Source organism: Acidovorax sp. 35-64-16 (genome assembly GCF_002281195.1).
GTDB classification, from domain to species: Bacteria; Pseudomonadota; Gammaproteobacteria; order Burkholderiales; family Burkholderiaceae_C; genus Acidovorax; species Acidovorax defluvii.
The window spans coordinates 1-54,880 of the sequence record NZ_NCFM01000008.1; the positions used below are offsets into that span (position 1 = coordinate 1).

A 54,880-nucleotide genomic window follows, 5' to 3' on the forward strand; every position below is an offset into this window, starting at 1 on the left:
CATGGATGGCTCGTCTGTCTGGTCGGTAGGGGTGCCTTGATTGTCGTGGCAAGGCGTCAACCGAGGAGTGAAGGTGGAGGGTATTTCAGCAGCCTGCTAGTGGGGCTTTCAAATCCACCTTTCCTTGATCCACACCTGCAGTGTTGGATCAGAAATTTGTACTGTTTGAGAGGCTGGCCTGTAGGGCTCCATTTGTGCTTCTGCCTATCTGGATTCTTGGCAGGAAGCTGGCCCACTCGCTCTCCCTCCGAGGGCTGGCTGATTCCCAATGCCCCTTGCAGGCAGGCGGGCAACGCTTTTCAAGATTGTGAGAATTCTTAAAGATTCATATACTTTACTTCTTTAAAAGAGGGTTCAGTTTGAGCGAGCCGAAGCTTCTTCAGCAGCGCATCGAATCTGCACCCTATCCCCGCAGGAGCCCCGCCATGACCACCGTTGAACAAGCACCGCCGCTGACCCAGGCGTTGCAGCAGTCCTACCGGCACGGGTTCGTCACCGACGTGGAGAGCGACTCGCTGCCACCGGGGCTGGACGCCGACACCGTGCGCGCCATCTCGCGCCGCAAGCGCGAGCCTGATTTCCTGTTGCAGTGGCGCTTGGCCGCCTTTGAGCGCTGGCAGTCCATGGCGCATCCGCACTGGGGCCAACTTCGCATCGAGCCGGTGGACTTCCAGGCCCTGAGCTACTACTCGGCACCCAGGTCGCAGAAAGACGGACCCAAGAGCCTGGCTGAGGTGGACCCCAAGTTGCTGGAGACTTACGAGAAGCTTGGCGTGCCGCTGCACGAGCGGGCGCGCCTGGCCGGGGTGGCAGTCGATGCTGTATTCGATTCGGTATCCGTCGGCACTACCTTCCGTGAGCAGCTGGCCGAAGTCGGCGTAATCTTCTGCTCGTTCTCGCATGCCGTGCAGCACCACCCGGCCCTGATCGAGCGTTACCTCGGCACGGTGGTGACGCCGGGCGACAACTTCTACGCGGCGTTGAATTCGGCGGTGTTCTCCGACGGCTCCTTTGTCTACATCCCAAAAGGTGTTCGTTGTCCGATGGAGCTATCGTCCTACTTCCGCATCAACGCAGCCAACACCGGCCAGTTCGAGCGCACGCTGATCATTGCCGAGGAAGGCAGCCACGTGAGCTACCTAGAAGGCTGCACGGCGCCGCAGCGCGACGAACACCAGTTGCACGCGGCGGTGGTCGAGCTGATCGCCCACGACGACGCCCACATCAAGTACTCGACGGTGCAGAACTGGTACCCCGGCGACGAACGAGGCCGGGGTGGCATCTACAACTTCGTCACCAAGCGAGGCCTGTGTGCGGGCCAGCGCTCGCACATCGCCTGGACGCAAATTGAGACCGGATCGGCCATCACCTGGAAGTACCCGAGCGTAGTTTTGCGCGGCGACGATTCGCGCGGCGAGTTCCATTCAATCGCGGTCAGCAACCACTTCCAGCAGGCCGACACCGGCACCAAGATGATCCATCTGGGCCGCAACACCAAGAGCCGCATCGTTTCCAAAGGCATCAGCGCCGGACACGCCCAGAACAGCTACCGCGGCCTGGTGCGCGTGGCCCCGACCGCGGCCGGTGCCCACAATCACACGCAGTGCGACTCGCTGCTCATCGGCCCCGACTGCGGTGCCCACACCTTCCCGTACATCGATGCCGCGCGCGACGACGCCCTGGTGGAACACGAAGCCACCACCACCCGTATTTCCGAAGAACGCCTGTTCTATTGCCAGCAGCGCGGCATCCACCCGCAGGACGCCACCGCCCTCATCGTTGGCGGTTTTTGCCAGTCGGTGCTCGACGAGCTGCCGATGGAGTTCGCGCTCGAAGCGAAGGCGCTGCTAGCTGTCTCGCTCGAAGGCGCTGTCGGCTGAGCTCACCCACCCGATTCCACAGAAAAGAGCCTCCATGACCCATGCCGAACCCCTGTTGCAGGTGCGCGATCTGCGCGTTGACGTTGGCGGTCGCCACGTGTTGAAGTCAATCTCGCTTGATGTCCCGGCCGGTGCGCTGGTGGTGCTCATGGGCGCCAACGGCAGCGGCAAGAGCACCCTGGGCCTGACGCTCGCCGGCCATCCGCGCTACAGCGTTGTCAGTGGCCAGGTCCGCTTTGGCGGGCAGGACCTGCTGGCCATGAGCCCTGAGGCGCGCGCGCGCGCCGGGCTGTTTGTCTCGTTCCAGGCGCCGCCCGAGATCCCCGGTGTGAAGAACAACCTGTTCATCCGGACGGCCCTCAACGCCGTGCGCGAAGCGCGCGGCGAAGCACCGCTCGATGCCTTTGATTTCCTCGGCGACGCGCGGGCCGCAGCCACCCGGCTTGGGCTGCCCGAGGCGATGCTGGCGCGTCCCGTCAACGACGGTTTTTCTGGCGGGGAGCGCAAGCGCAACGAGCTGTTGCAGCTGGCCCTGCTGCGACCACGCCTGGCCATGCTCGATGAAATCGATTCGGGCATGGACGTGGACGGAACCCGCGCGGTGGTAGATCTGGTGCAATCGCTGCGCGCCCAGGGCACCGCTTTTGTGGTGGTCTCGCACTACCTGCAGCTGATCGAGTCGCTGGAGCCCGACGCGGTGATGCGGCTCGACCAGGGCTGCATCGCCGAGACCGGTGACCTGGCGCTCGCCCGGCAGATTTCGCGGACCGGCTTTGTGCGCGCGGCCGACGCGCTGGAGGCCTGAGCATGGACCACGCACGCGCCGACATCCTGGCCGCCCGCCACCGGCTGCAAGATGCGGGCTGGATCCCGCGAGACGCCGAGGCGTTTCGCCATCTGCCGCCACCGCCGGCCGCTGTCTGGCTGGGCGAAGCGCCCGAAGCCGCGTCGACCGGCTGTGACGACCACCCGCTGAGCGGCGCAGGCTGGACGCTGCACCCCCTCGGTCAGACGCCGCAAGGCCGTGTGGACGCCCGCTGGTTCGATGCCACCGACCCGGCGCAGCGCAAGGAGCTGTTCGCCGGCCTGCCGTTGCCCTTTCATGCCGAAGGTGTGGCCGAAACTGGTGATACCACCCAGCAAGATGCCGCGCCGTTTGCCTGGGTGCACCACGCGCTGTGCCGTCACGGCCTGCGGCTGCGCGTTGGCGGTGAACACGACAGCGGTCAGAGGGTCGCAGAGACGGTGTGGATACAGCTGCGGCACCAGCCGCGCAGCGCGGTCGAAGCACCGACGCTGGTGATCGATGTGCAGGACGGCGTGCACTGCGTGCTGGTGGAAACCCACCACCGCCATCACCGTGAAGGGGTGGCCTGTGAGCAGCCGGTGGTGCAGAACTTGCACACCCACATCCGGCTCGGCGCGAGCGCCACCCTGCAGCACCTGCGCAGCGTACAGCCCGGCGCGGCCGACCGGGTCGCCCACCACCTGCACCTGCAGCTCGGGCCGGACGCGCGCTACGAACAAGGCCTGATCGCCACCGGCAGCCGTTACCACCTGCAACGCCAGGTAGTCGAGTTGGCGGGTGTCCGCGCAGAGGCCCGCAGCGTGGGCTTGCTGCTGGCGGCCGGTGCCGACCTTGAACAACAGGTGCGTATGCTGCACACCGGCGAGCGCACCCGCAGCCACGTCGAGGCGCTGGCGCTGGCCAGCGGCAAGGCGCGTGCGGTGGTCAACGCCTACACCCGCATCGCACCGGGCGCGGCCGACGCGGAGGTGCGGCAGCGGCTCACGGGCGTTCCCACCGGCGGCCAGCCCCGGCTGGTGTTGCGGCCGCACCTGGAGATCCACCACGACCAGGTGCAGGCGGCCCACGGCGCCACCTGGGGCGCCTTGCCCGAAGACGCGCTGTTCTACGCCCGCCAGCGCGGCCTGGACGAACGCAGCGCGCGCGGCCTGATCATCGAAGGCATGGCCAGCGCCTTGCTCGCGCGGGCCTTTGGTAATCCCCAGTTCATCGAGTCGCTCGACCTCGCGGGCCTGCTGCACCAAGCGGTGGCCCAACACCTGAGCGATGACCCCACCGCCCCTACCACTCAGCAGGAGGCTGCCCATGGGTGACGCCCTTTGGACCGACCGCCTGGCGCTCGATACCGTGCGCTCGCAGTTTCCGATGCTCGCGCAGCGCATCCACGGTGCCGAGCTGGCTTACCTCGACAACGCGGCCACCACCCAGATGGCCCTGGCGGTGCAGGAGGCGATGCACGCCTTCGAGCAGCACGACCGGGCCAACATCCATCGCGGTGTGCACACGCTGAGCCAGCGCGCCACCGACGCCTTCGAGCGCGCCCGCAGCGATCTCAAGCGCTTTGTCGGCGCCGGACCCGATCACGAGCTGGTGTTCACCTCGGGCACCACCGACGCGCTGAACATGGTGGCCCATGGCCTCTCCACCGCCGGCCATCGGTCCGCCTGGCTGCAGGCCGGCGACGAGATCGTGGTCAGCGGCCTGGAACACCACGCCAACCTCGTGCCCTGGCAACAGGCGGCGCGGCGCACCGGTGCGGTGTTGCGCGTGTTGTTGCCCGATGCCCAGGGGCGGCTGCATGCGGCTGACCTGCGCCGCCTGCTCACCCCCCGCACCCGCGTGCTGGCGCTCACCGCCTGCGCCAACGCCACCGGCGAGCGCCCGCCCTACGAGGCCCTGTTCCAGCTCGCCGCCGACGCGGGCGCGCTGACCGTGCTCGACGCAGCCCAGGCCGTGGCCCACGGGGTGCCCGACCTGTCGGCGCTGGCCTGCGATTTCATGGCCTTTTCGGGCCACAAGATGTACGGGCCCATGGGCAGCGGCGTGCTGGTGGGCCGGCGTGCCGCGCTGGAACGGCTGGAGCCCTTGCGCTACGGCGGCGATATGGTGGCCTGGGTGAGCTCCACCGAGGCCAGCTTTGCCGAACTGCCGGCGCGGCTGGAAGGCGGTACGCCCAACGTCGCGGGTGCGATCGGCATGGCGGCTGCGGCGGGCTTCATCGAACAGATCGGGCGCGATCGCATCGACGTCCACCTGAGCGCGCTGCGCGAACACGCTGCTGCGGGGCTGGCCGCGCTGCCCGGCATCACGGTGCTGTCGGCCCACAGCCGCGCATCGGCCATCGTCTCGTTTGTCGCCGATGGCGTGCACCCGCACGACATCGGCACCGTGCTGGACCAACTCGGCATCGCGGTGCGCACCGGTCACCACTGTGCCCAGCCGCTACTCGAACACCTGGGCCTGGGGCCTACCACGCGCGCTTCGTTTGCGCTCTACAACACGCACGCCGAGGTGGAGCGCCTGCTCGCCGGCGTTGCGCATGCCATAAAGGTGCTGCAATGATTACAGAAACAGCCGCCGAAATCGACCTCTACCAAGACGTGGTGATGGATCACAAGCGCGCGCCGCGCCACTTCGGAACGCTGGCCGCACCAACACATCAAGCGCGCGGCCAGAACCCGCAATGTGGTGACGACCTGCGGGTGGCCCTGGTGGTCGACGATGGGCGGGTGAGCGACATCCGCTTTCACGGCCAGGGCTGCGCGATCTGCATCGCGTCCGCGTCCATGATGAGCGAAGCGGTGCTCGGGCAAGAGGTGGCGCTGGCGCAGGCGCTGCAGGGCCGGTTCCGCGCCGTGCTCACTGGCCAGATGGAGGCCGAAGAAGCGCACCTGGGCAAGCTGATCAGCCTGGCCGGTGTGAGCCGTTACCCAGGCCGCATCAAGTGCGCGCTGCTGGGCTGGCACGCGCTGATGCACGCCTTGGCCGCTGAGGCCGAGAGCGCCAGCAACGCGTCGGAGGCGACGCCATGAGTGCACGACGCGAACGGGTGATCGTCAGGCGCAATGTCGAGGTAGCCTGCGTGCCCGATGGAACTCCAGCCGAACTGCCGGCAGGCACGCTGGTGCAGATCACCCAGGCGCTCGGCGCGTCGTTCACCTTGCTGGTCGATGGCCAGCTGATGCGCCTGGCCGGTGCGGATGCCGACGCCATCGGCAAGCCGGTGCCGGTGGCTCCGGTGGTGGTGCAAGCGGAGGGGCCCGAAGGTGTGCGGGCGCAGGTCTGGCAGACGCTCAAGACCTGCTACGACCCGGAGATTCCGGTGGACATCGTTGAGCTCGGCCTGATCTATGCCTGTGACGTGCTGCCGATGGACGACAGCGACGATTTCAGGGTGTCGATCGAGATGACCCTGACGGCGCCCGGCTGCGGCATGGGGGACCTGCTGGTGGAAGAGATCCACGAGAAACTGCTGGCCTTGCCCCGTGTGGCGCAGGTGGATCTGGATTTCGTGTTCGATCCTCCCTGGGACCGCTCTAGGATGTCCGAGGCCGCGATGCTGTCGCTGGGCCTGTGAGACGGTGAAGCGGTGAGGAACGCTCGCGGCATCGCTATTTCCGTCCGTTCCTCATTTTTCGCCTTTACCCATGGCACCGGCCGCATGGGCCGCGTGCGCCGGGGTGAAGGTTTCTAGCGCTACCGTTTGAGCTCTCCGAGCTTGTCATGAACCTTGCTCCACGCGTCGGCATCTGGCAGCGCGGGCTTGGTCCGGGTGATCGGCTTCCACTGCCGGGCCAGTTCGGCGTTGAGCAGCGTGAAGTCGCGCTGGTCGCTGGGCACGTCTTCTTCGGCGTAGATCGCCGCGACCGGACATTCCGGGACACAGACCGCGCAGTCGATGCATTCGTTGGGGTCAATCACCAGAAAGTTCGGTCCTTCGCGAAACGCGTCGACCGGGCAGACGTCGACGCAGTCCGTGTATTTGCAGCTGATGCAGGCTTCAGTGACCACGAAGGTCATGGCAATGGCTCCCGGTCAGCCGCCGCAGGATCCGCAGCAGGAGTCCACTCCGTGCACGGGCTTGCTGCTGGCGGGTTTGGTGATCTCGACACGCCATTGCTCGGGGCCGTTTTCCAGCGCGGCCCAGTTGAACGCGCCATAGAGGCCGCTGTCGAACTGCCCGCGCAGCGGCAGCGGGTTGTGGTCGTTGATGAGTTCCATGGCCGCGCCGGGCGGTAGCGCCATGAAGGTGGTGAACACCAGCGAGTGACGTTCATGCGGAGCGATGGTGCGCAGGTCCACGGTGGGGGCGGGATTGGTAGTGGTGTTCATGAACGTGTCCTGAGTTGGGAGAAGAGGAATGGGTTGAAAAATCGGAACGGGAGGAAAGAAAGGATTCAGACGTCCTTGCCAATGAAAAGCGGCTTGTGCAACCGGGGGGTGTAGATAATGAGGTCGATCGCAAACGCGACCGACCCAACCGTTGCCGCCGCCCAAAAGGGAGTCGCGAGCAGGGCAAACATCACAGCCACCAGGTCAAAGGGCCTGAATGCCAAACTCAGCAGCGACCTGCCCAGAGGCTGCGCCGCTGTGGTGCGTTCAGGTGGCGAGACGTGCAAGGACAGGACGGACATGGTGTGGTGGGCGATGCAGGACTAATAGGTCACCGCAAAGTGCTTATAAGAAGTACTTGACATGAATCTTATATCCAAACCATCTTTTAAAGAAATATACTGATTACCTCTTTAGGGGTATCCATGCGACTTGCCGAGTACACCGACTACACCCTGCGCGTGCTGATGTATTGCGCTGCCCGCCCGCATCAGCTGGTGACAATCAGCGAGCTGGCCGAACACCATGGGGTATCCAGGAACCACCTGATGAAGATCGTCACAGACCTGGGCCGCCAGGGTGTGCTGGAAACCATCCGTGGCCGCGGCGGCGGACTGCGCCTGCAGAAGGACCCGAGCCAACTGCGCATCGGCGACGTGGTGCGTGCCTCGGAGACCGATTTCCGCCTGGTCGAATGCTTCGACCCCGTTTCCAACCAGTGCACGCTGTCTCCGACCTGCCGTTTAAAGGGCTTGTTCAACGCCGCCTTAGGCTCCTACTTCAGGGAACTCGACGGGATGACTCTGGCCGACATCGTAGGGCCCGTGTTGGTGCCGACAACGGGGCGTGCCACGTCGCCCGGGGTTTCTCTGGTGACGGCGCCCAAAAGCCTTCGAAAACCCACGACCAAGGTCACGCCCAGCGCGTGAGCGCATTGCAAACACGACCTGCCGCGCCAGCGGACCACCAATTCCCCACAACCTGACGCCTTGCGTTGGGCCCCTTCAACTTTGATCCAAGGAACCGTCATGTCACAACCTCACGCACACCTGTCACCCGACGCTATCTACCCGTTCGACGCCCGCGGCGTGGCTAAACGATTCCGGCACGCCGCCATATTCGGCGCCCTGGACAGCCTCCAGCCGGGCGAGACCATGCGATTTGTCAACGACCACGACCCCTTACCGCTGTTGTCGCAGCTTGCGCAGCGCTACGGCGACCGTGTCGGCGTGGAATACCGACAGCGCGAACCAGGCGTGATCGTGATCGACTTCAGCGTGCATTGACCAGCCCTAACGATGTGGCGCTTCATGGGGCGTGCGGCACCGTGTAGAGCCATCGCGAGCTCGGGCTGGTGGTTTGTGAGCGCGCAACCGACACTTGATAGCCACTCGGTTGGACGCCATTATTGCCACGCGCTGAGGCGCATTCAGCCTGTCCCAACGACAGACCTTGTTGGGTCGGCAGTGCCTATTGGACACGTCATTCTGCGGCCCCTCGGCCGGCGCTTGGCCGCAGGCACCGTCACCACTGCTTCTATGAATGGGCACTGGACCGGCGCCATTGCAGCTGGCTGGATGACAGCTCTGAGAACTTGACCATGACCAGCGGGCGCGACCAGCAGCGACCGAGATCGACCCTGAGGAGTCCTCGGCCTCGTACAAAAGCAGTCTTTGGGACAGGGTCGAGCCACGGACCCGAGCCCTCCCATCCTCAGTTCACGCCGTCGGCCCTGGAGTGCGGGCCACATTCATCAGCCAGCACACAAACAACGCCCCAGGCGCGCGCCGGTCATTCGACCGTGACGCTCTTGGCCAGGTTGCGCGGCTTGTCCACATCGGTGCCACGAGCGCAGGCTGTGTGATAAGCCAGCAGCTGCAGCGGCACCACGTGCAGCAGTGGGCTGAGCTGACCATAGTTTTCAGGCATGCGGATGACGTGAATGCCTTCGCTGCTTTCGATGCGGGTGTCGGCGTCGGCCAGCACATACAGCACGCCGCCGCGCGCGCGCACTTCCTGCATGTTGCTCTTGAGTTTTTCAAGCAAGGCGTCGTTGGGCGCTACGGTCACCACGGGCATGCTGCTGGTCACCAGGGCCAGGGGGCCGTGTTTGAGTTCACCAGCCGGGTAGGCTTCCGCGTGGATGTAGCTGATTTCCTTGAGCTTGAGCGCGCCTTCGAGCGCAATGGGGTAGTGCAAGCCCCGGCCCAGAAACAGTGCGTTTTCCATGCGGGCAAAGTCTTGTGCCCAGCTGATGACCTGCGGCTCCAGCGCCAGCACGGCTTGCAGCGCCACAGGCAGGTGGCGCATGGCTTTGATGTGAGCGGCTTCCTGCTCTGCCGTGAGACGCCCCCGCGACTGTGCCAGCGCCAGCGTCAGCAAAAACAGGCCGGCGAGCTGGGTGGTGAAGGCCTTGGTGCTGGCCACGCCGATCTCGACGCCCGCGCGCGTGACATAGGCCAGCTTGCATTCGCGCACCATGGCACTGGTGGCCACATTGCAGATGGTCAAGGTGTGCTGCATGCCCAAAGACTGGGCATGGCGCAACGCAGCCAGGGTGTCGGCGGTCTCGCCCGATTGGCTGATGGTGACCACCAAGCTGCGCGGGTTGGGCACGCTGGTGCGGTAGCGGTATTCACTGGCCACTTCCACCTGGGTGGGGATGCCGGCGATTTCCTCGAGCCAGTATTTGGCCGCGCAGCCGCTGTAGTAACTGGTGCCGCAGGCCAGGATGAGCACGCTGTCGATCTCTTTGAAAACGCGCCATGCCGCTGCGCCGGGCTCGCCGTGCAGGCCGGCACCGTCAAACAGTTCGGGCACGATGCCTTCGACGCCTGCGAGCGTGTCGGCAATGGCGCGTGGCTGCTCGAAGATTTCTTTTTGCATGTAGTGGCGATAGGGGCCCAGCTCTGCCGCACCGCTGTGGGCCTGCACGGTGCGCACGGGACGTTGCGCAGGGGTGAGGCTTTCGCGCCCCTTGCCAACAATCCAGTAACGGCCTCTTTGCAGGTCTACCAGGTCGCCTTCTTCGAGGTAAACAACCTGGTCAGTGACGCCCGCCAAGGCCATGGCGTCGCTGGCCAGAAAGTGCTCGGAGCCATCCTTTCCCACGCCCAGTATCAGTGGCGAACCCGCCCGCGCACCCACCACGCGTTGGGGTTCGTCCTTGTGCATCACGGCGATGGCGTAGGCGCCACGCAGTTCGGCCACAGTGGCACGCACCGCGTCGAAAAGATCGCCGTTGTAGTGACTGTCCACCAGGTGCGCAATGACTTCGGTGTCGGTCTGGCTGGCAAACACATAGCCGCGCGCCTGCAGCGCGGCGCGCAGCTCTTCGTGGTTTTCGATGATGCCGTTGTGCACCACCGCCACGCGCCCGGGCGTGCTGGCAGATGCATCTGCGCCGGTGCCATGGCTGAAATGGGGGTGCGCGTTGGACACGGTCGGCGCGCCGTGCGTGGCCCAGCGGGTGTGCGCGATGCCGGTGGCGCCTTCAAGGTGGTCGGTCTGCACTTGCTCCAGCAGCTCGGCCACGCGGGCCGTGCTGCGCGCGCGCCGCAGCCCCGCAGACGACGATGCATTCAGGCTGGCCGCATGCACCGCCACGCCGCAAGAGTCGTAGCCTCGGTACTCCAGCCGCTGCAGGCCTTGAACAAGAATGGGAACGATGTTGCGCGATGAAACTGCGCCGACGATGCCGCACATAGGAAAGCTCCTGAAAATGTGCTGCGATGGTAGGGCTTGTAAGATTTAATTTTCAATCAAATAAAAACACTATTTGATCGAAAATTTCACCACATCATAAATACAACTGAAAATTTCATAAACTCTCAATTTATGGAATTATCAACACTCGATGCCATCGACCTGCAGCTGCTCGACCTGCTGCAGCGCGATGCCGCGCAAAGCAACCAGGCGCTGGCGCAACAGGTGCATGTGTCTGCGCCCACCTGCCTGCGGCGCATCAAGCGCCTGCACACCGAAGGCCTGATCGAGCGCCAGGTGGCCCTGCTGCAGCCCGACCGGCTGGCCGCGCTGCAAGGCCACGGGCTGTCGGCCATTGTGGAAGTGACGCTGGACCGCCAGGGCACCGAATGGCTGGACGGCTTTGAGGCCCGTGCCGTGGCCGAAGACTGCGTGCAGCAGTGCTGGCGCGTGTCGCCGGGGCCGGATTTCATGCTGGTGGTGCACACCCGCGACATGCCAGGCTATCTGGCACTGTCGCAGCGCCTGTTTACCGACGACGCCAATGTGCGCAACGTGAAAGCCTTTTTTGCCACCCGTCGGGCAAAATTTGAAACAAAAATGCCACTAGCCCTTGCGTAGCAAGCTGCAATAGCTATGTTTTTCATAGCGTTTTAATCCATCCATCCGCGCTCCGTACGGGCCGGGTTGCCGTGGCGGCAGGCTGCGGCATACAGTCAGCCCCAACAGCTGCCCCGCGCTGCCCCACCGCGAAGGAAACGCCACATGGAATTCAAGGACTACTACCAGGTGCTGGGTGTCAGCAAAACGGCCACCGCCGATGACATCAAGAAGGCCTACCGCAAGCTGGCGCGCAAATACCACCCCGACGTGAGCAAGGAAGCCGATGCCATGGCGCGCATGGCCGAGATCAACGAGGCCAACGCCGTGCTCTCCGACCCCGAAAAGCGCGAGGCTTACGACGCCCTGGGCCGCCAGGCACCACACCGCCCGGGGCAGGACTTTCGCCCCCCGCCCAACTGGGACGCGGGCTTCGAGTTCTCCGACGGGGCCGGCGCAGCCGGTGGAACCGACGGCGAATTCAGCGACTTTTTTGAGCAACTGTTTGGCCGCCAGGCGCGCGCGCAGCGCGCGCACCGCGCTACGGGCCAGCACCGCCAGGCGCCACCGGATGCCGAGTGGGGTGGCACACCGCCGCCCACGCGCGGCATCGACCACCACGCCAAGATAGAGCTTGATCTGCTGGACGCCTACCAGGGCGCCGAGCGCACCCTGGCACTGCGCGGTGCCCGGCTGGACGATGCGGGGCATATGGTGCACGAACAACGCAGCCTGCAGGTCAAGATCCCCAAGGGCGTGCGCGAAGGCCAGCTCATCCGCCTGTCGGGCCAGGGCAGCCCGGGCACGGGCGGCGCCCCTGCGGGCGACTTGTTTCTGGAGGTGCAATTCAAGCCCGACGCCCGCTGGCGCGCCATCGACCGCGATGTGTACCAACCCGTGGCCGTGGCCCCGTGGGAGGCCGAACTGGGCGCCGTCGTCGAGGTGCAGACCCCGGCAGGCGCCTTGGAGGTGACCGTGCCTGCGCACTGGAAAACCGCACGCAAGCTGCGCCTGAAGGGCCGGGGCATTCCGGCCGCCACGCCCGGGGATCTGTATCTGGAACTGACGGTTGCCCTGCCCCCGGCCCACACCGATGCCGAACGCGCTGCCTACACCGCGCTGGCCCATGCCTTCCCCCGCTTCAACCCCCGCGCCACCCCGGGAGCCTGACCATGACATCTGCCCACAACACCCCCACCGTGCAGCCGGGCGAGCTGCTGGACGACTCGGCCCTGCTCTCCCTGGAAGACCTGGCCCGCACCTGCCACATGGCGCCGGACTGGGTGAGCGAACGGCTGGAGGCCGGCCTGCTGCAGGCCGACAGCCCAGACGGCCACTGGCGCTTTGTCAGCGCCACTGTGGTGCGCGCACGCCGGCTGGCCCAGCTGGAAACCACCTTCGACGCCGATCCCCATCTTGCAGCCCTCACGGCCGACCTGATGGAGGAAGTGGCACATCTGCGCCAACGCCTGCAGCACCTGGAGGCCGCCACGGGCCCTGGACCACAACCCAGGTGACCTGCGTGGTGACCCGTGTCGTGACATCACCGTGCCATTTTTCGCTGGCGCTGGCGGGAGGCAACCTGTAGGATTTCGTAACAACTCCCTGTCTGCCGGGCTCCCGGCACACCATGCCCCAGTGGCGCCCGACTCACCCATTGACGATGCCCAATCCCAAGCGCCAACTCCCCCGCCGCGTCTATCCCTTGCGCGCGCTGGGCATGGGGCTTGCGGGCCTGGTGGTGGGCGTGGTGCTGTGGGAGCGCAATGCTGGCCTGGCGGCATGGCTGTGCATGGCTGCGATCTCTTTCGTGTGGCCCCATGTGGCCCACCTGCTGAGCCGCCGCAGCGCTGACCCCTACCGCGCCGAAATACGCAACCTGCTGGTGGATTCGGCGCTGGCAGTGGTCCTGGTGACCCTGATGCACTTCAACTTGCTGCCCAGCGTATTGCTGGTCACTCTGACCATGGTGGACAAGATCACCACCGGCATCCGGGGCCTGTGGGCCCGCTCGCTGCCGGGCATGGCGGGGGCTGCAGTGGCCGGTGCGGCGTTCAACGGCTTTCAGTGGGCGCCAGAAACATCCATGCCGGTGATTCTGGCGTGCCTGCCCGTGATGGTGCTGCACACCCTGTCGGTCAGCTTGGTGAGCTACCGCCTGATCCGCAGGGTGTCACGCCAAAACCAGCTGCTCGACGAATTGCGGCGCATCGACGCCCTCACGGGCCTGTATGACCGCGGCCACTGGCAAGAGCAGGCCGAAGCCACGCTGCGCCGCCACCACGCCACCGATGAACCGGCCTGCCTGGTGATGCTGGACATCGACCATTTCAAGCAGATCAACGACCAGCATGGCCACACCGTGGGCGACGAGGTGCTGCGCGCGCTGGCGCGCATCGTGCTCAGCAATGTGCGCGCCACCGACTGCGCGGGCCGCTACGGCGGCGATGAGTTCGCCATCGTGCTGCGCGGCATGCACCTGGACGGCGCCACGGCGGTGGCCCATCGCATCCGCGAACAGGTGCAAGCCCTGCAGTTGCACGACATGCCCGGCCTGCAGTTCACCACCAGCATGGGCGTGGCAACGGCCGACCACCGCCACAGCAGCCTGCGCGCATGGACCAACGCCGCCGATGCCGAGCTTTACCAGGCCAAGGCTGCGGGGCGCAACCGTGTATCGGCCAGTTCCATGCCAGACATGGCGCCGGTGGTGTAGCCGCTTCGTCTTGCTGATTCGGCGCCAGCGCCCGGCGCAGGGTGGGGCCGCCAATGCGGGTCAATGCCCACCAGGTGCCTGCCTGCGCAGGGCGGCGGGCAAAAGCGGCGAAAAAGCTGCAGCCATCAGGCGGCGTCGCTTGGCCACTCCACCCGCACCGTGCAGCCAGCGCCCGGCACGGCGGTGGCAGTGATGGCGCCGCCATGGCGTTGCGCAATGGCGCGGCACAGCGCCAGCCCTGTGCCCACGCCTTCAAACTCGCTTTCGCGGTGCAGGCGCTGGAACACACCAAACAATGTGCCGGCGCGTGCGGGGTCAAACCCCACGCCGTTGTCCTGCACGGTAAAGGCCACATGGCCAGCCGGTGCGACAACAGCCTGCACGGCAATGCAGGGCTGCGCTGCCTGGCGCGTGAACTTGAGGGCGTTGCCCAACAGCTGCACCAGCAGCTCCTGCAGCAAGGCCGGGTCGGCCTGCAGCGTGGGCAGATCCAACGCAATGCGCCACTCCACCGCCCGCCCGGCCTCGACAGCGGCAAGTGAGGCACGCGCCTGAACGATGGCATCTGCCAGCAAGACGGGCTGCAAGCGCAGCGGCGCCCGGCCCGCGCGCACCAGAGCCAGCAGGCCGTCGATCATGAGGCCCATGCGTTTGGCGGACTGGTCCATGGTGGCCAGAAAACCCAGCGCCTCCTGCACCTCGGGACCCTGCGCCACCTCGGGCGGCAAGTCGCCCAGCACCTCGCGCACCAGCGTGCCGTACGAGGTGACATGCCGCAGCGGCGCGCGCAGGTCGTGCGAAACCGCGCGCAAGAACTCTTCTTGCGCAGCGGCCATGTCGGCCACCTGCTGCTGGCTGCGGGCCAGCTCGGCGCGCAGCTCCTGCAGCTGGTGTTCGACGATGGCGTCGGGTTGCGTCATGGCTTGGGCATCTTGGCGGGGCGCTGCCAGTTTTCTTTGGTGATCTGCTTTCCCCGCGCCACGCCCAGCGCACCCGCAGGCACATCCTTGGTGATGGTGGAGCCGCCGCCCACGGTGGCCCCCGCGCCAATGGTCACAGGCGCCACCAGCACGCAGTTGCTGCCGATGTGCACGTCGGCCTCGATCATGGTGCGGTGCTTGTTGGCGCCGTCGTAGTTGGCAGTGATGCTGCCAGCACCGTAATTCACGCGCTCGCCCACGGTGGCGTCACCCAGGTAGGCGAGGTGGTTGGCCTTGGCGCCGTCGGCCAGGGTGCTGTTCTTCACTTCCACAAAGTTGCCGATGTGCACCTCGCGGCCCAGTTGCGCGCCGGGGCGCAGGCGGGCAAAGGGGCCAATCAATGCGCCCTCGCCCACCGTGGCACCGAGCTTCTCGCCGTCGATGTGGGTGTAGGGGTGGATGACGGCGCCCGCAGCGATGCGCGCGTTGGCAATGCAGCAGTTCGCGCCGATGCTCACGCCCTCGCCCAGCTCCACACGGCCGGTAAAGACGCAGTTCACATCCAGCTCCACGTCCTGCCCGCAGACCAATGCGCCGCGCACCCCGGTGCGGGCATCGTCGCGCAGGTCAAACCGTGCGGGGTCGGCCAGGCGCACGCCTTGCTCCATCAAGGCCCGCGCGGTGCGCAGCTGGTGCGCGCGTTCCAGTTCGGCCAGTTGCAGCGGGCTGTTCACGCCCGCCACCTGCAGCGCATCGGTGATGCGGTGGGCCGCCACGGGCACGCCGTCGGCGACGGCCATGGCGACAATGTCGGTAAGGTAGTACTCGCCCTGGGCGTTGTGGTTGGTCAGCCGTGCCAGCCAGCCACGCAGCAGGCGCGCGGGCACGGCCATGATGCCGCTGTAGACCTCGGTGATGGCACGCTGGGCGTCGGTGGCGTCTTTGTGCTCCACGATACCTTGCACCGCGCCTTCGGCATTGCGCACGATGCGGCCATAGCCCGTGGGGTCGGGCAGGGTCACTGTGAGCAGCGCCAGCTGCCCGCCTGCGCTGGCAGCCACCAGCGCGCGCAGCGTATCGGCCTGGGTCAGCGGCACATCGCCCGACAGCACCACCACTGTGCCGTCATCGCGCAGGTGGGGCACGGCCTGCTGCACGGCGTGGCCGGTGCCCAGCTGGGGCTCCTGGCGCACGAACTTCAAGTCAAATGTGCCTGTAGCGCTTGCTGCACCTACGGTAGCCGCTTCTACTTCTGTAGCGCCGTGGCCGGTGATGACGATGGCGCTGCGCGCCTGCAGGTGCGCGGCCTGGTCCAGCACATGGTGCAGCAGCGGGCGCCCGGCCAGGCGCTGCAGCACTTTGGGGATGCGGCTTTTCATGCGCGTGCCCTTGCCGGCCGCCATGATGAGAATGTCGAGTGAGGTCATGAAAAAGAAGTGTTGTGTGCACAGCAGGCACCCGCCGCGCGGGCATGGCACGAATTATCGTGCGGCACACTACAATGCACCAAACGCTATAAATACAATAGCTACTAGCGCTTATCCATTAAGCGCTAGAGGCCATTTTGACCATATTCTTAGCAACGCAGGCGGTGCCTACAGCAACGGCATCAGCCGCGGCGGGGTGTCGTAATACTCAGCGATGCGCGCCAGGGCCCGCGTGTTCAGCAGGCGCAGCCGCCCGTTCTTGATCTCGTGCAGGCCCAGCCTCGACAAGCCGCGCAGCGTGCGGTTGGTGTGCACCAGCGACAACCCCAGTGCATCGGCGATGTGCTGCTGGTTGAGCGGAAACGCCACCGTGCCGTCCTCGACCAGCCCGATGCGGTCGAGCCGCCGGTACAGGTGCATGATCAGCATCGCCACGCGCTCGGTGGCGTTGCGGCGGCCGGCGGTCAGCAGGTTGTCGTCCACATGGCCTTCTTCGTGCGCCGACAGCCAGGTGATGTCGTAACCCAGGCGCGGATGTTCGCGAAACAGTGCCCACAGGCTGTCGTTCTGGAACACGCACAAAGAGCAATCGGTGAGTGCCTCGATGCCATGTGCGGACACATCGCCAAACTCTTGCTGCAGACCCACCAGGTCGCCGGGCAGCAAGAAATTGAGGATCTGGCGGCGCCCGTCGCTCATGGTCTTGTAGCGAAATGCCCAGCCCGAATACAGCGTGAACAGCTTGGCGTTGGTCTGGTTCTCACGCACCAGCGCGCCGCCCGCGGCCACCGCCAGGCTGTCGGTACGAAAGCCCTCAATGAAATTAAGCACCTCGGGCTTCACCGCCGTAAATGCGCCGGTCTTGCGCAAGCGGCATTCGCGGCATGTGGGGGGGCACGCGTGGGGCGGCAAGGTGGCAATCATGGTGCGGCGATTCTAGGTGGGGGAAGGCAACCCACCCGAGACTACGCGCCCCGCAGCGCAGCGGGCACGCAACGCCCGCCCCGACTGTGTCTTTTGACATTGCGCGGCTATCGCCCCCCTCCTACATTCAGTCGCACTTATGACCCATTGCGCCGCCCTCTACGAAGTGCTCTACGTGAGCACCCTCGCCCCCCTTCACCCCCCGAGAGTGGTGGCCGAGATTGCCGCAAGGGCGCGCCATGTCAACGCCGAACTCGATGTCACGGGTCTGCTGATATTTGACGGCCAGCGCTTTTGCCAACAGCTCGAAGGCCCGCAAAAGTCCGTGCTCAAACTCATCGAGCGCATCCGCAACGACCCGCGCCACATCAACGTGGAGGTGCTGCACCATGGCCCGCTGGCGGGGCGGCGGTTTCAGCAGTTCACCCTGGCGTTCAGCACCGTGGAGGACGTGGACGCCCTGGCCCGCATGGAGCAACTGGACGGAGAAGCCGCACTGGCCGCGTTTGAGGCCGTGCGCGGAGATGCCCTGCGCTAAGGCAATGCGGATTCAGACCGTGCGGAACAACTAACCCGCTGGCGCCGGGGCATTGCCCGGTAAAGCGCAAACCGGGCCAGGCCCGCGGCACACCGCCCACCAGCGTGCACGACCTCTGCAACGGCCGTGCCCAGGGCCCGCCCAAGCTGTCCCAAGGCTTGCCCCAGGTCGCGCAGCGGTTGCACCACGCCATGCTCCCAGTCACGGGCGTCGACGCTGGCGGCACGCAGTGTAGCGGGGGCGGTCACGCCCTCCCAACGCACTTCCACCGCTTCGGCACAGCCGGGCGGGCTCCAGGCTTCCATCACGACATGCTGGCCGGCAGCGACGGCCAGGCAGTCGCCCGCCTGCAGCACATGATCAGCCCCGGCCCCCGGCAGGTCGCCCCAACACCCACGCAGGGTGAGCCAGGCGCGCCCCCGGGCCACCCGCAGTGCACCGGGGGTTTGCAGGCGCAGCGACAGCGCACGGCCTGGGGCCAGTTGCCAGCAACCGGCCGTGCTGCGGCCCACCCTGTTGGTCCGAGCGGATTGTTGCAATTCCAGACATGAAAGGGATGACATGGCGGCCTCCTTGGCACGAAAAATAGGCTTTAAAGACAACGCATGGTGCGCCGACCACTGCCCACAGTCCAATGAAACCGCGGTACGCTATTCATTCCACCAACGCATGAATCATCGTTCCCATGGCCACTGCCGAATACGCCCCCGCCGTGCTGCGCACCCGCCCCGTGGCCACCGGCCACTGGCGCGCCTTTCTGGCCGTGGCACGGCACCTGAACTTCCGCGCCGCAGCCGATGAGCTGGCGCTCACGCAGTCGGCCGTGAGCCGCCAGATCCAGGCGCTGGAAGAAGAAGTGGGTGTGGCACTGTTCCTGCGCCATACGCGGGCCGTGGAGCTGACCAGCGCCGGTGCGCAGCTGCAGCGGGCCGTGGCACCGGCACTTGAGCGCATGGACGCCGCCGTGCGCCAGGTGCGCCAGACGGCGGGGCGCCGCAGCGTGGCCATCACCACCTGGGCCAGCTTTGCATCCATGTGGCTGATTCCGCGCATGGAAGAGTTCCAGCGCGACAACCCGGGCATCGACATCCGCATTGATGCCAGCGACGTGCCGGTGGACCTGGAAACCTCGGATGTGGACCTGGCCCTGCGCTACACCCTGCCAGGCCCGGGCATCCAGGGCGGGCTGCGCCTGTTTGGCGAGCAACTGGCGGTGGTGGCGAGCCCCTGGCTGCTCAAAAGTGGCAAGCCCCTGCGCACCCCGGCCGATGTAGCCCAGTTCACCCTGATCGAGGCGGGCGACGCGCACCGCAGCCAGCACCTGGAGTGGCTCAGCTGGCGCCGCTGGTTTGAAGCGTGCCACCTGACCCGGCTGCAGCCCGAGCGCTGGCTGTATTTCAACTACGCCCACCAGATCGTGCAGGCCGCCCTGGCCGGCCAAGGCCTGGCGCTGGCACGCATGCCGCTGATTGCCGACGCACTGGCCGCTGGAGACCTTGTGGAGGTGCTGCCCGGCCACCGCATCGACTCCCCGCTGGCCTATTGGCTGATGGTGGGGCCGCGCAGCGCACAACGGCCGGAAATCAAGGCGTTCTGTGCCTGGCTGCAGGTACAGGCCGAGGCCACCCGCCAGGCCATTGGCGATGTGCCCGATCCGGATCTGAATGACAACCTGGATTGAGCAGGAGCCGGCGCGTCCGACTCACCTCGATTGCTTTTATTTTGATAGCTACCAGCGCCTTTTCCATAAGCGCTAGCAGCCAATGTAATCAAAAAATCAGGCCAGGTTCACGCGTGCAAACTTGCGCTTGCCCACCTGCACCACATAAGTGCCCGCGTCGAGTTTGAGACCCCTGTCGCTGACCACGCCACCATCCACACGCACGCCGCCGCCGTCGATCAGGCGGTTGGCCTCGCTGGTAGACGGCGCCAGGTTGGCCTGCTTGAGCAAGGCACCAATGCCCAGCGGCGCACCCGTCAGGGCCACCTCGGGAATCTCGTCGGGCACGCCGCCCTTGCTGCGGTTGATGAAATCCTGCTCGGCCGCCTCGGCCGCAGCCGCGCTGTGAAAACGCGCGGTGATTTCCTTGGCCAGCGCCACCTTGGCATCCTTGGGGTTGCGGCCACCCGCGATCTCGGCCCTGAGCGCGGCGATCTCGGCCAGGCTCTTGAACGACAGCAGCGTGTACCAGTCCCACATCAGCGTGTCACTGATGGAGAGCACCTTGGCAAACATGGTGTTGGCGTCTTCGGTGATGCCGATGTAGTTGTTCTTGGACTTGGACATCTTGTCGATGCCGTCCAGGCCGACCAGCAGCGGCATGGTGAGCACGCACTGCGGCTCCTGGCCATATTCCTGCTGCAAATGGCGGCCCATGAGCAAATTGAACTTCTGGTCGGTGCCACCGAGTTCCAGATCGCTTTTCAGGGCCACCGAGTCGTACCCCTGCATCAGCGGGTAGAGAAACTCGTGCACCGCAATCGGATTGCCCGCCTTGAAACGGTCGTGAAAATCGTTGCGCTCCATCATGCGCGCCACCGTGAACCTGGCGGCCAGCTGGATCATGCCCGTGGCGCCCAGCGGCTCGCTCCACTCGCTGTTGTAACGAATCTCGGTGCGCGCCGGGTCCAGCACCATGCTGGCCTGGCGGTAGTAGGTCTCGGCGTTGAACTTTATCTGCTCAGGCGTGAGCGGCGGGCGCGTGCTGTTACGCCCCGACGGGTCGCCGATCAGGCTGGTGAAGTCACCAATCAGGAAAATCACCTGGTGGCCCAGATCTTGCAATTGGCGCATCTTGTTCAGCACCACCGTGTGGCCGATGTGAATGTCTGGAGCCGTGGGGTCCAGCCCCAGCTTGATGCGCAGGGGTTGGCCGGTGGCTTCGGAGCGTGCCAGTTTCTTGATCCACTCGTCCTGCGGCAGCAACTCTTCCACGCCGCGCAACGAGATTTCGAGGGCCCGGCCTACACCATCGGATACCGGGTTTTTTGTAACAGAAGATTGATTCATAAGGGTTTTATGGGATGTCCAGACAGCATGCGCCGCTATACTTCAGCCCACACTTGCAGAGGCGGATTCTAGTGGTCTCGCCGTTTCGACACCTTGGTAACCCTGTCGAATGCCTGCAGCCTGACAGCTTGTACCCCCGGTTTTACCCCGCGTTGCAGCGGGTCACATCACCGGGCGTACCTTCACCCTTGGGGACAGACCTTTGATCAACGGCTTCACCACCGCCAGCCTGGCTTTGCTAGACCAGCTGACTCACAGTGTCCAGAAACACCCCAAACGTATCACTGCCGCCGTGGCGGCCCTGCTGCTGACTGGCGGCGGCGGCGCCTTTGCCGTGGCATCGTTGGCACCCGATGCTTCGGACCTGCCGGTACGCCAGATCAGCTACGCCGTGGAATCACTGGCGGAAAGCCCGGCGCTGGCCGCCCTGGAAGCGCCCGGTTTCTCGCTGTACCGCTCCGAGCAGACCCGCAGCAGCGACACCGCGGAATCGTTGCTGCAGCGCATGGGCGTGGCCGACCCTGCCGCCGCTGCCTTTCTGCGCAGCGATGCATCGGTTCGCCAGAACCTGCTGGGCCGTGCGGGCCGCTCGGTCTCGGCCGAAACCACTGACGACCACCGTCTGCTGCGCCTGACGGCCCGCTGGGCCCCGGACGACAACGGCACTTTCCGCCGCCTGGTGGTGGAGCGCACTGGCGAAAAGTTTTCCTCGCGCATCGAAACCGCCCCCCTCACCACCGGCAGCCGCTTGGCGGGCGGGGTGATCCGCAGCTCGCTGTTTGCCGCCACCGAAGCGTCCAGCATTCCCGATTCCGTGGCCGTGCAGATTGCAGAGCTGTTCTCGGGCAGCATCGACTTCCACCGCTCCCTGCGCAAGTCCGACCGTTTTTCGGTGGTCTATGAAACCCTGGAAGCCGACGGCGAACCCCTGCGCAGCGGCCGCGTGCTGAGCGCAGAATTCCACAACAACGGCAAGACCCATCAGGCAATGTGGTTCCAGGACCCCGGCACCAGCAAGGGAACCTACTACACCCTCGACGGCGAAAGCATGCGCCGCGCCTACCTCACATCGCCGGTGGAGTTCTCGCGCGTGAGCAGCAGCTTCAAGATGCGCTTTCACCCCATCCTGCAAAAATGGCGCGCCCATCTGGGCACCGACTATGCCGCCCCCACCGGAACCACCGTGCGCACGGTGGGTGACGGCGTCGTCGAATTTGCCGGGGTGCAGAACGGCTTTGGCAATGTGATCTTCGTGAAGCACCGCAACCAGCACCAGACCGTGTACGCACACCTGAGCCGCATGGATGTGAAAAAAGGCCAAACCGTCGAGCAGGGCCAGACCATCGGTGCCGTGGGCGCCACGGGCTGGGCCACGGGCCCACACCTGCATTTCGAGTTCCGCGTGAACGGGGAGCACCAGGACCCCCAGACCATCGCCCAGCAAAGCGAAGCCGCCGCCCCGGTGTCGGCTGCCGCACGGCCCGCCTTCGATCGCCTGGCCGCCAACATGCGCGTGCAACTGTCGGCTGCCGCGCTGGTGCTGCAGGCCAGCGCAGAATAAGCCGCTGCCGCACCTGGCACGCAGCGCTGGTGCGATAGGCCATCGGACATGCGCGGCTTGTACATTGGCCTCATGTCGGGCACATCGCTCGACGGGGTGGATGGTGTTCTGGCCGATTTTTCACACGAAAAAATGGCCATCATTGGCCATGCATCAGCGCCTTTAGCTCCTGATTTACGAGCAGAAATGCTCGCACTCAACACCCCCGGACCCAATGAACTGCACCGCGCAGCCCTCGCGGGCAACGCGCTGGCCCGGTCTTATGCCGAAGTCGTGCGTACCTTGCTCCAATGCAGCGGTGTTTCTGCCAGCGCCGTGCAGGCCATTGGCGCCCATGGTCAAACCGTGCGCCATCGGCCCCAGGAGTTCGACGGCACGGGTTACACCCTGCAACTGAACAACCCGTCCTTGCTGGCCGAGCACACCGCCATTGCCGTGGTGGCCGACTTTCGCAGCCGCGATGTGGCCGCCGGCGGTCAGGGCGCACCGCTGGTGCCCGCTTTCCACCAAGGGGTGTTTGGCCGTGCGGGTGAGACGGTGCTGGTACTCAATATTGGCGGCATCTCCAACCTCAGCGTGCTGGGAGCTGACGGCAGCGTGCAGGGCTTTGACTGTGGCCCCGGCAATGCGCTCATGGACCACTGGTGCCAGTTGCATACCGGCCAGGCGTATGACTGCGGCGGTGCCTGGGCCGCCCAGGGCCAGGTCCTTCCCAACCTGCTTGCCACACTGATGCAAGAGCCTTTTTTGCACCAGCCGCCACCCAAAAGCACCGGACGCGACCTTTTCAACCCGGCGTGGCTGGCAGCGGCGCTGGCCGGGTTTCCCATGGCACGGCCCGTTGACGTGCAGGCAACATTAACCGAATTGACCGCTAGCGCTTGTGCAGAAAGCGCTAGCAGCTATGGAAATAATAGCAAAATACTGGCGGTGTGCGGTGGTGGCGCCTTGAACACGCACCTGATGCAGCGCCTGCAGGCGCTGTTGCCAGGTGTCTCGGTGGTGCCGACCGATGACCTGGGCCTGCCGGCAATGCAAGTGGAGGCTGCTGCCTTTGCCTGGTTGGCTCGCCAGACGCTGCTGGGCCAAACCGGCAACCTCCAAAGCGTCACGGGCGCAAAAGGCGCCCGTGTTCTAGGGGCCGTCTACCCGGCCTGAGGTATCTGCCCTCCCGAGTGGTCAGGCCGAGAAGCTGGAACCGCAGCCGCAAGTGCTGGCAGCGTTGGGGTTCTTGATCACAAATTGGGCGCCCTGCAGGTCTTCCTTGTAGTCAATTTCGGCGCCCAGCAGGTACTGGTAGCTCATGGCGTCGATCAACAGGGAGACACCGTTCTTGGTCATGGTGGTGTCGTCTTCGTTCGTGATTTCGTCGAAGGTGAAGCCATACTGGAAACCCGAGCATCCGCCACCCTGGACAAACACGCGCAGCTTCAGATCGGGGTTGCCTTCTTCGGCGATCAGGTCTGCCACCTTGGCCGCAGCACTGTCGGTGAACAGAATGGGGGTGGGCATTTCGGTCTGGATGTTTTCTGCAACTGCACTCATGGGGTACTCCAATTCAGGATTTCCCGTGAATGCTACTGCAATCCAGTCGGGAATTCAGGCGACCGGCTTTTGACGCCAGTTTCAGTGGGGGCATTGCACCCAACAGCTCGCTGTGCGGCTTGCACACGCACACGCGCCAGCCGGGCGCACCAACAAAAAACCGCCCGTAGGCGGTTGTTTTGGCTGCCCACCACCGCAAGGATGATGGGCATGAAGCGCGGCCAAAGACAGCGCTTGCGCAGTGGCGAAACTTAACGCTTCGAGAACTGCTTGGCGCGGCGTGCAGAGTGCAGACCGACCTTTTTACGTTCCACTTCACGAGCGTCACGCGTCACGAAGCCGGCTTGGCTCAGGACGGACTTGAGCGTCGCGTCGTAGTCGATCAGGGCGCGGGTGATGCCGTGGCGGGCTGCACCTGCCTGGCCGGATTCACCACCACCGTGCACGTTGATCATCACGTCGAAGGTTTCGGCGTGGTTGGTCAGCATGAGCGGTTGCTTGGCAATCATGATCGAGGTTTCGCGGCCGAAGTAGGACTGGATGTCCTTGCCGTTCACCGTGATCTTGCCGGAGCCTTTTTTCAGAAACACGCGGGCGACGCTGGACTTGCGACGGCCGGTGCCATTGTTCCATTCACCAATCATCTCAAGGCTCCTTAGATTTCCAGCACTTTGGGCTGCTGGGCGGTGTGGGGATGCTCAGCACCACCGTACACCTTGAGTTTCTTGATCATCGCGTAGCCAAGGGGGCCCTTGGGCAGCATGCCCTTGACGGCCTTTTCCAGCGCGCGGCCGGGGTGCTTGGCTTGCATGTCGCGGAAGTTGGTGGCCGTGATACCGCCGGGATAACCCGAGTGGCGGTAATACACCTTGTCCAAGGACTTGGTGCCGGTGACCTTGATCTGGGCGGCGTTAATGATGACGATGAAGTCACCGGTATCGACGTGAGGCGTGTAAATGGCCTTGTGTTTGCCGCGCAAACGGAGAGCAACTTCGCTGGCTACTCGTCCGAGGACCTTGTCGGTCGCGTCAATCACAAACCACTCGTGCACGACCTCAGCGGGCTTGGCGCTGAAAGTAGTAGTCATGAGTTTCTCTTATGAAGAGGGTTTGGCGGGTCCTTTTCCACGGTCGGTGCTTCTCTTTCGGAAGCCTCTTAGGTGGGATTGAGTCTTCGCCGCGGGACCACATAAGCGCTGCGAAGTCTGCCATTATACGAAGCTGCGCGCTTTTTAGGCAAGGGCGGCCACCAGGACGCTGCGCGGCGTCAGTTTTGCATCTGGCGGCGTTGCTCGTCAGCCTCTTGCCGCCGACGGACGTCTACGCACACGGGGTGCCCGGTGAGGCCCGGCTTCTTGCATTCATTGAAGATGCACAGCGGGCGTGCCAGAAAGCTGGCGTCAGCGCACGCCTCTTGCGGCCCCACGCGCACGGCGGCCACCACGGGCTTGGGCGGCGCTGCTGCCGGCTGGGGCGGGGGCACGGGCACATCCTGCACCACCACCGGCACGGGGGCCGGTGGCTCGGGCACATTGCGGCGCTGGGCCGGTGCGCGCGCGGTGGGCCGAACCACAGGCACATCGGCAGTGGGCGCTCCGCTCAAGGCCCCAACCCCTGCAACCGTATCCTTTTCGGTGCTGCCCGCCACGAAAGCATCACCCGAGGAATTGCCCGGCACCACCTGCTCCGACGCGGCGGGCCCGGCTGCGGCAGCGACCGGTTCTGGTACCTTGAGCTCTGTGATGATGTCATCGGCAGGCCGTGGGGCGGACCGGCCCTGCGCCCACCACAGGGCCCCTGCCCCCACGATCAGGGCAAATACAACACCCCCCAGCCACACCGGCGATGGCAACCCCCTTGCCTTGGTGCCTGCGGCAACGCGTTCCGACCCATGTGCAACACCATGCCCCGATGCAGTTCGCGTGCGCTTGGGCCCAGATCGCCCCGCGCGCTCAGGCTGCGGTGCAGGGGCATGTTCCGCTGCACGGGAATCCTCGAAAACCGAGTCGCCAACATCGATGAACACCGTGTCGGCCATGTCAGCCGCCACCGTGTCCGGCCCCTCGGCAGCACCGTTGTGCTGCGTATCCGGCGCGATCGCGCCAGTCGCAGGCAGTTCGGGCCTGGCAGAGCGGTAGGTCAGGTCCTCCAGATCAGCCTTCTGCCTGGTAGCGGACTTCACGTCCACCGTAGGGGCAGGCACGCCGAGGCCCGGATGGTCCGCAGGCTCAACCCAGATATCTCCCAGATCAGCCCGAAAGTCAAAATGCCCCACCCCATCGGGTGGCGAAGTCATTTCCATGGTCTGCAGGAACGCATCAATGCTCTGGGGGCGGTCTTCAGGGCGCAGGGCCAAGGCCTGGGCGATGGCGGCCACAAACGGCGCCGAATACTCCACCCCGAACTGGCGCTTGACCGTCTTGGCCACGCGCGAAAACGACACCATGCGGTCCCGGATGGAGCGCAAGGTGGCAGGCAGCGGCGTGTCGTTGCACAGACAGCCGTGCACCACGGCGGCCAGCGAATACAGATCACTCCAGGGCCCCTGGCGCAATTCATCGTCGCTGTCAGCATATTGCTCGATGGGGGCGTAGTTCACCTTGAGCACGGCCGTGTGCTTGTGCCCCTGGTCGTTGATGGCATGGCGCGCGGCACCCAGGTCCAGCAGCACCGGTGGCCCGTTGTCCTGCAGGAAGATGTTGTCCGGAGAGATGTCGCGGTGCAGCGTGTTGCCATCGTGCAGCACGCGCAGCGCACCCAGCACCGACCACAGCATCTTGCGCAGCCATGCCTCGGGCGGGGGCGTGCGCATCTGCGCGCGCGCCTGCTTGAACGTCATGCCGGTGTACAGCGGCATCACCATGTAAGCGGTGTTGTTGGCCTCCCAGAAGCGGAACACCTTCACCAGGGACGGGTGGTCAAACTGCGCCAGCAGGCGCGCCTCGCCCATGAACGACGTCAACCCGGCCTGGAACGTCTGCTGGTCGGACGACGACCGCACCCACAGCGATTGCCCCTGCGCGCGGCCTGCAAGCGCCGAGGGCATGTATTCCTTGATGGCCACGGCACGGTGCAGCGAGTGGTCGAATGCCTTGTAGACCATGCCAAAACCACCCACGCCCAGCAGTTGCAGGATTTCAAACTCGGCCAGGCGGGTGCCCGGTGGCAGCGCGTCCACATGGTTGACGCGGCTGGCAGAAGTTTGACTGGGGCTTTCGATCATCATGGGCAGGGTAAAGAGCAGGCTCGCGTCCGGGGCAGCAACGGGATGGGGGGGGAGACTGCACCTGTGCCGTCACGGCTGCCATCATGAAGCATGCACCAGCGCGACCTGAAACAAAAGGCATCCTGTCTGCGAAAAACATCACCCGCAGCCCGAACAGCGGCCCATTGTGCCGCGACTCAGCCGCGGCGCCCCCGCCCCGCTGGCTACGTCAACCGCTGCGCCATCCATGATAATCTACATAAAAACAGGCTTTAGCCCTTTACAGCAAAGCGCCAACAGCTATGTTTTATATAGCATTGCAACCAAGCATCGCTGGCCCGCGCTGCCTGGCCACCTTGCGCCACGCCGCAGCGCACTACGGCAACCAGGGGCCGAGTCGTTACCATTGCGCCATGTTCAGTTATCGCCACGCCTTCCATGCGGGCAACCACGCCGATGTGCTCAAGCACACGGTGCTGATTGCCACTTTGCAACACCTCACCGACAAAGACGCGGCCCTCACGGTGCTCGACACCCATGCGGGCGCGGGCCTGTACCGGCTCGATGGCGACTATGCCAGCACCAGCGGTGAGGCGGGTGGCGGCATCTTGCGCCTCACTGCAGCGGGCGTTGCAGCCCTCACGCCTGCGCTGCAGGCCTATGTGGACATGGTGAAAGCCTTCAACCAGGGTGCCACCACCAAGGTGTACCCCGGCTCGCCCTTCATCATCCAGCGGCTGCTGCGCGACCACGACAAGCTCAAGCTGTTTGAACTGCACCCGACCGATCTGCGCGCGCTGGCCGGCAACGTGGCGCAGCTGGAGGCCGGCCGGCAAGTGGCCGTGCTGCACGAAGACGGATTTGAAGGCATCAAGAAATTTTTGCCCCCACCGGCCCGCCGCGCTTTGGTGCTGTGCGATCCCAGCTATGAAATGAAGAGCGACTATGCCAAGGTACTGGACATGGCGGCCGACTCGCTCAAGCGCTTTGCCACCGGCACCTATGCCGTCTGGTACCCGATCATTCCGCGCCCGGAAGCACACGACCTGCCGCGCCGCCTGAAAACCATGGCCACCAAGGCAGGCAAAAGCTGGCTGCACGCCACGCTCACGGTCAAATCCAGCAAACTCACCGAGAACGCCGAGGGTGAAGTCAAGCGCCCAGGCCTGCCTGCCAGCGGCATGTTTTTGATCAATCCGCCCTTCACCCTGAAGGCCGCCTTGAAGACCGCCCTGCCCCAGATGGTGGAATTGCTGGCGCAAGACAAGCACGCGACCCACACGCTCGAATCGGGCGGCTAAGCGCCACGACCGCCGCTGCCCGCGGTGCGACGGGGCGGCGAACCGACAGGGCCTGAAAGCGGCTCCTGCCAGGTCAGCGCCCTACGGCGCCGACACCGACAGCGACCGCGGGCAATCGCCCTCGCCTTCCTCCAGCAGCCACAGTTCCACGGGCTTGATACCCAGCCCCTGCATGCCCAGTTCCTGGGCCGCGGCCTGGCTCAAATCAATCACGCGGTTCCCGGTAAACGGGCCACGGTCATTGATGCGCACCACCACAGCGCGGCCTGTAAGTTGGCTGCGCACACACACCCGGGTGCCAAACGGCAGCGTGCGGTGTGCAGCCGTGAGGGCCCGGCGGTTGAAGATTTCGCCACTGGCCGTGCGTCGGCCATGAAAGCGCGGGCCATACCAAGAGGCCAGGCCCTGCTGGTCGCTCTCGGGCACGGGCTCGGCCAGGGACTCTGGCAACTCTGCGCTGTCGGCCCCGCGCCCGCCTGCACTGTTGCGAACCGGTTCAGGCGGCTGTCTGGCCGTGGACGGTGGCTCGAGTGGCTGGCCAGCCGACGGCGCGCAAAACCGGGAGCTTGGCACACCACGCTGTTGCGCCAGCTCGCAGGCGTTGCGGGGCTCGATGGGCATCGCGGCAGCCGCTTCAGGCGCCGCCGTTTCCGCCACCGGCATGGGTGCGCAGGCCACCAGAGCGCAGGCAAGCGCCCCCAAACCCGTCAGGGTGCGCCAGCGCCGCATCCGGTCAGACATCTGCATCGATCACCTCTTTGCGAAAAAACGAACGTACCCACCGGGAGGTGACAGTTCCATCCACCTTCTCCAGCGACAATGCAAACCGGCCCCGGCCCAAGCCCCAAGACGCGCCGGGCCCCGCGCCCCATTACAAACCGAGGCGCCGGCAGATTTCCAGTGTGGTTGCACTTTGATTCATGGTGTAGAAGTGCAGGCTGGGCACACCGCGCTGGCGCAGTTGCTCGCACAGCGAGGTCACCACATCCAGCCCGAAAGCCCGGATCGACGCTGTATCGTCGCCAAACCCCTGCAGGCGCAGCCGGATCCAGCGCGGAATTTCGGCACCGCAGGCGTCGGAAAACCGCATCAGCTGCGATGACCCCATGATGGGCATGATGCCGGGCACCACGGGTACATCCAGCCCCATGCGGCGCACGTCGTCTACAAAGCGCTCGTACGCGTCCGCATTGAAAAAATACTGCGTGATGGCCGAATCAGCCCCCGCGCGCACCTTGGCGGCAAAGGCCTGCAGGTCGGCGTCGGCCGACTTGGCCTGGGGATGCACCTCGGGGTAGGCAGCCACCTCGATGTGGAAATCGCGCCCGGTCTCGGCCCGGATGAAGGCGACCAGGTCGCTGGCATGGTGGAACTCGCCCCCAATGCCATAGCCGCTGGGCAGATCACCGCGCAGCGCCACGAGGCGGCGCACGCCCATGGCCTTGAGCGTGGCGAGCTCCTCGCGCACCGATTGCCGTGTGGCACCGATGCACGAGAAGTGCGACGCCGCACTGACGCCCTCGGCCAGAATTTCACGCACCGTGCCGAAGGTGCCCTCCTGCGTCGAGCCCCCCGCGCCATAGGTGACCGAGCAGAACTCGGGCCGCTGCGCATACAGCTGCTGGCGCACGGCGCGCAGCTTCTCGGCGCCCTCGGGCGTCTTGGGCGGAAAAAATTCAAAACTGACCGGCAAACCGGTGGATGGTGCGTTGGCTGCAGTCATGCGCCCCTCCTTGCAAAAACAAAAAACTCGCGGTTGCCGTCGCCGCCACTGATGGGGCTGTCGAGCCAGGCCTGCACCTCCAGGCCCAGCTCCGCGCAGCAGTCGCGGATGCGTTGCTCTACCACCGCGTACAACGACTCATCGCGCACGATGCCGCCCTTGCCCACCTGGCCGGGCTGCAGCTCAAACTGCGGCTTGACCAGCATGAGCATGCTGCCACCCGGTGCCAGGAGTGGCACCAGCGCGGGCAACACCAGCGTGAGCGAGATGAACGACAGGTCGCCCGTCACCACATCAAACACCGGCGCAATGTCCACATCGGCGCAATCGGCGCGGCGGCGGCGCTCAACCGGCAGCGTGCCCTGCTCGCGGGCCTTGGCACGGGCCGCACGCTCGGACTTGAAAGTCTCGATGTCCTTGTCCTTGGCATCGTTGCTGTCGTCGTATTCCTCGTCCACCTGCCCGCCATTGCGCATCCAGCTGTAGGGCGCCTCGGGCTGGGTCTCGTTGTCCTCTTCAGCCTCTATGACCTCGGACAGGGCCAGTTCACAGGCATCCTGCAAGGCCTGCGCCGTCAGCGAGCGCGCATTCACGCCCTCCACGCAGACCACGCGCAGATCACTGCGCAGCCGGTCGTGCAGCTGGCCGTGACCCACATCCACGCCGATCACCTGCGCCGCGCCGTGCTGCAGCAGGCAGTCGGTGAACCCGCCCGTGCTCTGCCCCACATCAAGGCAGCGCAGCCCCGTCACCGCCAGGCCGGTGGCCCGCAGCGCCCCTTCGAGCTTGAGCCCCCCGCGCGAGATGTATTTGGCCTCGGCATCGTCGAGCAGCCGCACCTCGGCCACGGACGGTATGTCGTCACCATTCTTGGCAACCTTCTGCCACGGGGCCAGCGGCGACAGGCGCCACTCCACGCCCGCAGCAATCAGCCGCTGCGCCTGCGAGCGCGTGGTCGCATGGCCAAAATCCACCAGAAAAACATCTGCACGCATGCGCCCATCCTTTTTGAATCAAAAGAGCCTCTAGCGCCCGTATATAAAGCGCAGTTAGCTATTATTTCAGGAGCAAATCAACCGCTCCTGCATTGCGCATGAAACGGCCATGCCCCAAAAGCCAGCGCCACCGCGAAGCCGGTTTTGCCGGGCAGCTGGTGGCGCCGCCCCCGGGGCTGAGGCCCGAGGCTCCAGGCCTGCCTGCGCAGGTCTGGACAAAACCGAAGAGGCCGCGCCCGTGGCGCGTGCCACCGAGGCGCGCAGCACCTCAGGGAGAATCAATACCGGTAGGTATCGGGCTTGTAAGGGCCTTGCTTGGGCACGCCAATGTAGGCCGCCTGCTCGTCGCTCAGCTCGGTCAGCATGGCGCCCACCTTCTTCAGGTGCAGGCGCGCCACCTTCTCGTCCAGGTGCTTGGGCAGCACATAGACCTTGCCGTTTTCGTAGTAGTCGCTGTGGGTGAACAGCTCGATCTGGGCAATGGTCTGGTTGGCGAAGCTCGACGACATCACAAAGCTCGGGTGGCCCGTGCCGCAGCCCAGGTTCACCAGGCGGCCCTTGGCCAGCAGAATGATGCGCTTGCCATCGGCAAAGATCACATGGTCCACCTGGGGCTTGATCTCTTCCCACTGGCAGTGCGCTTCGAGCTTGGCGACCTGAATTTCGTTGTCGAAGTGACCAATGTTGCAGACGATGGCCTGGTCCTTCATGGCCTGCATGTGCTCGAACGTGATCACGTCGCGGTTACCGGTGGTGGTCACAAAGATGTCGGCCTTGTCAGCGGCGTATTCCATGGTCACAACCTTGTAGCCCTCCATCGCTGCCTGCAGGGCGTTGATGGGGTCGATCTCGGTCACCCACACCTGGGCGCTCAGGGCGCGCAGGGCCTGGGCACTGCCCTTGCCCACGTCACCATAGCCCGCCACCACGGCCACCTTGCCGGCGATCATCACATCGGTGGCGCGCTTGATGCCGTCCACCAGCGATTCGCGGCAGCCGTACAGGTTGTCGAACTTGCTCTTGGTCACCGAGTCGTTCACGTTGATGGCACGGAACATCAGGCTGCCCTTGGCCGACATTTCCTTGAGGCGGTGCACGCCGGTGGTGGTTTCTTCGGTCACACCGATGATCTGGGCGCTCTTGCGGCTGTACCAGGTGGGGTCCACGGCCAACTTGGCCGTGATGGAGGCGAACAGGCAGGTTTCTTCTTCGCTGGTGGGGTTGGCGATGAGCGAGGCGTCCTTTTCGGCGCGCTTGCCCAGGTGCATCAGCAGCGTGGCATCGCCGCCGTCGTCCAGGATCAGGTTGGGGCCTTCGCCTTCGCTGCCGGCGGGGCCAAAGTCGAAAATGCGGTGCGTGTAGTCCCAGTATTCGGCCAAGGTTTCGCCCTTGATCGCGAACACGGGCGTGCCCGCGGCGGCAATGGCGGCGGCGGCGTGGTCCTGCGTGGAGAAGATGTTGCACGATGCCCAGCGCACTTCGGCTCCCAGGGCCTGCAGCGTCTCGATCAGCACGGCCGTCTGGATGGTCATGTGCAGCGAGCCGGTAATGCGGGCGCCTTTCAGCGCCTGTTTGGCAGCGAACTCCTCGCGGATGGCCATCAGGCCGGGCATTTCGGTTTCGGCGATGCGAATTTCTTTGCGGCCCCATTCGGCCAGGCCGATGTCGGCAATGATGCAGTCGGTGTTGACGGGTGCGTTGACGCGTGCGTTCATGGTGTGCTCCAAAGCATGTTTGAAAAGCCACTTGACGCGGGGAGACAAAAAAAAGCTCACCACACGATCAGTGGATGAGCGTCGTTGCTGGATGACTCCGAGCCTCACGCCCCGCCAGTAGCTGGGGGCGCTGCAACGCTCCTCGGATGCCCGCGATTATAAAAGCAGTTGCGCCCGCCCCGCCTGCGCCACGCGCCGGCCCGGTAAAATCGCGGGTTCGGCCGCCCTGCGCACCCGCTGTACAGAAGCTGGCCCGCCGTTTGCCCCTGCAGGGTCTTTGCACCCTGCCCACCTTCTGGAACCCCCCGTGTCCTACGCCTCTGAAACCCGGCGCCGCCGTACCTTTGCCATCATTTCCCACCCCGACGCGGGCAAGACCACGCTGACCGAGAAGCTGCTGCTGTTCTCGGGCGCGATCCAGATCGCTGGCGCCGTCAAGGGCCGCAAGGCCAGCCGCCACGCCACGTCCGACTGGATGGAAATCGAAAAGCAGCGCGGCATCTCTGTGGCCTCCAGCGTGATGCAGATGCTCTACCGCGACCACGTCATCAACCTGCTCGACACGCCCGGCCACAAGGATTTCAGCGAAGACACCTACCGCGTGCTCACCGCCGTGGATTCGGCCCTGATGGTGATCGACGCGGCCAACGGCGTGGAAGCGCAGACGCGCCGCCTGATCGAAGTGTGCCGCCAGCGCGACACGCCCATCATCACCTTCGTCAACAAGATGGACCGCGAGGTGCGCGACCCGCTGGACATCCTGGACGAAGTGGAGCGCGAGCTGGGCATGCCCTGCTGCCCCATCACCTGGCCCGTGGGCCAGGGCAAGAGCTTTGGCGGCATCATCAATCTGCGCACGCAGACCATGACGGTGTTCACCCCCGGCAGTGACCGCGGCCCCAAAGACTTTGAAGTGGTGCCGCTGGCCGAGGCCGACCGGCTGCGCGCGCGCTTTGGCCAGTCGTTTGACGATGCGCTGGAGAGCATGGAACTGGCGGTGGGTGCCTCGGCGGCATGGAACCACGCAGACTTCCTGGCCGGCAAGCTCACGCCCGTGTTCTTCGGCTCGGGGGTGAACAACTTCGGTGTCATGGAAGTGCTCGACGCCGTGGTGGACATGTCGCCGCCGCCCGGCCCGCGCACCAGCACCTTGCAGGTCAACAAGCAGGCCGTGGTCAAAACCATTCAGCCCGAAGACGAGGGCTTTGCCGGAGTGGTGTTCAAGGTGCAGGCCAATATGGACGCCAACCACCGCGACCGCATCGCCTTTGTGCGCGTGGCCTCGGGCAGATACACACCGGGCATGAAGCTCAAGGTGCAGCGCACTGGCAAAGAGCTGCGCCCCACCAGCGTGGTCACCTTCATGAGCCAGCGCCGCGAGGCGGTAGAAGAAGCCTACGCGGGCGACATCATCGGTTTCACCACGCACGGCGGCGTGCAACTGGGCGACACCATCACCGACGGCGCCAACCTGCAGTTCACCGGCCTGCCCTTCTTCGCGCCCGAGCTGTTCATGACCGTCATTTTGAAGAACCCGCTGCGCACCAAGCAGCTGCAGCAGGGCCTGGCGCAGCTGGGCGAGGAAGGCGCGATTCAGGTTTTCCGGCCCGACGTGGGCGGCCCCATGCTGCTGGGCGCCGTGGGCCAGCTGCAGTTTGAAGTGGTGCAGCACCGCCTGAAGGCCGAATACGACGCCGACGTGCGCCTGGAAGGCTGCCAGTACACCGGCGCCCGCTGGATCACCGCCGACACCCCGGCCGACCTGCGCGCCTTCACCGACGCCTACCCCATGCGCCTGTCGCACGACGCGGCGAATGCGCTGGCCTACCTGTGCACCAGCCCCTATGACGTGCGGCTGGCGCAGGAACGATTTCCGAAAATCCACTTTCATCCGCTGCGTGAGCATGCGGGGTTGGCGCTGGACAGCAACCACTGACGGCGGCGGCCATGACTGCATTTTTGCGCCCCCTGACCGAGTGGCCGGCACCCGTGCCTGGCCAGCTGCTGGGCATCCTCACCGACATCGACGACACCCTGACCACCGACGGCGCAATCACCCCCGATGCGCTGCAGGCTTTGGGTGCGCTCAAGGCGAGCGGCCTGCATGTGATTCCCATCACCGGCCGGCCGGTGGGCTGGAGCGAGCCGTTTGCCGCCACCTGGCCCGTGGATGCCATCGTGGCGGAAAACGGGGCGGTGGCGCTGCAGCGCAGCGCAGACGTTTTTGATCAAAACAGCCCCTTGCCTAATCACAGCAAGCGTGAGCAGCTATCAAAAATATACCAACAGGACGCCGCCACACGCGCAGCCAACTACGCGAACATGCAGCAGGTTCTGGCGCAGATTGAGCGTGAGGTGCCCGGTGCGCGCCGCGCCACGGATTCGCCGGGCCGTGAAACAGACATCGCCATCGACCACAGCGAATTCACCCATCTGCCACAGGACGCCATTGACCACGCCGTGCGCATCATGCGCGACGCGGGCATGAACGCCACGGTGAGCAGCATCCACATCAACGGCTGGTTTGGGGCGCACAACAAGCTCGAAGGTGCCCGCTGGATCGTGCGCGAATTGTTCGGGCGCGACCTGGACGCCGAGATCGACCGCTGGGTGTATGTGGGCGACTCCACCAACGACCAGGTCATGTTCGAACATTTCCCGCACAGCGTGGGCGTGGCCAACATTGCGCGCTTTGTGCCGCAACTCACGCACCGGCCGCGTTTTGTAACGCAGGGCGAGCGTGGTGCGGGGTTTGCGGAGGTCGCGCGCGCGGTGCTGGCGACACGTTGATGCCATCCGGCATGGCCGGCGGTACCCCGGCACACCCAAGCTGCGCTAGAGTTAGGTATGGACTTGATCAACACACTCCGACACTGGCAGGCCATCGACCGGACAAGAGCGCGCCTGCCCAGTGAGAACCTCATGGTGGCGGGCCTTGGGCTGGCCCTGATCGCCGTATCCCTGCGCTCAGAGCGTCGCGGCACGGCCGCGCTACAGGCCGCTGCGGGCGGGGCACTGCTTGTACGGGCCGCACGAGGCAGCCGCTACCTGACCCGCGACCCCGACCCGCGCCTCAGCGGGGCGTGGGACGCCCACTTGGCGGATGCCCGCGAACTGGGCCTGGACTGATGGGGCGACTTCAGCCTTGAAGCCTTTGAGAGCCGTATCGCTTCACAGATAAGCAATACAGGCTACTCAAAATAAAGCATCACGGCGCCTTCGCCAGCCCCAGCTTCTCTACCAGCGCTTTCTCGCGTGCGAAAGTCTCTTGGGCAAACTTCTGGTAGGCCGCTGTGCTCATGTACATGGGCACCATGTCGTAGCGCGCCAGGGCTGTTTTGTAGCTGTCTTGCTCCATGGCCTGCTTGAAGGCGTCGTGCAGGCGCTTGACCACGGGCGCTGGTGTGCCCTTGGGCGCGCCAATGCCAAACGGCGAGTTCTGCACGATGTCCAGGCCCAGTTCCTTGAGCGTGGGCGCATCGGGGAACTTGGCCAAGCGCTCGGCGCCCCAGGTGTTGAGCACGCGCAGCTTGCCGGCCTCAACCTGCGGCGCAAAGCCCGTGGAGTCGGCAGCGGCCATCAGCTGGCCGCCCAGGGTGGCCTGCATGAGGTCGGCACTGCCCTTGTACGGCACGTGCAGCAGCTCGATGCCGAGCTTTTGCGCGATCAGCTCGGTCGTCAGGTGCGGACTGGTCATGGTTCCGGTGGAGCCATAGCTCAGCTTGCCCGGATTGGCCTTGGCCCAGGCAACAAAGTGCGTCCAGGTCTTGAGCGGCGAATCGGCTGGCACCACGATGCCGAAGGCATAGCCCGTGACGTTGAGCACGTAGCTGATGTCCTTGACCGGATCCCAGTTGATCTTGGTGGTGTAGGGCAGGCGGAACACGCCCAGCGGAATCTGCGCCAGCGTGTAGCCGTCGGGCTGGGCTGTCTGCAGCGCCTGCGCGGGCAGCGTGCCACCGGCGCCGGGCTTGTTCTCGACGATCACGGGCTGGCCGAGGATCTTGCTGGCGTTGTCGGCCAGCACGCGCATGGAGATATCGGTGGGACCGCCTGCGGGGAAGGCAATCACGAGCTTGACCGGCTTGGCGGGAAAGCTCTGGGCGCTGGCGGTACCCAGAGAGACGGCGGTGAGTGCGGCTGCGCCCCACTGAATGATGTGTCGACGTTGCATGTGGCGATCCTGAAGGGACTAAAGGTTCCATTGAACCGCAAATGACGCACTGCAACACTCAGGAAAGCACCTAGCGGCTGTCGCCAAGGCGGCAGCCGCCGCGGGCGGCGCTTAGTACCGCTGGGGAACGTACATTTCAGGGGGCACCGGCTGGCGCAGGTATTCGGGGTTGCGCACCCGCTCCGGCAGCTCCACCGGGGGATGCGGCACCTCGTGGTACGGGAATTGATCGAGCAGGTGCGCAATGCAGTTCAGGCGCGCCTTTTTCTTGTCCACCGCCTGCACCACCCACCAGGGCGCCTCGGGGATGTGGGTGCGCTCGAGCATGGTCTCCTTGGCCTTGGTGTAGGCCTCCCAGCGCACGCGGCTTTCCAGGTCCATGGGGCTCAATTTCCACTGTTTCAACGGGTCGTGAATGCGGCCCAGAAAGCGCAGGTGCTGCTCGTCATCGGTGATGGAAAACCAGTATTTGACGAGCGTGATGCCCGAGCGCACCAGCATCTTCTCGAACTCGGGCACGGTGCGAAAGAACTCTTCGTACTCGTCGTCGGTGCAAAAGCCCATCACGCGCTCAACCCCCGCGCGGTTGTACCAGCTGCGATCAAACAGCACCATCTCGCCCGCAGCGGGCAGGTGCGCGGCGTAGCGCTGAAAGTACCACTGCGTGCGCTCGCGGTCATTGGGTGCAGGCAGCGCGGCCACACGCACCACGCGCGGGTTCAGGCGCTGGGTGATGCGCTTGATGACGCCGCCTTTGCCGGCGGCATCGCGCCCCTCAAACAAGATCACCACCTTCTTGCGCGTGTGCTGCACCCAGTCCTGGAGCTTGACCAGCTCACCCTGCAAGCGAAAAAGCTCTTTGAAATAGGCCTGCCGCTCCGCGCGGTCGGTGACGTGGCGGCCCTCCAGCTCGTCGAGGCTGCGGTCTTCCAGCTCCAGTTCGATTTCTTCGTCGTAGCTGTCCACCAGATCGCTCGCAATGCGCCGCATCAGGTCGTCATGGTTGGTCAGTGCACTGGGCAGCGTCATGGAATAAGGACTCCTGAAAAGAACAGGCCATGCTGCCCATGCCCCATGTCATGTGCATGACATCCATAAGGCATCCTGGGCAGCACACAGGATGCCGGTCCACGGTGTCAGAGAAATCACCTACCGCAGGCTAACCCAGTAAGCCAGCAAGATCAACGCCAGCACCAGCGCCAGCCAGCCCACCACCAGCCAGCGCCACAGGGCTGGCGCATGCCGCAACTCCAGAAAGTCCAGACACACCAGTACCCCTTTCACGAACGCCAGCGCAAACATGGCCAGCACCGGCCCCATGGAGCCATGGCCGGACAGGCCCGCCTCGCCAATCCAGTACGTTGCAGCCGTGATGGCCAGCAATATGAGCCAGACACGGGTGTGTGAAATAGCAGGCATCTCTTCGCTCCTCAACGCATCACGTAAACCAGCGGGAACAGCACGATCCACAGCAGATCGACCATGTGCCAGAACGCCGCGCCCGTCTCCAACGCGTGGCAATCATGGCTGCCATAGCACCCGCGCCGCGTTTTTACCCACAGATATCCAAGCGCCAGCATGCCCACCACCACATGCAGGAAGTGAAAACCGGTGAGGAAAAGGTAAAACATGTAGAAAGTGTTTGTCGAAAGGTCCACCCCGGACGCCATTTTCTGGGCGTATTCGCCCAGCTTGACCCCCACAAACCCCCCTCCGCAGGCCAAAGCCCCCAGTAACCAGCGCGCCCCCACCATGGATGCATTGCGCCGCACTGCAGACACCGCGCAGGCCACGCACCAACTGCCGGAGATCAACAGCACGGTGTTGAGCGCGCCGGCATTCAGGTTGAGCGTGGCCTGCGAGGCGTTGAACAGTTCCACCTCCCGCGTGCGGGCAAACGCAAATGACACAAAGAGGATGGCAAAGGTCAGCAACTCCAACAAAATGATCAGCCAGACCCCCAGGTCACCTGGGAGCCTGGGGGTGGCATCCTGAACATGCGGGGGAAAGCGTGTGTCGTCCACCAAACCCTCTACTGGCTGCGATTCGTTGCTCGAAGACGACAAATGAGTGGGTACGGGACCGTGCATAGGGATCATCCTGACTGATAATTCGCAGCCTTTTGCAACCAGGGGTTGCAGGCAAGCAACTCCAGGCTCATATTCTGTCGCCGCAAAGTGCCCAGAAGGCACAAGTTCAATGTAAGATTCATACCGAATGAATCTTATTGATTCTAATCAACCATTTGACCCGCTAAGTCATTACGATGCGGGCTCATCACTGCATGAGGTACACCATGAGTCAAGGCTTCACGAGCCAGATGGCGCGCAACATTTTCTACGGAGGCACGGTTTTTTTCGTGCTTGTGTTTGCGAGCCTAATTTTTCACACCGAAACCAAAATTCCCGAGCGATCCAAAGCGGGCGAAATCACGGAGTCCGTAGTCCGTGGAAAGCATTTATGGGAGACGCGCAACTGCATCGGCTGCCATACACTGCTGGGCGAGGGTGCCTATTTCGCACCTGAGTTGGGCAACGTCTATGCGCGTCGTGGCCCTGATTTCATCAAGGGCTGGATCAAGGCCATGCCCACGCACACGCCGGGCCGCCGCCAGATGCCGCAGTTCAACTTCACCGAAGCACAGCTTGATGATCTGGTCGAGTTCCTGCGCTGGACCAATGGCATCGATGCCGAAAAGTGGCCACCCAATATCGAAGGGTAAGCATCTCAGTGCACTGAGACCTCACATCCAAGGATACAAAAATGCAACCCGCAACCCTTAAATACCAATCGCAGTCTGTCGCCAAGCTGTACTTCATCGCGGCGCTAGGACTGTTCACCGGCCAGATCATTTTCGGTCTGACGCTCGGCCTGCAATACGTGATCGGCGACCTGATGTTCCCGGCCATTCCCTTCAACATCGCCCGCATGGTTCACACCAACCTGCTGATCGTGTGGCTGTTGTTCGGATTCATGGGCGCCGCCTATTTCATGGTGCCCGAAGAGAGCGAAACCGAGCTTTACAGCCCGCTGCTCGCCAAGGTGCTGTTCTGGATCTTCCTGGCCGCCGGAGCCCTGACCATCCTCGGTTACCTGCTGGTGCCCTATGCCACGCTGGCCGAGATGACAGGTAACGACCTGTTGGCCACCATGGGGCGCGAGTTCCTGGAGCAACCCTTGCCTACCAAAGTCGGCATTGTGGTGGTGGCACTGGGCTTCCTCTTCAACATCAGCATGACCGTGCTGAAGGGTCGCAAGACCGCCATCACCCTGGTGCTGCTGCTCGGTCTGTGGGGCCTCGCGCTGCTGTTCCTGTTCAGCTTCGTCAACCCCAGCAACCTGGTGCGCGACAAGATGTACTGGTGGTTCGTGGTGCACCTGTGGGTGGAAGGCACGTGGGAGCTGATCATGGCGTCCCTGCTGGCCTTTGTGCTGATCAAGACGACCGGTGTGGACCGTGAAGTGATCGACAAGTGGATGTACATGATCGTCGCCTTCGCGCTGATCTCGGGCATTCTGGGCACTGGCCACCACTTCTACTTCATCGGCCTGCCAGGCTACTGGCACTGGGTGGGTGGCGTGTTCTCCGCACTGGAGCCCATTCCATTCTTCATGATGACGCTGTTTGCTTTCAACATGGTGCAGCGCCGCCGCCGTGAACACCCCAACCAGGCCGCTGTGCTCTGGGCTGTGGGCACCGCCGTCATCGCCTTCCTGGGTGCTGGCGTCTGGGGCTTCATCCACACGCTGAGCTGGGTCAACTTCTACACGCACGGCTCGCAAGTTACGGCAGCCCACGGCCACCTGGCTTTCTACGGCGCCTATGTGCTGGTAGTGCTGGCCATCATCAGCTACTCCATGCCCCTGATGCGCGGCCGTGAAGCCAACCCCATGCGCGCTCAACGCGTCGAAATGTGGAGCTTCTGGATCATGAGCATCGGTATGGCCGTGATGGTTCTGGCCCTCAGCGGCGCTGGTATCCTTCAAGTTTGGCTGCAGCGCATGCCGACCGACGGCACCGCGATGTCCTTCATGGCCACGCAAGACCAGCTGGTGTTCTTCTACTGGACACGTGTGGCTGGTGGTGTGATGTTCCTGATCGGCCTGCTGACCTATCTGTCGAGCTTCTTCATCGGTCCTGCAAAAGACGAGCAGGAAGTGGCTGCCATTCCCGGTAGCCGCATGCAGCGAGCCTGACCATGGAACACGCCCATACTACGGTTTCGTCGGCCTCGGGCGCCAGCACCGGCCCGGGCGTGCGGCCCGCAGGTGGGGCGCCGTTCTATGCAGAACAGGGGGGCGAACGAGCGCTCTTTGAGCATTGCTTTGCCCAGCAGCTTCCGCTGCTGATCAAAGGCCCCACTGGCTGCGGCAAGACCCGTTTTGTCGAACACATGGCGGCGCGCCTGTCGCGCCCCCTGATTACCGTTTCCTGCCACGACGATCTCAGCGCTGCCGACCTGGTCGGTCGCCACCTGATTGGTCAAGGCAACACCGTCTGGACCGACGGGCCGCTCACGCGGGCCGTACGGGAAGGCGCCATTTTGTATCTCGACGAGGTGGTCGAAGCGCGCAAGGACACCACGGTGGTTCTGCACCCGCTTGCCGACGACCGGCGTCTCCTGCCGATTGAACGCACAGGCGAGCTGCTCAAAGCGCCGCCCGAGTTCATGCTCGTCATCTCCTATAACCCCGGCTACCAGAATCTGCTCAAGGGCCTCAAGCCGAGCACGCGCCAGCGCTTTACCGCACTGACGCTGGGTTACCCCGCCCCGGCCGTTGAACGCGCCATTCTGGAGCGCGAAGGCCATGCCTCCCCCGCTCTGGCAGCCCGTCTGGTGCAACTGGCACAGGCGCTGCGCCGCCTGACCGACCACGACCTGGAAGAAACCGCCAGCACCCGCCTTCTCGTGATGGCTGCACGCCTGGTGGCATCGGGTCTGCCCTTGCGCGACGCCTGCCGCGCTGCCGTAGTGGACGCGTTGACCGACGACACCGAGACCATCCAGGCGCTCGATGAAGTTGTGCGCGCGATTGTGGGTGATGAAGACTGATTGTTCTGGCTGTGCCTCGGCTCCCGGCTGCTCCAGCGCAGCCAACGCGGCCAGCACATTAGGCGACAGCGCCCCGGTGGCGCTGCCCGCCACCGCACAACTGCAGCGCCGCCGTCGCTGGTTTCAAGCGGTCTTTTTTGCTGTATTTCTGCTCGCCCCCGCACTCAACCTGCTGCGCTTTGACCTCACCGAGGCACAGCTGTGGGTGCTTGGCTTTCGTTGGTCTCTGGGCATAGAGGCCTTCATGCGCGGCGAAGCCTCGGCAATGCAAACCGCGTGGTCCATTGTGTGGCGCGGCATTTTGCCGGTGTTGACCCTCGTCGTCGGTTTTCTCGCCGTGGCCTACCACTTTGGCCGGCTCTATTGCGGCTGGTTGTGCCCCCATTTTTCGCTGGTCGAAACCCTCAACGACCTGCTTCACCGCGCCACTGGCAAGCTCAGCGTGTGGGACAAATCGCCCACGCCACGTCCTGGCCGCTCGGCCGACAAGCGCTGGTGGCCCGTGTTCCTGGTGGCCTGCCTGGTTTTTGGCTTTGCCTGGGCCATCACGCTGCTGACCTACCTGCTCCCCCCCGCCATGATCTGGGGCAATCTGGTAAACGGCACCCTCACCCCCAACCAGACGCGCTTTCTGGTGGTGGGCACGCTGGTCTTCACGCTGGAGTTCACACTCGCGCGGCACCTGTTTTGCCGCTACGGCTGTGCCGTTGGCCTGTTCCAGAGCCTTGCCTGGATGGCCAACCCCAAGGGCATGGTGGTCTCGTTCACCCGCGAGCGGGCGCGCGAATGCAAAACCTGCGACGCCCCCCGAGGCAGCGCCTGCGACAACGCCTGCCCCATGCGCCTGAACCCGCGCAACATCAAACGCATGATGTTTGCCTGCGTACAGTGCGGCCAGTGCCTGACCGCCTGTGACACCACCCAAACCGACCAGGGCCGCACACCCACGCTGGAGTGGAAGGTGGGTCTGGACGCTGTGCGCGAAACCATGCGTCAGCGCCGCGAGGAGCAGCGCTGATGGAAGAGTGGATTGGCCAGTGGTGGCACCGCGCCGTCACGCGCGTCGCAGAACCAGACCGCGCCCATGTGCAGGTCACCCTGGAAGAGATGCGCCGCAGCATCGCCTTGCTGTACCGCGCTGGCGGAGGCGACGCCGCTGTGCGCGTGGCGCCGGTGGCCGACAGCCGCCATGGCGGGCCCCGTGGCTGGCTTCAGCGCCTGGCCGGCAGTGGCATCCGCGTGCCCCTGCCGGTGCTCGACTGGGAAACGCTGGCCCTGCCCGCCCAGGTGGCGGTTTTTGACGAGCGCGAACTCAACCACGAGTTGTACCTGTGGCTGGCGGCATTGGCTGCCGTGTTTGAACCCACGGGCGACTGGATCGCCGACAACCGCGCCGCCACGGCGCGGGCGTTGCAGCGTTTTGCGGGGATGCGCGGGCGCCACCAGCGCCTCACGCAGGCCCACCTTGCACAGCGCCCCAGCCTGACCAGCCTGCGCGCCGAGTCCATCCCCTGGGAGGCGGCGGTGCAAGCCGCACTGCGTGGCGATGACCACGGCCCTCTCTTCGTGGCGCCCGCCCAGGTGGCACCCGTGTGGCTGTGGCTGACAGCGGGTGTCGGCCAAGGCCCTTCAGGCGCTGCCGGGCAGAGCGGCGATGGCGCTGGCGAGCGCCCAGATGGCCCGCCTGGTGAGGAAAGCAAGCAACGCCGCCGTTCACGCCGCGTCGAGCACAAGGAGGTTCGCAACCCCTTGCTGGTGGCGTCAAAGACCGAGGCCTTGATGAGCTGGAGCGAGCTGATCCGCCTGGACCGCGGCACCGACGACGAGGTCGATCCCAACGCCACGGCGGCTGCCAACGATATGGACACCTTGTCGCTGGCGCGCGGCGACCAGACCACGGCCTCACGCATCAAGTTCGACCTTGATCTGCCCAGCGCCTCGGCCGACGACCTGCCGCTGGGCCCTGGCCGCAAAACCCCCGAATGGGACTGGCGCCGCAACGTGCTGCAACCCGATCACTGCTCGGTGCAGTGCTCGGTCGCCCGGCCAGGCACGCCCTACATTGCGCCCCAGGCGCTGCGCGCCACCGCACGGCGTGTGCGCCGCCGTCTGGAGGTGCTGCGCGCTGCGCCACGCTGGCAAAACGGCCAGACCACAGGAGACGAATTCGACATCGACGCCTGGGTTCGTTTTCAGACCGAATCCCAGGGGGGTGTGCAACATACCGACTCACCGCCGGTCTACATCCGGCGCCAGCGCGGCGAGCGCAGCCTGGCCACGCTCTTGCTGGCCGATTTGTCGCTCTCGACGGACGCCTACGCCACGTCCAATGCCCGCGTCATCGATGTGATCCGCGACGCGCTCTACGTGTTTGGCGAGGCCCTCTCGGCCACCGGCGACGCGTTTGAAGTGCTCGGCTTCAGCTCGGTGCGGCGCCAGCATGTGCGCATCCAGCACATCAAGGGGTTTGGTGAGCGCTGGAACGACACCGTACGCTCTCGCGTCGGTGCACTCAAACCGGGCTTCTATACCCGCATGGGTGCTGCGCTGCGCGATGCCACCCGCCGCTTGGGTGCGCGACCCGAGCGCCAGCGGCTGCTTTTGGTGCTGACCGACGGCAAGCCAAACGACCTGGACATTTACGAAGGTCGCTACGGCCTTGAAGACACCCGCCATGCCATTCAGGAGGCACGCGATGCGGGCCTGACACCGTTTTGCGTCACGATTGATCACGAAGCCCACGATTACCTGCCGATGCTGTTTGGCAGCCAGGGCTATGCGCTGGTGCGACGCCCGCAGGATCTGGTGCAGCGCCTGACACAGGCGTGGGCGACCCTGGCGCGCTGAGCGCCGCAACTCACCCGGCACACAGCCTCATTTTGGAGGCTGGTGTGCCAGCACATCGGCATCACACCCTGCCCCCGCAGCGATCCAGCGCCGGGCCAGCCGCCCCAGCCAGCGCACAGCCCAGGGATGCGTCCAGCCGGTAACACCGCCCGGATCGACCACCATTCCGCACAGGTAGCGCCCGTCGGCGTCGCTCCAGCGCAAGGCCAGGCAGGCCCCCGCGCGCCGCCGCGAAACCAGCACACCCAACGGGCAAGGCTCCGCCAGGCAACACAGGCCACAGCCGTTGCACGGCGCCCCCTCAACGGGCTTGGCGGGCGCCTCGGGGTGCAACCATACAACCGTGGGTGCAGAGGGTGGAGGCGTTGGCATGGTCTGCAAAATTCGCAAAAAATAGGGTTCTGTTGTTGCTCAAGGGCCGCGCGGATGCGCGAACGCCGGCACGCTTTGGCAACGCGCCAGCGTCCAGATGGCACCGCGCGACATGGCGAGCCGGTGGGCCCCCGTGGCACTTGCTTGGTGCCCCGCTGCTGAGCGCATGCTACGGCAAACACCCCCACCACCGCACTGGCCAGGGTCGCCCGACCGGTTGACCAACGTCAAAGCCAGTAACAACCCTGCCCCCACGCCGCACCACCGCTGCAACAATGGCACTCCCTGTTGCCTGGTCCCGCCCGCCATGAACCCTGCCCCTCACACCCTCGCCACCCTTCAGGCGGCGCTGGCCAGCCACCGTGTATGGAGTCAACTGGACGCGGCCACGCTGGACACACTGGCGCCGCAGTGGCGGCTGGAGGCATCGGATGTGGGCACCACGCTGCTGCCCCAGGGCCGCCTGCACAGCCGCACCGGGCTCATCGTGAGCGGCGCGGTAGACCTGCACGACCCCGACCTGGACATGGCCGTGCACCTGCAGCCCGGAGACATGTTCGGCTTTGGCGCCACCCCGGCGCAACACCTCACCACCTGGCAGGCCACTGCTGCGGCCGACAGCCACATCGCCTGGCTGGCCCCCGACACCGTGACCGCACTGTGCCGCGACCATGGCGCCCTCGCGTATTTCTTTCCGTCACTGCCCGGTGTAGGGCAGCCTCCAGCTGCGGCGCAGGCACCCGGCGCGGGCGTGCACCTGAACCTGCTGGGCACGCCCGTGCGCGCGCTCATCAAGCGCGAGCCGATCACGCTGCCGCCCGACACCAGCATCCGCGCCGCTGCGCTGCAAATGCGCGATCTGCGCGTGTCGTCGGTGCTGCTGGTCGAGCAGGACCATCTGTTTGGCTTGGTCACAGACCGCGATCTGCGCAACCGCGTGGTCGCACTGGGGCTGGATATTGACCGGCCCGTGTCCGACATCGCCACCCTGGCGCCCATGACACTGCAGGCACAAAGCCCCGCATTTGAAGCCCTGCTGCTCATGGCGCGGCACAACATCCACCATGTGCCGGTGATGGACGGCGCGCGCATCGTCGGCATGATCACCGCCACCGACCTGGCGGAACAACACAGCACATCGGCTGTTTACCTGGCGGGCGATGTTTACAAACAGACCACGGTGGAGGGCCTGGCGCATGCCAGCACCAAGATCAAGGCGCTGCAGCAACACCTGGCCGCCGTCGACGCCAGCGCCTACAGCACGGGCCACATCATCACCACCATCACCGACGCGCTGACCACCCGCCTCATCCACCTGGCCGAGGTGAAGCTGGGCCCGGCGCCGGTGGACTATGTGTGGGTGGCCGCCGGCTCCCAGGCCCGCAGCGAACAGACCGCCAGGTCCGACCAGGACAACTGCATGGTGCTGGACGACCGGTATGACGAAGCACTGCATGGCGAGTACTTTCGTGCGTTCTCGCGATTCGTGTGCGATGGCCTGGCGGCCTGCGGCTATATCCACTGCCCGGGCGAGATGATGGCCATGACCGACAAGTGGCGCCAGCCGCGCGCGCGCTGGGCACAGTACTTTCACCAGTGGGTAGACAAGCCCGAACCCATGGCGCTGATGCTGACCTGCGTGTTCTTCGACCTGCGCGCCATCCACGGCAAGACCGAGCTGCTGGAGTCGCTGCGCAATGAGGTGCTGCAGCGCACGCGGGGCAACAGCCTTTTTCTGGCGCACATGGTGGGCAACGCGCTCAAGCACCGCCCGCCGCTGGGCATGTTTGGCACCATCGCACGCATCCGTGGCGGCGAAAACGCGGGCACCATCGACCTCAAGCACAGCGGCATCGTGCCCATCGTGGACCTGGCGCGGGTGTATGCGCTGGCGGGCGGCATTGCGGCGGTCAACACGCACGACCGGCTGGAGGTGGCTTCACTGGCAGGTGAGGTGAGTGCGCAAAGCGCACGCGATCTGCGCGATGCGCTGGAGTTTTTGTCCCGGCTGCGCATCGACCACCAGGCGCGTCAGATCGCGCAGGGGCGGGCGCCCGACAATTTTCTGGCGCTGGAGGAGTTGTCCAACTTTGAGCGCAGCCACCTCAAGGAGGCGTTTTCGGTGGTGCAGACGCTGCAGGGGGTGTTGGGGCAGCGGTATCAGACGGGAAGGTATTGAGTGTTTTTGGGGTCTGGCGCTTATCGGGCAAGCGCTGGCAGCCAAAAATACTCAATATTTCAACCGCGCGTAATACGTCTTCTGCGCCGCCTCGCGCGCCTGGCGCAGCGTATGGATGCCCTGCTCCTGCAGCAGCGGAATCAGCCGCAGCCAGATCTCGGCCGTCACCAGCGCATCGCCCAGGGCCGTGTGGCGCCCCAGCACGGTAACGTTGAAGCGTTCCGCAATCGCTTCGAGCCGGTGCGACTCCTGGTTCGGGTGCACCACGGCCGAGAGCAGCAGCGTATCGAGCACAGGCTGGTGAAAGACCACCCCCGTAGCCTTCTCCTGCAGCTGCAGAAAGCGCATGTCGAACGCCGCGTTGTGCGCCACCAGCACCGTGTCTTGCGTGAACGCATGGAACACCGGCAGCACCTCGCCGATGCGCGGCTTGCCCGCCACCATGTCGTCGGTGATGCCGTGAATGGGGATGGACGCCGCCGGGATGCCGCGCCCCGGGTCCACCAGCTGTTCAAAGCATTCCTGCCGCAGCAGCTTGCCATTGACGATGCGGGCTGCACCGAGCTGGATGATGGCGTCGCCGTCGGCCGGATTCAGGCCCGTGGTTTCGGTGTCGAACACGGTGTAGGCCAGCTCGGACAGCGGGCGGTCGTCCAGCGCGCTGCTCTGGTCGGCCTGCTTGAACAGATCAAAGTCGTAATACTCGGGGCGGCTGTATTCGCTCTCGCCCAAAGCGGCATCCACCACGCCCTGCACGCTGGCCAGGGGCAGCATGAAGCGGAAGAACGCCTGGTGGCGCACCCGCTCGCGCTCAAACCACATTTCGCCGCCGTGGCGCTCGACCACTTCGCGCACGGTCAGGGGACTGCGTTCCGCGCCAAATCGCATGGCGTCCATCTCCCAGTTCATTACCGTTTCGTTGCTCATGGCCTGGCCGCTCCAGACCAGGTCGAGCTGCGCATGCGTGCCCGTGCTCTGCAGCCGCAGTTGCAAAAAGCGCACCTCAAACTCATCCACCAGCCGGTGCGCCAGATAGGTCAGTGCCTGCAGCAGGGTGTAGCTGTCCACCTTGAGCCACAGGCTGCCGTCGATCGCGTCGAGCGTTACCGGCCGGTCGCACTGCGCGGCAATGCGGCGCTGGGCGGCGGTGGCCAGGTCGGCGCCCAGCATGTCCTCCATGGGCCAGCGCGTCTTGAGGCGCTGCGTGGCGCGCTGCGCCAGGTCGGTGATGCGCCGCCCCATGGCGCCCACCTCGTCGCGCACCACGCCCAGAAAGCGCTCGCGCATGGCGGGTTCCAGGTCGGAAAAGCCCAGCATGTCCACCGCCGCCTGGATGTTGGCCAGCGACGCTCGGCTGCCTTCGGTCAGGCCGTGCAGGAGCTGGTCGCGGGCAGATTCTTCCTCCACGCTGGCCGTCACGTTGTCGAGCATCAGCACAAAGCCGCTCACCACGGACTCCAGCGTTTCTTCGTCGGCCCCCTCGGCCACCGCCGCACGCACCGGCGCCACCTGCACGCGCAGCAACTGCCCACCCTGCGTGGTGGTGACAAACTGCGCCGACGGGCTGGCTACACCCCGCGCCATGCCCTGGTGAATGCGTTCGAGCGCATGGGCCAGCAACTGCTGGTCGAACACGGCGTAGATCGACCGGCCAATGCCGATCAGCTCGGCCCCGGCCGCCAGCGCCGGCCCCTGCGATATCTGCCGGAACTGCTGGCGCGCGCGCTGGTTGTAGAGCAGGATACGCCCGTCGCGATTGCACACCACCACGCTCTGGTTCAGCTCAGCCATCAGGGCGGCGAGCCGGTTCTTCTCTTGCTGCACGCTGTGGCTGGCCTGGGCTACCTGGGCGGCCATGTCGCCGCGCAACTGGTCGCGCTGGGCCGCCAGTTCGTTCACGGCGCGGGCCATGGCCTGCATTTCGGCGGTGCCCCTGGGGGTGAGCTGCTGGGGCGTGGTGGCCGTGACCACCACCCGGATTTTTTCGAGCAGGCGGTGCGGGTCGCCCACATAGCGGCGGTGCAGCACATGCAGCGTGCCCGCCACCAGAAACAGGCCCAGCAGCCAGCCCATGGCCACCAGCACGGTGCGGGACGCCAGCACCTCGCCCACCGCCAGGCGCTCCTGCGCATCGAGTGTGGACCAGACAATCACGGACATCAGCACCAGCCACAGCGCCATCACCAGGCCTGCAGCGGCCACGGCCAGCACCAGCCGGGGGTCGATCTTTTTCATGCGGGCGTCTCCCCGAGCAGCTCGGCCACCTTCTGCACCAGTTCGCGCGTGGAAAACGGCTTGGTCATGTAAGCGTTGGCGCCCAGGGCCAGGCCCTTGGCCAGGTCGGTCTCGCGGCCCTTGGCGGTGAGCATGAGAATTTTGGTGCCCTGCAGGGCCTCGTCGGCGCGCACGGCCTGGCAGACCTCGAAGCCCGTCTTGTGCGGCATCATCACGTCGAGCAGCACCAGCGCGGGCCGCTCACGGGCGATGGTGTCCAGCGCCTCCTGCCCGTCGCGGGCCACCAGCACGGCGTAGCCTTCGCGCTGCAGCAGGTATTCGAGCGAGATCACGATGTTGGGCTCGTCGTCGGCAATCAGGATCTTGTGCGTCATGGGGTCTTGTCTCCAATAGGTGCTTTGGGCAGCGGCAGCCAGAAGCAAAAGCAGGCGCCCGGCTGTGCGGTGGGTTCCAGCCACAGCCGCCCACCAAAATGTTCTGCAATATGGCGGCTGATCGGCAGGCCCAGGCCTGTTCCGTGCGCCACCTGGGCACCCAGGTCGGTCTGGTGAAAACGATCAAAAATCATGGCCTCGTGGCCCGGTTGCACGCCCGGGCCATTGTCCTGCACGCAAACGGTGATGCCCTGCGCATCGCACGCCAGCCGCACCTGCACCTGCCCGCCGGGCGAGGGCACAAACTTGGCTGCGTTGGACAACAGATTCAGCAGCACCTGCAGAATGCGGTCGGGGTCGGCCTGGAGCACGGGCGCCTCGTCGGGCAGGTGCACGTGCACCTGGGCCGCGCGCTCGCGGAACACTTCAGCCGTGGTGGCCACCGCACGCTCCACCAGGGCGCGCATGTCCACCGGCGCCACATGCCATTCGGCATGACCCGACTCGATCTTGGCCATGTCCAGCACCTGGTTCACCAGGCGTGTCAGGCGCTCGGTTTCGGCCACGATGATGCCCACGAACTGCTGGCGCTGGGCCTGGGGCATGCCGGCGTCGTCCTGCATGAGTTCGGCCAGCGCACGGATGGAAGTGAGCGGCGTGCGCAGCTCGTGCGTCACAGACGACATGAAGTCGTCCTTGAGCCGGTCCAGGCTCTGCAACTGCTCGTTGGCGGCGCGCAGTTCGGCGGTGGCCTGCTCCAGCGAGCGCGACTTGCCCTCCAGCGCCCGCGAATAGGCGCGGATCTGCGAGGCCTCGTCCAGAATGCGCAGCACGTCTTCGGGCGAGAGCGTTTCTTCTTCGGCCACCGAGGCCACCAGCGCACGGGCCGATGCACTGCCCACGGCACCGGCCAGTTGGGTTTCGACAAACTGCACCAGCCGGGCGTCGGGCCGCAGCGCGTGGGCATGGTGCACGCCCACGCGCTGCGCATAGCCGTCAAAAAGCGCCTGCGCCTTGGCGCCGCCCAGAAAACGCTCGCACAGGCGCAGCAGGTCTTGCGTGTTGGCCCGCCCGCGCCAGAACACCGGGCTCGAAGTGGCCGTACGCTCCAGCACATCGACAAACAACAGGGCCTGGCTGGCCTCGCGGCCCGAAGGTGCGCGCCACAGCGACACCCCGACATACGCCACCACATTGGCCAGCATGCTCCAGAACAGCGAATGCGTGAGGCCGTCGAACCCCTGCAGGCCAAGCAACTGCTCGGGCCGCAGCCAGGCCATGCCCCAGGGCCCGTGGGCGATGAAGCCCATGTCGAGCCAGCCCGACTTGGCAATGGAGGGCAGCATGAGCGTGTAGGCCCACATCAGAAAGCCCGCCAGCAGGCCCGCGAGTGCGCCCAGGCGGGTTCCGCCCTTCCAGTACATGCCGCCCAGCACCACGGGTGCAAACTGCGCCACGGCAGCAAAGCTGATGAGCCCGATGCTGACCAGCGCGTACGCCTCACCCGCGAGGTGAAAGTACACATAGCCCAGCACCAGCACGCCCAAAATGGCGGCGCGCCTGATGCCCAGCAGAAGGCGCGTGAAGTCCTGCCCGCCGCCGCTGCGCAGGTGGCGCCAGCGCAGCAGCAGGGGCAGCACCAGCTCGTTGCTGACCATGGTGGAGACCGCCACGGTCTCCACGATGACCATGCCCGTGGCCGCAGACAGCCCCCCGACAAACGCAAACAGCGCCAGCGCGTGCTGCCCGGCCGCCAGCGGCAGCGACAGCACAAAATTCTCAGCATTGCCTTGCCCCGGCCCGAAATACAGCAGGCCGCCCAGCGCAATGGGCAAAACGAACAGGTTGATGAGCAGCATGTAGAGCGGAAACACCCAGACCGCGCGGCGCAGGTGGTCTTCGCGCACGTTTTCCACCACCATCACCTGGAACTGGCGGGGCAAAAACACCACCGAGAACATTGACAGCAGCATCAACCCGAACCACTGCGCCCAGGCAAACTGCCCCCCCTGCTCCAGGCGCAGCAACTGCTGCAACTGCGGCACCGCCTGCGCGCGGGCGAACAGGTCGCCCAAGCCATCGAACAGGCCATACACCACAAAGAAGCCGACCATCAGGAAGGCCACCAGCTTGACCACCGATTCGAACGCGATGGCGGCCACCATGCCCTCGTGCCGCTCGGTGGTGTCCAGGTGCCGCGCACCAAACACCATGGCAAAGCCGGCCAGCACCAGCGCCACATAAAAGGCACTGTCGCGGCTCCAGTGTGCGGGGTCGGCCACGCCGCCGGGCACCGTCAGCAGGGCATAGCCCGCCGACACCGCCTTGAGCTGCAGCGCGATGTAGGGCACGATGCCCACCACCGCGATCAGGGTCACCAGCCCGGCCAGCAGCGGGCTCTTGCCGTAGCGGCTGGCAACAAAGTCGGCAATCGACGTGATGCGGTAGGCCTTGGCAATGCGGATCATCTTGCGCAGCACGATCCAGCCCAGCACCATGACCAGCGTGGGCCCCAGGTAAATGGGCAAAAACCACACCCCGCCCGAGGCAGCCCGCCCCACGCTGCCGAAATACGTCCAGGCGGTGCAGTACACGGCCAGCGAAAGCGCGTAGGTCCAGGGGTTGGCGATGACCGAGCGCCCCGCTTGCGCACGGCGATCGGCCCAGTAGGCCACGGCAAACAGCAGCAGCAGATAGGCGAACGACGAGACAATGACCAGTGCGGGCGAGAGCATGCCTAATCCTGCAGCGGTGCAGACGGTAGGGGCGCCGCTGCCACGCGGTCGTCAGGGCGGTCATCGGGGCGTTCTTCGCTGCGGTCGCCCAGGCGGTTATCGGGCCGCTCCATCAGCCAGGCCAGTGCGGCAATCAGCCCGCCCCACAGCAAGAACAGGGCCGCCGGGAACAAGGGAATGCCCCACACGGTGGCATCACGGTCCCACAGGCCGAGCAGCGGAAAATTGAACAGTACCCAGCCGCCGGCAAACAGGGCAACCAGGCGTTGGGAGCCGAGTCCTTTGAGCACAGCAGTCTCCTGGCGGGGAGTCTGGATGCCCCCCTGTTGTCCATTGTGCGCCCGGCACTTACCTCGATCTTACGTACCGGGCGGCGCAGTCAGGCCTTGACCTTGGGCTTGGCCCTGGCGGCCGCCCCATGCGCCTGGCGCGAGAGCGCGAAATCCAGAAAAAACTTGCACCAGATGGTGCTACCCGCCATGGCGGTCCAGGTGTTGTAGTCGAGCTGGCCCAGTGCCACGCTGACGATCACCACCGCTGCCACCACACCAGCGATGAGGTTGATGACCATCGCATAGGGGGCGTATTTTTCAGGGTTGGGCGGTGACTCACCGCGCCTGATGGCGACCTCGGAGAAATCGCGCTTGACCACGATACGCCACGCCCGGCGGAACCAGAAGAACGCCATCGGAAACAACGCGAGATACAAAATCCAGGTCAATGCGACGCTGACATCAAAAACCATGCAGAGCTCCCAGCTTCGGGGGCAACGCACAGCGCGCAGGCTCCCCGGAGAATTCAATTAAAAAGGCCCTGCCAGCGCAGCCGGCAGGGCCTCCATTGTCACTGCCGCAGCGCCAGAGCGCCACGGCACAGGGGGTTTACCCCCTGACAGACGTCTCAGTGAGCACCCGTCACCAGCTTGGAGCCGCGCGGGACGCGCACCGACTCCACCATGGCCTGGATGTGCTCTGGTGGCTCTTTGGTGAACTTGTCCACCAGGAAGGCGACCCCGAAGTTCACCAGGGCACCGGCCGCACCAATCGCTTCAGGCGTGATGCCGAAGAAGCTGTTGGCGCCGCCAATGAGACCCAGATATTCCGTGCCCTTGATGAAGAAGATGCCCTTGTGTGCGAACACATAGAACAGGGTGAAGAACAGGCCTGCCAGCATGCCGGCCATGGCGCCTTCCTTGTTCATCTTCTTGCTGAAAATACCCATCATGATGGCGGGGAACAGCGAGCTGGCGGCAATACCGAAGGCCAGGGCCACGGTACCGGCCGCAAAGCCTGGCGGGTTCAAGCCCAGATAACCAGCCACCACAATGGCCACGGCCATCGACACCTTGCCCGCCAGCAGCTCGTTCTTCTCGCTGATGTTGGGGTTGAAGACGCCCTTGACCAGGTCATGCGACACGGCAGACGAAATAGCCATCAGCAGACCCGCAGCCGTCGACAGAGCAGCTGCCAGACCACCAGCCGCCACCAGCGCGATCACCCAGTTGGGCAGCAGCGCGATTTCGGGGTTGGCCATCACGATGATGTCGGCATTCACGTCGAGCTCATTGCCCTTCCAGCCGGCAGCCTCTGCCTTGCCCTTGGCAACTTCGTTCTTGGTCTTGTCGTTGTAGTACTGGATGCGGCCGTCACCGTTCTTGTCGGTGAACTTCAGCAGGCCGGTCTTTTCCCAACGCTTCATCCAGTCTGGACGGTCTTCGTTCTTGAGCGAAGCTTCAGGCGCATACAGGTCGCCACCGGCCTTGACGGCGGTGTTGACGGTGGCATGCAGGTTCAGCTTGGCCATGGCAGCCACAGCAGGTGCCGTGGTGTACAGGATGGCGATGAAGATCAGGGCCCAGCCAGCCGAGCTGCGAGCATCCTTCACCGAAGGCACGGTAAAGAATCTCATGATGACGTGCGGCAAACCAGCGGTACCGATCATCAGCGACATCGTGTACATGAACATGTTGAGCATGCTGCCGGGCCATTGCGTGGTGTACTTGCCAA

The 54,880-nt window shown here is 65.0% G+C and carries 54 protein-coding genes and 1 riboswitch (1 of these 55 cut by a window edge); of the genes, 26 read left to right on the forward strand and 28 right to left on the reverse strand.

What is annotated here, in order from left to right; translation table 11 throughout:
- Positions 1–425: 425 nt before the first annotated feature.
- The 6 genes from sufB to sufT are packed head-to-tail and all read left to right on the forward strand — an operon-like array spanning position 426 to position 6,265.
- The gene (sufB, locus tag B7Y64_RS07990; protein ID WP_024814098.1) at positions 426–1,880 is read left to right on the forward strand and encodes a Fe-S cluster assembly protein SufB; all 1,455 of its coding nucleotides are present in this window, start codon (positions 426–428) and stop codon (positions 1,878–1,880) included.
- Positions 1,881–1,914: 34 nt separating this feature from the next.
- Positions 1,915–2,685 carry a Fe-S cluster assembly ATPase SufC gene (sufC, locus tag B7Y64_RS07995; RefSeq protein ID WP_291326116.1) on the forward strand — a complete coding sequence of 257 codons (771 nt, stop codon included), beginning with the start codon at positions 1,915–1,917 and terminating at the stop codon, positions 2,683–2,685.
- A 2-nt stretch (positions 2,686–2,687) separates the two neighbouring features.
- Positions 2,688–4,001 carry a SufD family Fe-S cluster assembly protein gene (locus B7Y64_RS08000; protein ID WP_291326114.1) on the forward strand — a complete coding sequence of 438 codons (1,314 nt, stop codon included), beginning with the start codon at positions 2,688–2,690 and terminating at the stop codon, positions 3,999–4,001.
- Positions 3,994–5,250 (forward strand): SufS family cysteine desulfurase, encoded by a 1,257-nt coding sequence (locus B7Y64_RS08005; RefSeq protein WP_291326112.1) that lies wholly within the window; start codon positions 3,994–3,996, stop codon positions 5,248–5,250. Before B7Y64_RS08000 ends, B7Y64_RS08005 begins: the two co-directional genes overlap by 8 nt.
- On the forward strand, positions 5,247–5,720 hold the full coding sequence (sufU, locus tag B7Y64_RS08010; RefSeq protein ID WP_291326110.1) for a Fe-S cluster assembly sulfur transfer protein SufU: 474 nt from the start codon (positions 5,247–5,249) through the stop codon (positions 5,718–5,720). Before B7Y64_RS08005 ends, sufU begins: the two co-directional genes overlap by 4 nt.
- On the forward strand, positions 5,717–6,265 hold the full coding sequence (sufT, locus tag B7Y64_RS08015; protein ID WP_114656697.1) for a putative Fe-S cluster assembly protein SufT: 549 nt from the start codon (positions 5,717–5,719) through the stop codon (positions 6,263–6,265). The genes sufU and sufT overlap by 4 nt, the downstream gene beginning before the upstream one ends.
- A 119-nt stretch (positions 6,266–6,384) precedes the next feature.
- Here the strand turns inward: sufT and fdxA are convergent, their stop codons facing one another.
- The 3 genes from fdxA to B7Y64_RS08030 form a co-directional block, all read right to left on the reverse strand.
- Entirely contained in the window at positions 6,385–6,708 is a 324-nt protein-coding gene (gene fdxA, locus B7Y64_RS08020; protein WP_291326108.1) for a ferredoxin FdxA, read from the reverse strand.
- Positions 6,709–6,723: 15 nt separating this feature from the next.
- On the reverse strand, positions 6,724–7,020 hold the full coding sequence (locus tag B7Y64_RS08025; protein ID WP_114656699.1) for a DUF2249 domain-containing protein: 297 nt from the start codon (positions 7,018–7,020) through the stop codon (positions 6,724–6,726).
- 65 nt (positions 7,021–7,085) lie between these two features.
- The gene (locus tag B7Y64_RS08030) at positions 7,086–7,322 is read right to left on the reverse strand and encodes a hypothetical protein (protein WP_291326106.1); all 237 of its coding nucleotides are present in this window, start codon (positions 7,320–7,322) and stop codon (positions 7,086–7,088) included.
- A gap of 123 nt (positions 7,323–7,445) precedes the next feature.
- Between B7Y64_RS08030 and B7Y64_RS08035 the strand changes: the two genes are divergently transcribed.
- Entirely contained in the window at positions 7,446–7,949 is a 504-nt protein-coding gene (locus B7Y64_RS08035; protein ID WP_291326104.1) for an Rrf2 family transcriptional regulator, read from the forward strand.
- Between the two features lie 99 nt (positions 7,950–8,048).
- A complete protein-coding gene (locus B7Y64_RS08040; RefSeq protein WP_114656702.1) occupies positions 8,049–8,306 on the forward strand; it encodes a DUF2249 domain-containing protein in 258 nt (85 codons plus the stop codon).
- A gap of 505 nt (positions 8,307–8,811) precedes the next feature.
- On the opposite strand, the gene glmS is transcribed toward B7Y64_RS08040, so the two are convergent.
- Positions 8,812–10,725, reverse strand: coding sequence for a glutamine--fructose-6-phosphate transaminase (isomerizing) (gene glmS / locus B7Y64_RS08045; RefSeq protein ID WP_024814079.1), 1,914 nt, complete (start codon positions 10,723–10,725; stop codon positions 8,812–8,814).
- A 132-nt stretch (positions 10,726–10,857) separates the two neighbouring features.
- Between glmS and B7Y64_RS08050 the strand changes: the two genes are divergently transcribed.
- The 4 genes from B7Y64_RS08050 to B7Y64_RS08065 all read left to right on the forward strand — a co-directional run bounded on the left by B7Y64_RS08050 (position 10,858) and on the right by B7Y64_RS08065 (position 14,041).
- Positions 10,858–11,346, forward strand: a complete 489-nt coding sequence (locus B7Y64_RS08050) for an Lrp/AsnC family transcriptional regulator (RefSeq protein ID WP_291328641.1) — start codon at positions 10,858–10,860, stop codon at positions 11,344–11,346.
- A gap of 144 nt (positions 11,347–11,490) precedes the next feature.
- Positions 11,491–12,495 carry a DnaJ C-terminal domain-containing protein gene (locus B7Y64_RS08055; RefSeq protein WP_291324107.1) on the forward strand — a complete coding sequence of 335 codons (1,005 nt, stop codon included), beginning with the start codon at positions 11,491–11,493 and terminating at the stop codon, positions 12,493–12,495.
- Positions 12,496–12,497: 2 nt separating this feature from the next.
- Positions 12,498–12,842, forward strand: a complete 345-nt coding sequence (locus tag B7Y64_RS08060; RefSeq protein WP_111864697.1) for a chaperone modulator CbpM — start codon at positions 12,498–12,500, stop codon at positions 12,840–12,842.
- A gap of 146 nt (positions 12,843–12,988) precedes the next feature.
- Positions 12,989–14,041, forward strand: coding sequence for a sensor domain-containing diguanylate cyclase (locus B7Y64_RS08065; protein ID WP_291324108.1), 1,053 nt, complete (start codon positions 12,989–12,991; stop codon positions 14,039–14,041).
- 125 nt (positions 14,042–14,166) lie between these two features.
- Here B7Y64_RS08065 and B7Y64_RS08070 read toward each other — a convergent pair whose 3' ends face one another.
- From B7Y64_RS08070 to B7Y64_RS08080, 3 genes are all read right to left on the reverse strand, one after another.
- Complete coding sequence (locus tag B7Y64_RS08070) at positions 14,167–14,961, reverse strand: ATP-binding protein (RefSeq protein ID WP_291324109.1); 795 nt, start codon at positions 14,959–14,961, stop codon at positions 14,167–14,169.
- Entirely contained in the window at positions 14,958–16,388 is a 1,431-nt protein-coding gene (glmU, locus tag B7Y64_RS08075) for a bifunctional UDP-N-acetylglucosamine diphosphorylase/glucosamine-1-phosphate N-acetyltransferase GlmU (protein ID WP_291324110.1), read from the reverse strand. Before glmU ends, B7Y64_RS08070 begins: the two co-directional genes overlap by 4 nt.
- A 168-nt stretch (positions 16,389–16,556) precedes the next feature.
- On the reverse strand, positions 16,557–17,312 hold the full coding sequence (locus B7Y64_RS08080; RefSeq protein WP_114657002.1) for a Crp/Fnr family transcriptional regulator: 756 nt from the start codon (positions 17,310–17,312) through the stop codon (positions 16,557–16,559).
- 139 nt (positions 17,313–17,451) lie between these two features.
- Between B7Y64_RS08080 and B7Y64_RS08085 the strand changes: the two genes are divergently transcribed.
- On the forward strand, positions 17,452–17,850 hold the full coding sequence (locus B7Y64_RS08085) for a BLUF domain-containing protein (RefSeq protein WP_114657001.1): 399 nt from the start codon (positions 17,452–17,454) through the stop codon (positions 17,848–17,850).
- Here B7Y64_RS08085 and B7Y64_RS08090 read toward each other — a convergent pair.
- Positions 17,847–18,413 (reverse strand): DUF2917 domain-containing protein, encoded by a 567-nt coding sequence (locus B7Y64_RS08090; protein WP_291328642.1) that lies wholly within the window; start codon positions 18,411–18,413, stop codon positions 17,847–17,849. The two genes, B7Y64_RS08085 and B7Y64_RS08090, sit on opposite strands and share 4 nt — an antisense overlap.
- 122 nt (positions 18,414–18,535) lie before the next feature.
- Here B7Y64_RS08090 and B7Y64_RS08095 point away from each other — a divergent pair, with 122 nt between their 5' ends.
- Positions 18,536–19,531, forward strand: a complete 996-nt coding sequence (locus B7Y64_RS08095) for a LysR substrate-binding domain-containing protein (protein ID WP_291324112.1) — start codon at positions 18,536–18,538, stop codon at positions 19,529–19,531.
- Positions 19,532–19,627: 96 nt separating this feature from the next.
- On the opposite strand, the gene tyrS is transcribed toward B7Y64_RS08095, so the two are convergent.
- A complete protein-coding gene (gene tyrS / locus B7Y64_RS08100) occupies positions 19,628–20,860 on the reverse strand; it encodes a tyrosine--tRNA ligase (RefSeq protein ID WP_114656476.1) in 1,233 nt (410 codons plus the stop codon).
- Positions 20,861–21,062: 202 nt separating this feature from the next.
- Here tyrS and B7Y64_RS08105 point away from each other — a divergent pair, with 202 nt between their 5' ends.
- Together B7Y64_RS08105 and B7Y64_RS08110 are read left to right on the forward strand one after the other, a co-directional pair.
- A complete protein-coding gene (locus B7Y64_RS08105) occupies positions 21,063–22,421 on the forward strand; it encodes a M23 family metallopeptidase (RefSeq protein ID WP_291324113.1) in 1,359 nt (452 codons plus the stop codon).
- Positions 22,422–22,469: 48 nt separating this feature from the next.
- Positions 22,470–23,579: an anhydro-N-acetylmuramic acid kinase gene (locus tag B7Y64_RS08110; protein WP_291324114.1), complete on the forward strand. Its 1,110-nt coding sequence runs from the start codon at positions 22,470–22,472 to the stop codon at positions 23,577–23,579.
- Between the two features lie 21 nt (positions 23,580–23,600).
- On the opposite strand, the gene erpA is transcribed toward B7Y64_RS08110, so the two are convergent.
- The 4 genes from erpA to B7Y64_RS08130 form a co-directional block, all read right to left on the reverse strand.
- A complete protein-coding gene (erpA, locus tag B7Y64_RS08115) occupies positions 23,601–23,966 on the reverse strand; it encodes an iron-sulfur cluster insertion protein ErpA (protein ID WP_024814065.1) in 366 nt (121 codons plus the stop codon).
- 251 nt (positions 23,967–24,217) lie between these two features.
- Complete coding sequence (gene rpsI / locus B7Y64_RS08120) at positions 24,218–24,610, reverse strand: 30S ribosomal protein S9 (protein WP_111864712.1); 393 nt, start codon at positions 24,608–24,610, stop codon at positions 24,218–24,220.
- An 11-nt stretch (positions 24,611–24,621) separates the two neighbouring features.
- The gene (rplM, locus tag B7Y64_RS08125; RefSeq protein ID WP_024814063.1) at positions 24,622–25,053 is read right to left on the reverse strand and encodes a 50S ribosomal protein L13; all 432 of its coding nucleotides are present in this window, start codon (positions 25,051–25,053) and stop codon (positions 24,622–24,624) included.
- A gap of 179 nt (positions 25,054–25,232) precedes the next feature.
- Positions 25,233–27,188, reverse strand: a complete 1,956-nt coding sequence (locus B7Y64_RS08130) for a serine/threonine-protein kinase (RefSeq protein WP_291328658.1) — start codon at positions 27,186–27,188, stop codon at positions 25,233–25,235.
- 395 nt (positions 27,189–27,583) lie between these two features.
- On the opposite strand from B7Y64_RS08130, the gene rlmJ reads away from it, so the two are divergent.
- Positions 27,584–28,471, forward strand: a complete 888-nt coding sequence (gene rlmJ / locus B7Y64_RS08135) for a 23S rRNA (adenine(2030)-N(6))-methyltransferase RlmJ (RefSeq protein WP_291324118.1) — start codon at positions 27,584–27,586, stop codon at positions 28,469–28,471.
- 81 nt (positions 28,472–28,552) lie between these two features.
- Here the strand turns inward: rlmJ and B7Y64_RS08140 are convergent, their stop codons facing one another.
- The 4 genes from B7Y64_RS08140 to ahcY form a co-directional block, all read right to left on the reverse strand.
- Positions 28,553–29,218 carry a septal ring lytic transglycosylase RlpA family protein gene (locus tag B7Y64_RS08140; RefSeq protein WP_024814060.1) on the reverse strand — a complete coding sequence of 222 codons (666 nt, stop codon included), beginning with the start codon at positions 29,216–29,218 and terminating at the stop codon, positions 28,553–28,555.
- Positions 29,219–29,342: 124 nt separating this feature from the next.
- A complete protein-coding gene (gene metF, locus B7Y64_RS08145) occupies positions 29,343–30,194 on the reverse strand; it encodes a methylenetetrahydrofolate reductase [NAD(P)H] (protein ID WP_291324115.1) in 852 nt (283 codons plus the stop codon).
- Positions 30,191–31,189, reverse strand: a complete 999-nt coding sequence (locus tag B7Y64_RS08150) for a TlyA family RNA methyltransferase (protein ID WP_291324116.1) — start codon at positions 31,187–31,189, stop codon at positions 30,191–30,193. Before B7Y64_RS08150 ends, metF begins: the two co-directional genes overlap by 4 nt.
- 278 nt (positions 31,190–31,467) lie before the next feature.
- Positions 31,468–32,904: an adenosylhomocysteinase gene (gene ahcY, locus B7Y64_RS08155; RefSeq protein ID WP_291328643.1), complete on the reverse strand. Its 1,437-nt coding sequence runs from the start codon at positions 32,902–32,904 to the stop codon at positions 31,468–31,470.
- A gap of 69 nt (positions 32,905–32,973) precedes the next feature.
- Positions 32,974–33,053: riboswitch (S-adenosyl-L-homocysteine riboswitch) on the reverse strand.
- A gap of 158 nt (positions 33,054–33,211) precedes the next feature.
- Here ahcY and B7Y64_RS08160 point away from each other — a divergent pair.
- From B7Y64_RS08160 to B7Y64_RS08170, 3 genes are read left to right on the forward strand one after another with little or no spacing between them, the layout of a single operon-like run.
- Positions 33,212–34,840: a peptide chain release factor 3 gene (locus B7Y64_RS08160; RefSeq protein ID WP_024814056.1), complete on the forward strand. Its 1,629-nt coding sequence runs from the start codon at positions 33,212–33,214 to the stop codon at positions 34,838–34,840.
- Positions 34,841–34,851: 11 nt separating this feature from the next.
- Positions 34,852–35,694: an HAD-IIB family hydrolase gene (locus tag B7Y64_RS08165; protein ID WP_114656469.1), complete on the forward strand. Its 843-nt coding sequence runs from the start codon at positions 34,852–34,854 to the stop codon at positions 35,692–35,694.
- Positions 35,695–35,751: 57 nt separating this feature from the next.
- A complete protein-coding gene (locus B7Y64_RS08170) occupies positions 35,752–36,033 on the forward strand; it encodes a hypothetical protein (protein ID WP_024814054.1) in 282 nt (93 codons plus the stop codon).
- A 79-nt stretch (positions 36,034–36,112) separates the two neighbouring features.
- Here B7Y64_RS08170 and B7Y64_RS08175 read toward each other — a convergent pair whose 3' ends face one another.
- From B7Y64_RS08175 to B7Y64_RS08190, 4 genes are all read right to left on the reverse strand, one after another.
- A complete protein-coding gene (locus B7Y64_RS08175) occupies positions 36,113–37,078 on the reverse strand; it encodes a tripartite tricarboxylate transporter substrate binding protein (protein WP_114656468.1) in 966 nt (321 codons plus the stop codon).
- A 111-nt stretch (positions 37,079–37,189) separates the two neighbouring features.
- Entirely contained in the window at positions 37,190–38,107 is a 918-nt protein-coding gene (gene ppk2, locus B7Y64_RS08180; protein ID WP_024814052.1) for a polyphosphate kinase 2, read from the reverse strand.
- Positions 38,108–38,227: 120 nt separating this feature from the next.
- Positions 38,228–38,497, reverse strand: a complete 270-nt coding sequence (locus tag B7Y64_RS08185) for a cytochrome C oxidase subunit IV family protein (protein ID WP_024814051.1) — start codon at positions 38,495–38,497, stop codon at positions 38,228–38,230.
- Positions 38,498–38,508: 11 nt separating this feature from the next.
- Entirely contained in the window at positions 38,509–39,168 is a 660-nt protein-coding gene (locus B7Y64_RS08190; protein WP_291323923.1) for a cytochrome c oxidase subunit 3 family protein, read from the reverse strand.
- A gap of 206 nt (positions 39,169–39,374) precedes the next feature.
- Between B7Y64_RS08190 and B7Y64_RS08195 the strand changes: the two genes are divergently transcribed.
- From B7Y64_RS08195 to B7Y64_RS08215, 5 genes are read left to right on the forward strand one after another with little or no spacing between them, the layout of a single operon-like run.
- A complete protein-coding gene (locus B7Y64_RS08195; protein ID WP_114656674.1) occupies positions 39,375–39,800 on the forward strand; it encodes a cytochrome c in 426 nt (141 codons plus the stop codon).
- 41 nt (positions 39,801–39,841) lie between these two features.
- The gene (locus tag B7Y64_RS08200) at positions 39,842–41,275 is read left to right on the forward strand and encodes a cbb3-type cytochrome c oxidase subunit I (protein WP_024814049.1); all 1,434 of its coding nucleotides are present in this window, start codon (positions 39,842–39,844) and stop codon (positions 41,273–41,275) included.
- A 2-nt stretch (positions 41,276–41,277) separates the two neighbouring features.
- Positions 41,278–42,132 (forward strand): CbbQ/NirQ/NorQ/GpvN family protein, encoded by an 855-nt coding sequence (locus B7Y64_RS08205; RefSeq protein ID WP_114656672.1) that lies wholly within the window; start codon positions 41,278–41,280, stop codon positions 42,130–42,132.
- Positions 42,122–43,150: a 4Fe-4S binding protein gene (locus tag B7Y64_RS08210; protein ID WP_291323924.1), complete on the forward strand. Its 1,029-nt coding sequence runs from the start codon at positions 42,122–42,124 to the stop codon at positions 43,148–43,150. Before B7Y64_RS08205 ends, B7Y64_RS08210 begins: the two co-directional genes overlap by 11 nt.
- Positions 43,150–44,979: a VWA domain-containing protein gene (locus B7Y64_RS08215; protein WP_024814047.1), complete on the forward strand. Its 1,830-nt coding sequence runs from the start codon at positions 43,150–43,152 to the stop codon at positions 44,977–44,979. The genes B7Y64_RS08210 and B7Y64_RS08215 overlap by 1 nt, the downstream gene beginning before the upstream one ends.
- A 27-nt stretch (positions 44,980–45,006) precedes the next feature.
- Here B7Y64_RS08215 and B7Y64_RS08220 read toward each other — a convergent pair whose 3' ends face one another.
- On the reverse strand, positions 45,007–45,351 hold the full coding sequence (locus B7Y64_RS08220; protein ID WP_111864734.1) for a hypothetical protein: 345 nt from the start codon (positions 45,349–45,351) through the stop codon (positions 45,007–45,009).
- A gap of 307 nt (positions 45,352–45,658) precedes the next feature.
- On the opposite strand from B7Y64_RS08220, the gene B7Y64_RS08225 reads away from it, so the two are divergent.
- Positions 45,659–47,530: a putative nucleotidyltransferase substrate binding domain-containing protein gene (locus B7Y64_RS08225; RefSeq protein WP_291323925.1), complete on the forward strand. Its 1,872-nt coding sequence runs from the start codon at positions 45,659–45,661 to the stop codon at positions 47,528–47,530.
- Positions 47,531–47,581: 51 nt separating this feature from the next.
- Here B7Y64_RS08225 and B7Y64_RS08230 read toward each other — a convergent pair whose 3' ends face one another.
- The 6 genes from B7Y64_RS08230 to B7Y64_RS08255 all read right to left on the reverse strand — a co-directional run.
- Entirely contained in the window at positions 47,582–49,765 is a 2,184-nt protein-coding gene (locus B7Y64_RS08230; RefSeq protein WP_291323926.1) for an exonuclease domain-containing protein, read from the reverse strand.
- On the reverse strand, positions 49,762–50,139 hold the full coding sequence (locus B7Y64_RS08235) for a response regulator (RefSeq protein WP_291323927.1): 378 nt from the start codon (positions 50,137–50,139) through the stop codon (positions 49,762–49,764). The genes B7Y64_RS08230 and B7Y64_RS08235 overlap by 4 nt, the downstream gene beginning before the upstream one ends.
- Positions 50,136–52,874, reverse strand: a complete 2,739-nt coding sequence (locus tag B7Y64_RS08240) for a sensor histidine kinase (RefSeq protein ID WP_291323928.1) — start codon at positions 52,872–52,874, stop codon at positions 50,136–50,138. Before B7Y64_RS08240 ends, B7Y64_RS08235 begins: the two co-directional genes overlap by 4 nt.
- 2 nt (positions 52,875–52,876) lie before the next feature.
- The gene (locus tag B7Y64_RS08245) at positions 52,877–53,164 is read right to left on the reverse strand and encodes a hypothetical protein (protein ID WP_291323929.1); all 288 of its coding nucleotides are present in this window, start codon (positions 53,162–53,164) and stop codon (positions 52,877–52,879) included.
- 89 nt (positions 53,165–53,253) lie between these two features.
- A complete protein-coding gene (locus B7Y64_RS08250) occupies positions 53,254–53,619 on the reverse strand; it encodes a hypothetical protein (protein WP_111864741.1) in 366 nt (121 codons plus the stop codon).
- A gap of 155 nt (positions 53,620–53,774) precedes the next feature.
- Positions 53,775–54,880, reverse strand: partial view of a sodium:solute symporter family protein gene (locus B7Y64_RS08255; protein ID WP_024814040.1) — the 3' portion only. Its footprint extends 700 nt past the window's final position; 1,106 of the gene's 1,806 nt are visible here — the last part of the coding sequence; the start codon falls outside the window, past its right edge; it ends in the stop codon at positions 53,775–53,777.

What these genes read in the sequence shown, in the direction of transcription:
- sufB (WP_024814098.1), top strand. Translation starts at nt 426, where the DNA reads ATGACCACCGTTGAACAAGCACCGCCGCTGACCCAGGCGTTGCAGCAG.
- sufC (WP_291326116.1), top strand. Translation starts at nt 1,915, where the DNA reads ATGACCCATGCCGAACCCCTGTTGCAGGTGCGCGATCTGCGCGTTGAC.
- B7Y64_RS08000 (WP_291326114.1), top strand. Translation starts at nt 2,688, where the DNA reads ATGGACCACGCACGCGCCGACATCCTGGCCGCCCGCCACCGGCTGCAA.
- B7Y64_RS08005 (WP_291326112.1), top strand. Translation starts at nt 3,994, where the DNA reads ATGGGTGACGCCCTTTGGACCGACCGCCTGGCGCTCGATACCGTGCGC.
- sufU (WP_291326110.1), top strand. Translation starts at nt 5,247, where the DNA reads ATGATTACAGAAACAGCCGCCGAAATCGACCTCTACCAAGACGTGGTG.
- sufT (WP_114656697.1), top strand. Translation starts at nt 5,717, where the DNA reads ATGAGTGCACGACGCGAACGGGTGATCGTCAGGCGCAATGTCGAGGTA.
- fdxA (WP_291326108.1), bottom strand. Translation starts at nt 6,708, where the DNA reads ATGACCTTCGTGGTCACTGAAGCCTGCATCAGCTGCAAATACACGGAC.
- B7Y64_RS08025 (WP_114656699.1), bottom strand. Translation starts at nt 7,020, where the DNA reads ATGAACACCACTACCAATCCCGCCCCCACCGTGGACCTGCGCACCATC.
- B7Y64_RS08030 (WP_291326106.1), bottom strand. Translation starts at nt 7,322, where the DNA reads ATGTCCGTCCTGTCCTTGCACGTCTCGCCACCTGAACGCACCACAGCG.
- B7Y64_RS08035 (WP_291326104.1), top strand. Translation starts at nt 7,446, where the DNA reads ATGCGACTTGCCGAGTACACCGACTACACCCTGCGCGTGCTGATGTAT.
- B7Y64_RS08040 (WP_114656702.1), top strand. Translation starts at nt 8,049, where the DNA reads ATGTCACAACCTCACGCACACCTGTCACCCGACGCTATCTACCCGTTC.
- glmS (WP_024814079.1), bottom strand. Translation starts at nt 10,725, where the DNA reads ATGTGCGGCATCGTCGGCGCAGTTTCATCGCGCAACATCGTTCCCATT.
- B7Y64_RS08050 (WP_291328641.1), top strand. Translation starts at nt 10,858, where the DNA reads ATGGAATTATCAACACTCGATGCCATCGACCTGCAGCTGCTCGACCTG.
- B7Y64_RS08055 (WP_291324107.1), top strand. Translation starts at nt 11,491, where the DNA reads ATGGAATTCAAGGACTACTACCAGGTGCTGGGTGTCAGCAAAACGGCC.
- B7Y64_RS08060 (WP_111864697.1), top strand. Translation starts at nt 12,498, where the DNA reads ATGACATCTGCCCACAACACCCCCACCGTGCAGCCGGGCGAGCTGCTG.
- B7Y64_RS08065 (WP_291324108.1), top strand. Translation starts at nt 12,989, where the DNA reads ATGCCCAATCCCAAGCGCCAACTCCCCCGCCGCGTCTATCCCTTGCGC.
- B7Y64_RS08070 (WP_291324109.1), bottom strand. Translation starts at nt 14,961, where the DNA reads ATGACGCAACCCGACGCCATCGTCGAACACCAGCTGCAGGAGCTGCGC.
- glmU (WP_291324110.1), bottom strand. Translation starts at nt 16,388, where the DNA reads ATGACCTCACTCGACATTCTCATCATGGCGGCCGGCAAGGGCACGCGC.
- B7Y64_RS08080 (WP_114657002.1), bottom strand. Translation starts at nt 17,312, where the DNA reads ATGATTGCCACCTTGCCGCCCCACGCGTGCCCCCCCACATGCCGCGAA.
- B7Y64_RS08085 (WP_114657001.1), top strand. Translation starts at nt 17,452, where the DNA reads ATGACCCATTGCGCCGCCCTCTACGAAGTGCTCTACGTGAGCACCCTC.
- B7Y64_RS08090 (WP_291328642.1), bottom strand. Translation starts at nt 18,413, where the DNA reads ATGTCATCCCTTTCATGTCTGGAATTGCAACAATCCGCTCGGACCAAC.
- B7Y64_RS08095 (WP_291324112.1), top strand. Translation starts at nt 18,536, where the DNA reads ATGGCCACTGCCGAATACGCCCCCGCCGTGCTGCGCACCCGCCCCGTG.
- tyrS (WP_114656476.1), bottom strand. Translation starts at nt 20,860, where the DNA reads ATGAATCAATCTTCTGTTACAAAAAACCCGGTATCCGATGGTGTAGGC.
- B7Y64_RS08110 (WP_291324114.1), top strand. Translation starts at nt 22,470, where the DNA reads ATGCGCGGCTTGTACATTGGCCTCATGTCGGGCACATCGCTCGACGGG.
- erpA (WP_024814065.1), bottom strand. Translation starts at nt 23,966, where the DNA reads ATGAGTGCAGTTGCAGAAAACATCCAGACCGAAATGCCCACCCCCATT.
- rpsI (WP_111864712.1), bottom strand. Translation starts at nt 24,610, where the DNA reads ATGATTGGTGAATGGAACAATGGCACCGGCCGTCGCAAGTCCAGCGTC.
- rplM (WP_024814063.1), bottom strand. Translation starts at nt 25,053, where the DNA reads ATGACTACTACTTTCAGCGCCAAGCCCGCTGAGGTCGTGCACGAGTGG.
- B7Y64_RS08130 (WP_291328658.1), bottom strand. Translation starts at nt 27,188, where the DNA reads ATGATCGAAAGCCCCAGTCAAACTTCTGCCAGCCGCGTCAACCATGTG.
- rlmJ (WP_291324118.1), top strand. Translation starts at nt 27,584, where the DNA reads ATGTTCAGTTATCGCCACGCCTTCCATGCGGGCAACCACGCCGATGTG.
- B7Y64_RS08140 (WP_024814060.1), bottom strand. Translation starts at nt 29,218, where the DNA reads ATGCAGATGTCTGACCGGATGCGGCGCTGGCGCACCCTGACGGGTTTG.
- metF (WP_291324115.1), bottom strand. Translation starts at nt 30,194, where the DNA reads ATGACTGCAGCCAACGCACCATCCACCGGTTTGCCGGTCAGTTTTGAA.
- B7Y64_RS08150 (WP_291324116.1), bottom strand. Translation starts at nt 31,189, where the DNA reads ATGCGTGCAGATGTTTTTCTGGTGGATTTTGGCCATGCGACCACGCGC.
- ahcY (WP_291328643.1), bottom strand. Translation starts at nt 32,904, where the DNA reads ATGAACGCACGCGTCAACGCACCCGTCAACACCGACTGCATCATTGCC.
- B7Y64_RS08165 (WP_114656469.1), top strand. Translation starts at nt 34,852, where the DNA reads ATGACTGCATTTTTGCGCCCCCTGACCGAGTGGCCGGCACCCGTGCCT.
- B7Y64_RS08170 (WP_024814054.1), top strand. Translation starts at nt 35,752, where the DNA reads ATGGACTTGATCAACACACTCCGACACTGGCAGGCCATCGACCGGACA.
- B7Y64_RS08175 (WP_114656468.1), bottom strand. Translation starts at nt 37,078, where the DNA reads ATGCAACGTCGACACATCATTCAGTGGGGCGCAGCCGCACTCACCGCC.
- ppk2 (WP_024814052.1), bottom strand. Translation starts at nt 38,107, where the DNA reads ATGACGCTGCCCAGTGCACTGACCAACCATGACGACCTGATGCGGCGC.
- B7Y64_RS08185 (WP_024814051.1), bottom strand. Translation starts at nt 38,497, where the DNA reads ATGCCTGCTATTTCACACACCCGTGTCTGGCTCATATTGCTGGCCATC.
- B7Y64_RS08190 (WP_291323923.1), bottom strand. Translation starts at nt 39,168, where the DNA reads ATGCACGGTCCCGTACCCACTCATTTGTCGTCTTCGAGCAACGAATCG.
- B7Y64_RS08195 (WP_114656674.1), top strand. Translation starts at nt 39,375, where the DNA reads ATGAGTCAAGGCTTCACGAGCCAGATGGCGCGCAACATTTTCTACGGA.
- B7Y64_RS08200 (WP_024814049.1), top strand. Translation starts at nt 39,842, where the DNA reads ATGCAACCCGCAACCCTTAAATACCAATCGCAGTCTGTCGCCAAGCTG.
- B7Y64_RS08205 (WP_114656672.1), top strand. Translation starts at nt 41,278, where the DNA reads ATGGAACACGCCCATACTACGGTTTCGTCGGCCTCGGGCGCCAGCACC.
- B7Y64_RS08210 (WP_291323924.1), top strand. Translation starts at nt 42,122, where the DNA reads ATGAAGACTGATTGTTCTGGCTGTGCCTCGGCTCCCGGCTGCTCCAGC.
- B7Y64_RS08215 (WP_024814047.1), top strand. Translation starts at nt 43,150, where the DNA reads ATGGAAGAGTGGATTGGCCAGTGGTGGCACCGCGCCGTCACGCGCGTC.
- B7Y64_RS08220 (WP_111864734.1), bottom strand. Translation starts at nt 45,351, where the DNA reads ATGCCAACGCCTCCACCCTCTGCACCCACGGTTGTATGGTTGCACCCC.
- B7Y64_RS08225 (WP_291323925.1), top strand. Translation starts at nt 45,659, where the DNA reads ATGAACCCTGCCCCTCACACCCTCGCCACCCTTCAGGCGGCGCTGGCC.
- B7Y64_RS08230 (WP_291323926.1), bottom strand. Translation starts at nt 49,765, where the DNA reads ATGAAAAAGATCGACCCCCGGCTGGTGCTGGCCGTGGCCGCTGCAGGC.
- B7Y64_RS08235 (WP_291323927.1), bottom strand. Translation starts at nt 50,139, where the DNA reads ATGACGCACAAGATCCTGATTGCCGACGACGAGCCCAACATCGTGATC.
- B7Y64_RS08240 (WP_291323928.1), bottom strand. Translation starts at nt 52,874, where the DNA reads ATGCTCTCGCCCGCACTGGTCATTGTCTCGTCGTTCGCCTATCTGCTG.
- B7Y64_RS08250 (WP_111864741.1), bottom strand. Translation starts at nt 53,619, where the DNA reads ATGGTTTTTGATGTCAGCGTCGCATTGACCTGGATTTTGTATCTCGCG.